Below are 57,671 nucleotides of genomic sequence, written 5' to 3'. Positions count from 1 at the left end.
TTAATAACTTACGTCAATCTGCGCTGTTAAAAGCTAAAGCTGGTGTAACAAGTTTAGCTGAAGTAACCAGGGTTACAGCGTAGCAACGCATTAGCTCCAAAAAAAATTATATTGGTACGTTTGTAACCAAATAACCATAGTAATAACAATAACAAAGGTTTTTTTATGGCAGTTCAAGGCGCACAACAAAAAATGGTAAAACCTAAACCGTTGGAACAATTTCAGTGGGAAGGAGTGAACCGTAAAGGTAAAAAAATTAAAGGTGAATTGTCCGCTACTAATATGAATGAGCTCAAAGCTCAACTTCGTAAACAAGGCATTACACCTCTAAAAACCAAGAAAAAACCTAAGCCTTTATTTGGTTTGGGCGGCAGCAAAGATAAAAAAATAACGCCGAAAGATATTGCTACCATTACCCGTCAAATAGCGACTATGTTGGGTGCTGGTGTGCCGTTAGTGCAAACCATAGAAATGATAGGTCGAGGTAATGATAATGGTAATATTCGCAAGTTGCTAAGCGATATTGGCAATAAAGTACAATCAGGCTTGCCCTTATCCGAATGTTTACGTGAGCATCCTAAATTTTTCGATGATTTATATTGCGATTTAGTTCAGTCGGGGGAACAATCCGGTGCTTTAGAAACCATCTTTGATCGAATTGCTATCTATAAAGAAAAAGCAGAAGCACTAAAATCAAAAATTAAAAAGGCGCTTAATTATCCAATTGCAGTTATTCTGATTGCGGCAATAGTAACATCTATATTACTGATTAAAGTTGTACCAACATTTGCTGAAATTTTTGAAGGTTTTGGCGCAGAATTACCTGCGTTTACCCAATTTATCGTAGCGATTTCTGACAATATGGTAGCCTACTGGCATTTGGCATTAGGGGCCATTATTGCTGCAGGCTGGGCGTTTAAACGCGCCTATGCTAATAGTCAGGACTTACGAGATAAAGTTGACGCTTTTCAACTGAAAATTCCCGTTATAGGAATGATTATGGATAAAGCCGCTGTTGCACGTTTTGCCCGTACGCTTTCAACGACTTTTGCCGCTGGTGTTCCATTGATTGATGCGTTAGATTCTGCCGCTGGTGCCTCAGGTAACGCGGTATACCGCGATGCCATTCAAGATATACGCAGCGAGGTCTCTGCCGGTATGCAAATGAACTTAGCCATGCGTAACGTTGATGTATTCCCTGATATGGTGGTGCAAATGGTAACGATTGGTGAAGAATCCGGTGCTCTAGATGATATGTTAGCGAAAGTTGCCAATATCTATGAGCAGGAAGTGGATGACTTAGTTGATGGCTTAACCGCCCTTTTAGAACCGATGATCATGGCAGTGTTAGGTGTTGTGATCGGTGGCTTGATTATCGGTATGTATTTACCAATATTTGCTATGGGCTCGATTATTTAAATCGAGTTGCTAGTTAAATAACATTAAGCCTAGGTGCTTAAATACCTAGGCTTATTTATTACGCTGAATTTATAAAATGCTATACGTGCTTTAAAGATCCTGAAACAAGTTCAGGAAGTCCCGGTTAGAAAAGAAATAAAATAAAATAAAAATACAATAATAAAAAAGGTATGAGTTTTGTCTGATGTAATCGCTCTTTTTGAGCAATCCCCTGCTATTTTCTATATCACTATTACGATTTTAGGTTTAATCGTTGGTAGCTTTTTAAATGTAGTAATTTTCCGTTTACCGAAAATGATTGAAGCAGAATGGCGCTGCGAATGTCGTGAATTTTTAGCTGACGAATTAAAACCAACAAAAGAAACCGAAAATAAAAGTGTAGAAGAAGTGGTTACGCTTTCGAAACCTGCATCTACCTGCCCTAAGTGTGGACATAAAATTAAAGCGATTGAGAATATCCCAGTGATCTCTTGGTTAGTGTTACGTGGTAAATGTTCGTCTTGTTCGAACCCAATATCTGCGCGCTACCCAATTATTGAAACAGTAACTGGTGTATTGTCGTTAGTGATTGGTATGCATTATGGTGTTACCTGGGCAACGGTATTCATGCTTGCGTTAACTTGGGCATTAATCACCTTAACCATGATTGATTTTGATAAAATGATTTTGCCAGATCAAATCACCCTACCACTCGTTTGGATTGGTTTATTGCTTAATTTAAACGGTGTATTTGTCGGCCTTGAGCAAGCCGTTATCGGCGCAGTTGTCGGTTATATGAGTTTGTGGTCAATCTTTTGGTTATTTAAGCTTATCACCGGCAAAGAAGGCATGGGTTATGGTGATTTTAAACTCTTTGCCGTATTCGGCGCTTGGTTTGGCTGGGAAGTATTACCATTACTGATTTTAATGGCGTCCGTGGTGGGTGCTATTATTGGTATTGGTTTAATGGTATTTCGTAACCATGAAGGTTCAAAGCCAATCCCATTTGGTCCTTATTTAGCAATTGCTGGTTGGATCACAGCGATATGGGGTAGCGGTATTTGGGCTTGGTACTTGGGTTTGATTTCTTAATAAAGGATTAATCCTAACGGAGATCCTGAAACAAGTTCAGGAAGTCGAAATCAAAGTTGAAGTCGATTTTTTTAAAGCTCGTTATATCCTAATCGGGGTCCATACGATGGGATGAAGTGCACGGGTGCACTAATGCCATGGGTGGCAATGAGCGGTAACGATGTTAATTGTTTCGTAGTTTGGGTGTTTATGTCTGATTTAGTAATAGGTTTAACAGGTGGTATTGGCAGCGGCAAAACCACCATTGCTAATATGTTTGCAGAATATGGCGTTGATATCATTGATGCCGATATTGTTGCCCGTGAAGTAGTCGCAATAGGCTCTGTGGCATTAGCTCAAATTGCAGAGCATTTTGGTAAAGATTTTTTGCTAGCCGATGGCAACCTAGATAGAACCAAACTTCGTCATCGCGTATTTGCTAATGAACAAGATAAACAATGGTTAAACGCACTGTTACACCCTCTAATTCGTGACACCATGCAACAACAATGTGAAGCAGCGAAAAGCCCTTATTGTTTTCTTGTTGCTCCTCTCCTTATTGAAAACGGCATAAACAAATCGGTCGATAAAGTCTTAGTGGTCGATGTACTCCCTGAAACCCAAATATCCCGTACAGTTAAACGTGATAATAACACTGTTGAACAAGTGCAAAAAATATTAGACGCGCAAGTCACTCGCGAGAAGCGATTAGCTCATGCCGATTTTGTGGTAGACAATAATGGCACTGATATCGAGTTGTTAAAGCCACAAATTGAAGATTTGCACCGCCAGTTCATCAAATTGCTCGCCAATAAATAGCGATTAACAATAACTTAAAGCTACTCTATTTAGCCAAGAATTAACGATAAATAAAATAATTGTCTATATTTATTAAGACATTACCTTAAGTTGTAATAGACATTATCTTAAAAATAAATAGCCTTTATCTAATTCTGTGGTTAAGATGGATACCATCCCGTATTGAAATCTTTTCATTGAGTTACTTTTAATAGTTTTGATAAAGATACTCTAGGGGAATGTATACAAAGCATGATTACTGCATGAAATTTAAAAACAGATATGAATAACTATCTATTTCAAATTTCAATTGTTCTCATACTTTTTACCCATTCTCAATTGAACACATTTCAATGCGATATGGTATAAAGATCATAATAATAAATAATACAAAATGACTGGCATTCTATATGAACACCCGCTTAATGAGCGGATCCGTAATTATTTAAAACTTGAACAATTATTTGTTCAGGCGCGCTCTTGCCTTGCGCAAGAGTTTAGTTCTAGTCATACCCTGTTTTTCAATGCTCTTTTTGCGATTCTTGATACGCTTGATAGAACCGATGTTAAAGGCGATATCATCAAAGACTTGGAAAAGCTTGAACATAATCTATTGGCTTGGTCTAAGTCGCCGGAAATTAACTCTAAAGCACTGCAGCTAAACCTTGAGCAGACGCGTTCGCTTGCAACCACATTACGCTCTAAGCAAACAACCTGGGCGAAATTAAAGGATGAAAAATTCCTCGACAGCATGCGTAAACGTTTTACGTTACAAGGTGCTTATTGTGGTTTTGATTTTCCAGCGATGATTTTCTGGCTCAATCAACCGCCTATCTTTATCCAGCAAGACGTTGATAACTGGCTAGCCTCAATAAGTGTTATCGAACAATCGTTGGTGCTTATATTGAAATTTATTCGTCAACGTTCTGAATTTCAAGATATTACCGTTGAAAATAGTTTTTACCAAGACAATGGCGAAGGGTTATTGTTACTTAGAATGGAAATGGATGACGGCATTGATTTCTTCCCATCGGTAAGCGGCAATCGCTATCGTTATACCATTCGTTTTATGGAGCTATGCGAAGAAAAAGGCCAACAGTACGTCTCTGAAAAAGTGTCCTTCAAACTGGCTAAGTGTTAGGCCATCAATATTTAAATTCAGCTTGTGTTTCAAAGAAAGTATCGTACCTAATTCAACCAATAAAATAGCTATATTTATCCTTTGTTTTTATCTACAATCTACAGCAACCAAGCAAGTTTTCCCTGTATAGAAAAGATATAAATTGATATGACTACAAAAGTAAAATGTCCTAACTGCCAAACTGAAGTTATCTGGTGTAAAGAATCAGAGCATCGCCCGTTTTGCTCAAAACGTTGTCAACTAATTGACTTAGGTGAATGGGCAGAAGAAAATCATAAGATTTCTCAACCTGTTCAAGGTGCACAACCGCTATCTGAAGAGATGCTTGATGCGCTCGAAGAAGAGTTTATGCAGAATAATAAGTTTTTTGTTGAATCAGAATAACGATAGTTAGTGTTTCAGCGATTCATCTCGTAGATTTTGATAGCGTAAGTTGTTATAGCGTAAGTTTTTAGTGTTTAATTTGTAAAGCATGGAAAATAATAAGTGGGCTTTTAATTATTTAAAAACCCACCTCAAAATATTTTAATCACGTTAGTACCTCAATTAGCTTCGCTGTCGTTTCATATCTCTCTCGCTCATAAGTTAACTCCTTTTATAACTCATTTAAATTTAATTACTGATTTTTCACTTTTAGCTTTAACAAGTGAATAATTATTATTCAGCTTCTTCCATCGCTAATAACTCATTACGATAGTTAGCTAATGTTAATGCTTCAAAGTTTTCACTGACAATATAGTTATCGTCGATTGTAAGTGCTTTGTTGAAGTCATTAAATGCACCTGTCACATCATTTAAATAGTGACGAGCGATACCACGATTGCTGTATGCAAGTGATAAAAAGTAGTCGCTATCGTAATAAAAGCTTTCAGGGCTAGAAATTGCTGTTAACGCTTTTGAACAGGCTTTGTCTGCAGCCACATAGTTTTTGGTACTTAGAAACGTTGCACAAGAAGACATTTCACGTTCAAAATCGTCTTTATTTATTGCATCACTGTTTACAATAGTCGCTTTAAATGACTTTGTAAGATAGTCTTGAGTTACAGGACTAGTATCGAGTGATGCACTTGCTGTAAATGGCAATAATAGCGAAAGCGCTATGGTTAGGTTTTTAATATTCATTGTTTTATCCTCAATCAACTGATTTTATAAATTAACTTGTTTATTAAGCCAACTATCAACAACACCGTGCTGCTGATAGTCATACTTTAGAACGAGTCACCAACTCTGACAAACGAATAAAACTGCACTACATAAGTGAAGAAAATTGAGTTATCTATTTTGCATTGATGGAATACCTAAAGCACCGAAATAAATATAAAGATAGATATATTGGGTACTAGACAGATTTTTACCACAAATCGCAGAAAGTCTTTTCTACCCACGAAGAGAACGTATTCAACTCACGATTAGATTCAATATTTTCATGTTGCATAAGAAAATATCGGTCATTACTGCGTAATTCTTGTTCAAATAACCTAACCAATGTTTGCTCTGCAAACCAGGTTGAGCTGATTGGCATTGGAATTAATGCGATTCCCATACCCTGCTGTGCAGCTCGGGCGACACCAAACATGCTATCAAATTGAATTATTTGTTTCGGGTCGAAGTCGTTTATATCGGCTAGATCAGCCCATTGATGCCAGGCCCAAGGACGTGATTGATGCAATATTAACGGCACTGAGCTCAACGCTTTATAGCCTTCACTTGCCCATTTTCGATATAGTCGTTTATTGCACGCCGGTACATAGCGTACTGGAAATAAATCAGTGACTATTGCACCGTTAGGCTTGCCGTTAGATAAAACTATCGATAAATCGGCATTGACACCACTCTTAGAGCCTGTTTTGACGGTTTCAAGTTGCAAGTTAATATCTGGATTTTGCTCGGTCCATTCGCTTAATTTTGGTACAAACAACTCACTGGCAAAAAACTCAGGCATACTGACGACAATTGTCTTGTTCTGAATGGTATTGGTAAATTCAGATATCGTTGTTTCAAGATTATTTAATATTGGATTTATTGCGTGATAGAACTGCTTACCTGCACTAGTAAGTTCAATTGCTCTAGTTTGACGCTTAAATAAATCAAAACCAAGTTGCTCTTCCAATTGCTTGATTTGATGACTTACCGCTGAAGGCGTTAAAAATAATTGTGATGCTGCATGCTTGAAGCTAAGGCATTTTGCGGCAATACAAAAAGAACGAATTCCTCTGATTGGGGTTTGAATTGGCATATTAGTTTTCTAAGTTTGGGTAGACATATATCATCTTGCAATCACTGCGCCAATTAACAAATAACATTTTAATTAATTATTTCAACAAGTTAAAAACCAAGAGGCCAAATTAGTTAAGAAGCGATGCATTGATGCTGATCGTTTGCACTAAATTAATGCAAGGTGAATTTACTATTTTTATCTGCAATAAATGGGAAAGAAAAAAGCGAGCATCATTCGATGCTCGCCAAAAATATAGTTTTAACTCATGGGGAGGTCAAAAACTGAATTAACAATATCAATTCAGATCAGGCTCAACAAACGAAAAGAAATCATTTGATAGATGAAAAAATTTACGGCGTGTAATAAATAAACAAGGTTCTTTATAAGCCGAGTTCAATTATTTTATTGACGATAGCTTCGTTTGCTTTCGGAAAATCAATACTAGTGAGCTGCGCAACGCTAAACCAACCTTGCCCTTGACCTTCTTGTGCACTTGGCTCACCAATAAACTGATCTACCAAAAACACCTCAAGCAATACTTTCTTATCACCATAATCGTGGTTTATATCAATAAGTGGCTGCATCGCTAGAGTATCGATGGCTATTTCTTCTTTAAGCTCTCTATGAAGCGCTTCATGAACTGTTTCATCTTTTTCCACCTTACCACCTGGAAATTCCCATTTCCCACCTTGATGAGCATCATCAAGACGCTTCGTAAGGAAAAATTGTTGTTTTTTATAAATGACGCCAACGGCGACATGAACTACTTTGGTCATTTGCGCTTTAGTTATAGAGTTATTAATACATGAATAATATAAGAATGAGGCGTTGGTCGCAATGACAACGCTGTAGATGTTAAACGCAAGAGCGGGTTTATTATCAAAAATCTTTAATCAGCTATTTTTTATATTCACAGCACGCATATGAAGATCCCGTATCTCGCTGAGGCTCGAACAGGATAACGGTGCTTATTTTCGACGTATACTGTAATAATAACGAAAAAGCCCGATGTTGTTTCCAATATCGGGCTTCTGATTCTTTATGTCATAGTCAACTCAATTAAGAAATCTTACCATGACACTGTTTGTACTTTTTACCACTACCACATGGGCAAGGTTCGTTACGGCCAACTCGAGGAACTTCATTTTCAGTGGCTGCATGACCACTTGTTTCATGCTTGAATTCCATCGGTGCTTCAGTCGCTTTTCGTTGTTGCTCTTCAACAGCTTCAACATCTGACTCTTGTTGAATACGAACTTTTGAAAGCAAGCTAATCACGTCATATTTCAAGTTATCAAGCATGTTAGAGAACAGCTCGAATGACTCTTTTTTGTATTCTTGTTTCGGGTTCTTTTGCGCATAACCACGTAGTCCAATGCCTTGACGTAAGTGATCCATCGCCGCAAGATGCTCTTTCCACAAACCGTCTAATGTTTGCAACATAACCGCTTTTTCAAAATGACGAATTACATCTACGCCAACTTGTTCTTCTTTAGCTGTATAAGCTTTTTCCACTTCTTCAAGGATACGTTCACGTAGTGAATCTTCGTGAAGTTTGTCGTCTTCTTCTAACCATTTAGCAATTGGTAAATCTAACGCCATATCACCTTTTAGTTGCTCTTCAAGACCTGGAACATCCCACATTTCTTCTAAAGATTGTGGTGGAATATGACCATCAACAACTTGGTTGATCACATCGGCACGTACCGCTGCGATTGTTTCGCCAATATCACCTTCATCAAGTAATTCATTACGTTGTTCGTAAATAACTTTACGTTGATCATTGGCAACATCATCATACTCAAGAAGTTGCTTACGCATATCAAAGTTACGACCTTCAACTTTACGCTGTGCATTCTCGATTGATTTAGTTACCCAAGGATGTTCGATGGCTTCACCATGTTCCATACCAAGTTTACGCATCATGCCTGCAATTCGTTCTGACGCAAAGATACGCATCAAGCTATCTTCCATAGAAAGATAGAAACGTGTTGAACCAGCATCACCTTGACGACCTGAACGGCCTCGTAACTGATTATCAATACGGCGAGACTCATGACGCTCAGTCGCAACAATATGTAGGCCGCCCGAAGCTAATACCTTCTCATGATCTTCTTGCCACTGAGCCGTAGCTTTTTCAATTTGCTCTTCGCTTGGGTTATCTAACTTAGCCAAGTCCATCGCTAAGTTGCCACCTAGCACGATATCGGTACCACGACCGGCCATGTTAGTAGCGATAGTTACCGCACCTGTTTTACCGGCATCGGCGACAATTTGTGCTTCTTCGGCATGGAACTTAGCATTAAGAACGTTATGCTTAATTTTTGCTTTACGTAAGATTTGTGATAAGAATTCTGATGTTTCAATGCTGATGGTACCAACAAGTACCGGTTGACCTCGTTCAACACAATCTTTGATATCTTCAATAATTGCTTCGTATTTTTCACCAGCCGTAAGGTAAATTAAATCCGCCATATCTTTACGGATCATTGGGCGATTGGTTGGAATTATTACCGTTTCTAAACCGTAGATATGGTTAAATTCGAATGCTTCCGTATCGGCAGTACCCGTCATACCGCCAAGCTTTTCGTATATTCTGAAATAGTTTTGGAAAGTAATAGACGCTAACGTTTGGTTTTCATTCTGAATGTTAACGTTTTCTTTGGCTTCGATTGCTTGGTGCAGACCTTCTGACCAACGACGACCTTCCATCGTACGACCAGTATGCTCATCGACAATGACAATCTCGCCATCTTTAACGATGTAGTCTACATCTTTTAAGAACAATTTGTGTGCGCGTAGCGCTGCCATAACGTGTGTTAATAGTGCGATGTTGGTAGCACCATATAACGAATCATCTTCGTTAAGCAATTTGCGTTCTTTTAGAATTTCTTCAACACGAACCTGACCACGCTCAGTTAGGTAAACTTGCTTGGATTTTTCATCCATAGTGTAGTCACCAGTACTTTCAACGCCTTCTTCATCTTCGGCTTCTTGCACTTCTAAAAGCGGAACTAATGAATCAACTAAACGATATAGTTCTGATGAATCTTCAGCAGCACCTGAGATGACTAGTGGCGTACGTGCTTCATCGATTAAGATTGAATCGACTTCATCGATGATAGCGAAATTTAAAGGGCGTTGAGCTCGTTGCTCTGGCGAGAATGCCATATTGTCACGAAGGTAATCAAAACCGAATTCATTGTTGGTACCGTAAGTGATATCTGCTTGGTAGGCCGCTTGTTTTTCTTGCGGTGCCATATTTGGAATATTACAGCCAACTGTCATGCCTAAGAATTCAAATAAAGGGCGAGACCAATCGGCATCACGTTTGGCAAGGTAGTCATTCACCGTAATTACATGAACACCTTTACCACTTAAACCATTTAAATAAGCAGGTAATGTTGCCGTTAGTGTTTTACCTTCACCGGTACGCATCTCAGAGATTTTACCTTGATGTAAAACCATACCACCGATCATTTGTACGTCGAAATGGCGCATTCCAAATACACGGACACTTGCCTCACGCACTACCGCAAAACTTTCTACTAAAATGTCGTTTAATGACTCGCCATTAGCTAAACGTTCTTTAAATTCAGCGGTTTTGGCTTTTAATTCCTCATCGCTGTATGCCTGCATTGTTTCTTCTAATGCATTAATTTTTTTTGTTTCTTTGTCTAATTGTTTTAGTAATCGATCATTTCGAGAACCAAACATTTTTGTCATTAATTTTACGAACATTGTTTTAAACCATTTCCCTGAAGCTTGCTTCAGCTATAAAAAATTATCAGCCAATAGCTGATATTAAAATTAAACGTTGTACCTCAAAGGTACTAAGAGGAGTTATTGTGCTTTTAATTCTTTGCCTTTCGATAAACATATTTTATTGGATTTATTTGTTTATCATTACGCAAAATCTCATAATGCACATGAGGACCGGTTGAACGACCTGTACTTCCCATAAGAGCAATTGTCTGCCCTTTACTTACCACGTCACCCACTTTTACCGTATTTGTCTTATTATGCCCATATCTAGTTTTGTAGCCAGTACCATGATCAATTTCTACTAAATTGCCATAACCCCAACGCTCACCAGAAAAGCTAATAACACCAGCACCAGTTGCAATCACCGGTGCGTCTTCCTTACCTGCAAAGTCGACACCTTTGTGCATCGCTGGTCTTCCGTTAAATGGGTCCTTACGAACACCATAATAAGAAGACAACCAACCGCCTTTGCCAATAGGACGACCAGATAAATAACTCATATTTTCGATATGGTGACCCAAAGCGATAGATTCAAGTAAATTTAACTGATTTTCTTTATGTTCTACATCTTTTGTTAACGCGATTAACTGTTTTTCTAATTCAAATAAAGTGTATTGGCTCTCTTCAACAGTTGTTTGTGCTGGACCACCAGAGTTTGGTTGCTCCACCATATTAAATTCTTTTTTAGGAATATCAGCTTCTTCAGCTAAGCGTTCTCCTAATGCATTGAGTCTTGAAACATGAGACTGTAGCTCTGCAATTTTTGCAGATAACGCGACGACTTGTCGATTATCTACTTTATCAGCGTCTGAAATTATTGTTTTTTGTGAAGAAGCTAATTGCAAATGTGCTGGTACTTCTTCTTTTTTGATCATGTTGTGAAAAATAATACCTGAAAGCACAGCAAAGCAAACTACAATGGCTAACCATCGTGGTTTACTTAACTTCATTGAAAAACGAACATTTTGTCCGCGGTATAATAGTGTTAAACTCATATTAATTACTCTTAATTTCGCTACAGATAAACTATAGGTCAACCTTGAATGAAGCGCATTGTTAAAGCTCCACAAGATCTGAACAGCTTGTTAGAACAAGCAAGTGGCTCTATTGCCAACTTATCAGCGAAATCTCAATCCCTTAATTTACTGTCGGACATTGTACGACAAATATGCCCTGATCTGCCAGAAAATGCTTGGCAAATCGCCAATTTTCGAGAAAATTTAGTCATTATTGAGGTAATAAGCCCTGTTTGGAGCCAACGTTTACAGTTTGAACGCAATAATATTTGCCAACAACTGCTTCAACATAGTGACGGTATATTCACTAACATTGAGATAAAAGTAAACCCCTATTGGAATAGAAAAGAGAAACCCGTTGAAAAACCTAAAGCGAGAAAACACATGTCAGAGAAATCGGCAGAGCAAATTAACGAGATAGCACAAAATGCACCACCAGGATTAAAAGAGAAATTATTACGCTTAGCAAAGCATGCTAATAAAAAATAATTTCACTAATGATTATTAATTTTAACTTTTTGCACAAAATTCACCTCTAAGCTAACCTTAACCATTATATTGCACAAACACACAATAAAACCTCTGTCGCAAGTGTATTGTAATGTTAGTATTTTGGCGTATTAACTGTATTAAGGATAAATAAATGAAATATTTAATAATCATGTTATTCAGTTTAACTTTATCATCGTGTGGCGGTGGAGGTTCAGGGAAATCTGAGGACCAAAGGCAGCTACCTTACCCTAACCAATCGCCAACACTTAATGATCTAGTTGGCGTATGGGATAGTACAACGGTAGATGATGGCTTAGAAGATATCTCCTATAATGTAATTGAAAGTGATGGCACTATCGTATTTTATGATTATGACGGTGATGCTTATGACCAAGGAGATGATTGTTATTATATCGGTCTGATTGATATCAATTTTAAAAATTTAGGCTCTGGTCAATTTGAAATTTCACTAGAAGATTTTGATGTTGGTGGAGGTTTTATTTATAACTTAAGTCAAAAAATGCAATTAACGTTGCTAGATCAGAATACTCTAGAAATACAAGGTATAGAGCAACTAACACAAATAGATTTTGAAGGGCAAATAGTTCTATTTGAAATGGTAACCGTTCTTGATACAAACCATGTCAATATTCAGATCATTGAACACTCTGAAGAATATAACATCGCTCTATCTAGAGAGGATGGTTCAGATGACTGGAGTGTCGATTCAGGTAGCTATTTCGACTTAGACTATTTATACGATATTGCATCAATAGCGGATATAAATACAAATACTAGAATGAATTTAACAAAAGATGATTTAACTCCCGATTGTTCTGACTTTGGTCCGCCAAATTCACCGCCCAAAAATTTCTATAACCCGATAATTTTAAAAAATTATAAAGTTCGTTTTTAGTATATTCAAAACAAAAAACCAGAGGCAATGCTCTGGTTTTTGGAATTTTATTGGTAGTCTATTACGCTAAAACACCATCGTGATATGCAATCGGTGAAGGGGTTTCATCTTCGTAAGTCACCCATTCCCAACAATCAACTTGTTTAAACACTTCGCGAAGAAGAATGTTATTTAAACCATGTCCTGATTTGTATGCATTTAGTTCACCTAAAATACTTACACCACCCATGTATAAATCACCAATGGCATCTAATATTTTATGCTTAACAAACTCGTCATCATAACGAAGTTCTTCTGGATTAAGCATACGGTACTCATCAAGTACAATTGCGTTTTCTAAGCTACCACCAAGGGCAAGGTTATGTGAACGTAAGAATTCAATATCTTTCATAAAACCAAACGTACGAGCTCGGCTAATTTCTTTGATGAACGAACTTGCTGATAAATCCATACTCATTTGTTGAGTTGTGCTAGAAATAACCGGATGTTCAAAATCTATCGCAAAGTTAACTTTAAAGCCTTCGTGTGGACGAAGTTCAGCCCACTTGTCACCTTCTTCGACGCGTATAGCTTTAGTAATACGTAAGAATTTCTTCGCACTATTTTGCTCTTCCACGCCAACTGACTGAATTAAGTATACGAATGGTAAAGAACTACCATCCATAATTGGGATCTCAGGCGAATCGACTTCAACGATTAGGTTATCAATACCTAATCCGGCAACAGCAGCTAATAGATGTTCTACGGTGGACACTTGAACACCTTGCTCGTTTACCAAACAAGTACACAACGTAGTTTCACCCACAGCTTCAGGGGTTGCCTGAATATCAACTGCAGGGTCAAGGTCAACACGGCGGAATATAATACCCGTGTTTGCAGGTGCAGGACGGAGAGTAATCTGCACTTTTTCACCTTTATGTAAACCAACACCTATAGCATCTATGCTTTGTTTGATTGTACGTTGTTTAATCATAATTCGCCTTAATTCTTGCGTTTCACCAATCGCTGTTAACTGACATAAATCCAAATGTTAATTCAGCGGAGGCGTAATATAGCAAAAAATCCCTTTGCAGTCAAAACATAACAATTTTGGCCTGCTTATTGCTTAGCTTTGTTAACATCTTTGCTAACAACATATTTTCAAACGTAATTTTGTCTTACCACACTTCTAAAAACGCTGAAAATACACACTGATTTGTTACCTATTTAATAAAATTATAGTCAACAATGTTGAGAAATTACTATTTGTTAAATCGTAATCTCTTATCACTAAACCGATAACTAGTTAAACATTAAGTCAAACTAACTACCAGTAAAGTGAATATTAATCAGCTTGCTTGCGCAAAAATGCTGGAATATCTAAGTAATCAGCTTCTGTAGACGGTGCAGCTTGCGGCTGTGTGCGTTCTTCAGTAAATTGCTGAGTAGTTGTTTCCGGCTCTGCTGCAGGGACATATGGTGCGTTAACAACCATAGGCTCTTGCTTAGGCATTGGCGGTACAATAGAAATTTCAGGCTTCTGTTGTTGACCGATACCAGTAGCAACAACAGTAACACGTAATTCTTCTGTCATTTCAGCATCAATTACAGCACCAACAACAACGGTAGCGTTTTCTGAAGCAAATGCTTTAACGGCATTACCAACAGTTTCAAACTCATCAATTGAAATATCCATACCAGCAGTGATATTTACCAAGATCCCACGAGCTCCAGATAAATCGACATCTTCAAGTAGTGGACTTGAAATAGCAGCTTCCGCGGCTTCTTCAGCTCGGTCTTCGCCAGAAGCTGTGCCAGAGCCCATCATTGCAGTGCCCATTTCAGACATAACAGTACGAACATCGGCGAAATCGACGTTGATTAAACCTGGGCGAGTAATTAGTTCTGCGATACCTTGTACAGCGCCAAGCAAAACATTGTTAGCTGCTTTAAATGCATCAAGCAAACTTGTGCCAGGACCTAAAACTTTCAATAATTTTTCGTTTGGAATGGTAATTAACGAGTCAACATGTTGTGACAAGAATTCAATGCCTTGATCAGCATAATTCATACGTTTTCTACCTTCGAATGGGAAAGGCTTAGTTACAACCGCAACAGTTAATATACCCATCTCTTTCGCTACTTCCGCTACAACTGGAGCAGCACCAGTACCTGTACCACCGCCCATACCGGCAGCAATAAAGATCATATCAGAACCTTGTAAAGTCTGACGAATTGTTTCGCGATCTTCTTCAGCCGATTTACGACCAATTTCAGGGTTAGCTCCAGCACCTAAACCTTTCGTTACATCAGCCCCCATTTGCAAGGTAACTGTCGCTGACGAATTTCTTAGCGCCTGTGAATCAGTATTGGCAGTGATAAATTCCACACCTTCAATAGTCTGACTAACCATGTGCTCAACGGCGTTTCCGCCACCTCCACCAACGCCGATGACTTTAATCACCGCTTCTTCGTTGTGGTCTTCCATTAATTCAAACATAATTTTCTCTCCGTTTTTTACTCTTTTTGTTCCACCAAAAAATTTTGTATTTAAAATAAATCTAAATAATTCTTATTCTTTTTAAAACTGGCCTTTAAACCAATTTTTAATGCGAGACAGTGCACTTACTACACTTTCACCGCTAAATGATTGCTCACCAACTTCATTATTCGCCAATAAGCCGTAGTGCAATAAACCGACAACTGTGGCATAACTAGGGTCATTCACGTAATCAGTTAAGCCTTTGATGTTTAAAGGGCTACCAACACGCACAGGCATTTGAAATACTTCTTCAGCAAATTCGGTAACACCTTCCATTTTTGCAGTACCACCAGTTAAAACGATACCTGCAGCAATTTGGTCTTCTAAACCGCTTTCTTTAATTTCTTCTTGAATTAATTCAAACAATTCGTGATAACGCGGTTCAACCACTTCTGCCAAGGTATGACGTGACATACTTCTTGCCGGACGACCACCAACACTCGGTACTTCAATGTTTTCTTCCATTGATACCATTTGGCGCAATGCACATGCATACTGCACTTTGATATCTTCGGCATGACCTAAAGGCGTTCTAAATATTTTTGCGATATCACTAGTAACTTGATTACCACCAACAGGAATAACCGCACAATGACGAAGCGCGCCACCTGTAAATATAGAAATATCTAACGTACCTGCGCCCATATCAACGACACAAACACCGAGCTCTTTTTCATCATCGGTTAGCACTGCATAACTTGAAGCCAGAGCTGAAAAGATCAATTGATCCGCTGTTAAATTGCAGCGTTCAACACACTTAACGATATTTTTTGCCATATCATTAGCACAGGTAACAATATGAACTTTAGCTTCCATACGAACACCTGACATACCAATTGGGCTCTTAATACCATCTTGAACATCAACGCTGTATTCTTGTGGAAGGACATGCAGCATTTTACGTTCCGCTGCCATCGGCACTGAACGAGCCGTATGAATTACATTGTCAACATCTTCTTGGGTCACTTCGTTATCATTGATTGGCACCATGCCATTTTCATTTTGACAACTTATGTGTTTACCAGAAATACCTAAGTAGACGCTACCGATTGAACAATCAGCCATTAATTCAGCTTCGTTCACAGCGCGTTGAATTGATTGGATTACTAAATTTAAATCGTTAACGCCGCCTTTATCCATGCCTCGAGCGGCATGATGGCCAACACCGATAATGCTAAGTTCATTATCAGGCGTTACTTCACCAACAACGGCAACAATTTTTGATGTGCCAATGTCTAATCCGACGACTAAATTTCTATCTACTGCTTTAGGCATTTGTATTCTGCTCTTGTTGTTTTTCTTCTACCGGTTTCCAGCCAACAGCCATTCCGGTGTCATAGCGCAAGTCAACATAGTCAACTTTCATATTTTCTTTCGCAAATGCTTTTATTTCTGGATATGATTCCATAAATCTTTGCACTCGCATAACTCTATCTTCACGCCCTAAACGCAAAAATACCCCGTCTGCTAACGTCAATTGCCAAGCATAACGTTCAGTTAATACTAACTCGTCAACTTCCAGTTGAATGTAAGTTAACAAATTAGACAAATTTCGATAATTCTCTAACGCCAAAACTTCACTACCCTCAGGTCCGTACAACCTAGGTAAAGCGTGACTTACACGGCTTTTTTCAGCTTGAAAAATAACGCCATGTTCATTTATAAAGAAATCATCGTTCCATTGTGCCACAGGGCGTTGATCATTAACATAGATTCGCACCTCATTTGGCCATTGTTTTCGCACTGAAGCTGAATAAACCCAAGGCAGTGATTCCAACTGTTGCTGAACCTGATTTACATCTAGTTGAAAAAAGTTATCTAATTCACCTTGTTTTAAGGTATTTACCAGCTCAAAATTGTGCGTGTATTGGATATCGCCTCGGATAATTAATGATGTGACTGGCGAGGTTTTATCTTCCATCATTTGCCCTACAACCATCCAACCACCAACTAAAATAAATAAACATACAGACACGAAAAAGCACAATCCAGCCCAAAAGGACATAGGTGCATTTTCGATTGTAAGTGTCTGTTGTTTCACTTTATTACCCTTTTAATCTATTGCTTATTTGCAATACTTTAGTAACCAATTGCTGAAAGTCATAACCAGCAACTTTTGCCGCTTTCGGTACTAAAGACGTTACTGTCATACCAGGTACAGTATTCACTTCAAGTAAATTGAAATTGCCATGCTCATCTTGCATCACATCAACACGTCCCCAACCACTGGCACCTGTCGCTCGAAACGCTTTCAATGCAAGTTGGCGCAACTGTCCTTCACGCTCACTATCAAGTGCACAAGGGCAGTGATACTCTGTACTCTTACTTTGGTATTTTGCTTGGTAGTCATAAAACTCATGAGGCGTAACCATTTCAATTGCTGGAAATGCTTCATCACCAACAACTGCGACGGTAAACTCTCTGCCTGATAACCACGCTTCGACCAATACTTGTTGGTCATATTTAAATGCTTCAATCAATGCTTTGTTTAACTCATCAGTGTTATTGGCTATTGCCATACCTATGCTTGAGCCTTCATTAGCCGGTTTAACCATGACTTTATGACCTAGGTCACTTAACACTTTGTCGGCACTTTGTTCATTAAAATCTTCAGCATTGACTACGGCATAATTAGCGGTAGGTAGATTACTTGCGCTAAATATTTGCTTGCTTCTAACCTTATCCATCGATAACGCTGAGCCAAGGACACCGGACCCCGTATACGGTATTTGAAGGTACTCCAAAGCACCTTGAATACAGCCATCTTCGCCGCCGCGCCCATGCAATGCGATAAAGGCACGATCGACGTTTTGCTGCTTTAGTGTTGATATATCAAACCCTTGAGTATCAACGGCAGTAACATTGAAGCCTGCGCTTTTAAGAGCATCAAAAATGGCAAAGCCTGATTGCAAAGACACTTCGCGCTCAGCACTATCTCCGCCGTATAATACGACTAACTTTTCTTGTTTTAGTGAGGCAACATCTAATAACTGTTCCGTCATCATTGCCCCCCTTTTTCTATATTTAAAATTTCTGCCTGTACAAGCTCTCTAGCTATCGCACCAATATTACCTGCACCTTGGGTGATCAGCATATCGCCGTCTTTCAAAATTGAATTCATTATCGTTGGCAATTGTTCTGTTGAACTTACATAAATTGGCTCAACGCTGCCACGCGAGCGGATACTCCTTGCTAATGCTTTAGAATCAGCATTACTAATATGCTCTTCACCAGCGGCATAGACATCAAGTAACACTAACGAATCGACTTCACTTAACACTTCGACAAAATCTTCAAACAAATCTCTGGTACGTGAGAAACGATGCGGTTGAAACATCATCACTAAACGACGATCAGGCCAGCCATTTCTCATCGCTTTAATCGTCGCCGCAACTTCACTTGGGTGATGACCGTAATCATCAATGACATCGATTTCGCCTTGCTCGGTAGTAAGTTTCGCTAAACTTTCAAAACGGCGACCTATGCCTTCAAATTTACCCAAAGACGCTACGATAGCTTCATCGCTAACACCTTCATCTGTCGCGACAGCTATAGCCGCCAACGAATTTAAGACATTGTGCTCACCTGGCAAATTTAAGCTGATTGCAAGATCCGCTTTATCTTTGCGTTGAACTGTAAACGTACTAACACCTGATTGTTGTTTATACTCAACAGCTCTAACATCTGCATCTTTATTGAAACCGTAGGTGATCACTTGACGTCCAATTCGTGGCAACAGCTCTTCCACTACTCCATTATCAGTACACACTACAGCTAAACCATAAAATGGTAGATTGTGTAAAAAGTCGATATAGGTATCTTTTAATTTTTCAAAGTCACCGTCATAGGTTTCCATATGGTCAGCATCAATATTAGTGATCACTGAAACCATTGGCTGTAAATGTAAGAATGATGCATCTGACTCATCGGCTTCAGCAACTAAATATCGGCTTTTCCCTAATCGAGCATTAGTACCAGCGCTATTTAACAAACCGCCAATAACAAATGTTGGATCGAGTTCACCTTCCGCCAAAATACTGGCAATTAAACTCGTCGTCGTCGTTTTACCGTGGGTACCAGCAATCGCAATACCGTGACGAAAACGCATTAATTCCGCCAACATCTCAGCACGACGAACAACAGGTATTCTTAATTCTTGTGCTGTTAATAATTCAATATTTTCTTTATCAATTGCAGTAGATACAACGATAACACTGGCATCTTTTACATTGTCGCTGCTATGGCCTATCGCAATTGTTGCACCAAGTTTGGTTAGACGTTTAACCACAGGGTTAACACCAATATCTGAACCGGTAACTTGGTAACCTTCGTTGAGTAATACTTCGGCGATACCGCCCATGCCAGCACCGCCGATGCCAACAAAGTGGATTACTTTTACTCTACGCATTTCTGGTATTTTCATTTGTCTCTCGTTCATTATTTCACCAAACCTTTACAGATATTCGCTACCGTTTCGCTCGCATTTGGTGAAGCAGCTGCTTTACTGGCTTTGCTCATATTGCGCAGCGCAGTTTCAGAGCTAAATAACATATTTAGTTTTTGCGCTAAAATAGTCGCATTAAAATCACTTTGAGCAATCATTCTTGCTGCACCTAAATCAACAAGAAATTGCGCATTTTTAGTTTGATGATCATCAACAGCGTGAGGCAAAGGAATGAATATCGCAGGTTTGGCTGCCATCGCAATTTCCGAAACTGTTAATGCGCCGGCGCGACATATCACTAAATCAGCCCAATCATAGGCTTGTGCCATATCATCGATAAAATCAGTCACTTTTACTTTATCTTGGTCAATACCGTATTCGTTATATACATCAATAACGGCGCTACTATTGCCACTGCCCGTTTGATGCCACACATCAATACCTTGCAGTTTAATTTGGCTCAATGCTTGTGGCACGGTATCGTTTAAAACTTTTGCGCCTAAACTTCCGCCAATAACTAGCACTCTTTTTTTAATTTCACGTTCAGTATCAACGTTGAGTTCCATTATCTTACCGCGAACAGGGTTACCAACAACTTCACATTGTGTGTCATCAGTAAACGCATTTGGAAAAGCCGATAATACGCGATTAGCAATTTTTGCTAAGTATCGATTACTCATCCCTGCAACTGCATTCTGCTCGTGTAAAACTAAAGGGATACCTTTTAGCTTTGCAGCGATCCCACCAGGAGCACTTGCATATCCGCCCATGCCAAGCACAACATCGGGTTTGACTTTGTTGATCACTTTAATAGACTGGATCACCGAGTGGATTATTTTGAACGGCGTCTTTATTAATGACTTAATGCCTTTACCACGTAATCCAGCAATATTAATAAACGAAATATCAATATTGTTTGCAGGAATAACGTCAGCTTCCATCCTATCTGCAGTGCCTAACCAATGCACACCCCAACCTTGTTCTTGTAGATTTTCAGCAACTGCAAGTCCCGGGAATATATGACCTCCGGTTCCACCAGCCATGACTAAAATCATCGGACGTTTAGTAACTGCTTGTGTCGACACTAACTACGCCCTCCACTTTCTTTTTTAATTTTCTTTGTTTTTGTTGATTGCGTTGCTTGCATCGCTTGCAATCTCAACTCATGATCAATGCGAATTAAAATTACGATCGCTAAAGTCATGATTATCATCGAACTTCCGCCGTAACTAATTAGCGGCATTGTTAACCCTTTAGTCGGGAAAATGCCAGCACTGGCGCCAACATTTACAGCCGTTTGAAAGCTCATCCATATGCCGATTGCATAAGCAAAGAAACCTTCGAAATATTTCTCTTTTTCTAATGCAACACGACCAAGTAACAGCGCTTTAACGACTAAGGCGACGCAAATTGATAATACGAAAAATATACCTATAAAACCGAATTCCTCGCCAATCACCGCCATAACAAAATCGGTATGTGCTTCTGGCAAGTATTCAAGTTTTTGAATTGAATTACCTAGTCCTTGACCAAACACTTCACCACGACCATATGCCATTAATGACTGTGTTAATTGATAGCCCTTGCCAAAAGGATCATCCCATGGGTCTAAAAATCCGGTAACACGCGCCCATCGATAAGGTTCTAAATAAATTGCCGAAACAATCCCTGCCACTCCAACAGTACTGAAACCTAGGAATATTTTTAATTTTGCGCCCGCTAAGAACAGTAGCCCCATGGTCGTTACAAACATAACAACTATGGTACCTAAGTCCGGCTGCATAATGAGTAAGAACGCTAACAAACCAAAAATGATAATCGGCTTAATAAAGCCCCAAAACGAGTCAAGGACCTCATCTCGACGGCGTACAAGATACGATGAGACATAACAAAAGAAGAATAGTTTCGCCACTTCTGCAGCCTGAATATTCATCACCCCAGGGATTGACAACCAACGTTTGGCGCCATTAACTGAATGGCCTGCAAAATGTACGACAATCAATAGGAATAACGCCAAACCGAGGAAGTGGAAACTAAATCGCTGCCATACCGTCATCGGCACTTGCAAAAATCCGATAGCAATTACGATACAAATAACGATATAACTGGCATGACGGCCGACGAAGTAAAATGGATTACCCGTTAATCGCTCAGCAACGGGCATAGATGAACTCGCCACCATCACTAAACCGATGACATACAAGGTGAACGCTAGAATGACAAAACCACGATCAAATAACACATTGTTATTCGCTGTTTGGCTTTGCACTAACCATTTTGGTAATTTCGGGAAATTAATAGCTGGGACTGAAATAGCCATTAGAAACCTCCCCTTATTGCCTGAATAAACTGATCACCACGTTGCATATAGTTCTCAAACATATCTATACTGGCACACGCTGGCGACAGTAATACCATGTCACCTTTTTGGGCTAATTCACGACTTACTTTTACCGCTTCTTTTAAATCACGAACACGCTTGCTGTCGCGCTTAAGTGCAGCAATTTGGTCGCCATCTTTACCTAGGGTAATTAGATAATCAACTTGCGCCATTGCAGGTTTGAGTTCAGCAAAATTTGCGCCTTTACCATCACCGCCAGCGATAAGAATTAATTGGTGGTGAGCATTAGCCAACCCTTCAATAGCAGCCAGCGTAGCACCAATATTCGTTGCTTTTGAGTCATTAACCCAAGTGATATCGTCAACGCTAGGTACTTGTTTGCAACGATGTTCAAGACCTTCAAATGATCCTAATGCATAAACCATCGCAGTAAGTGGCCAACCGACCGCATAACCAAGTGCAAGCGCTGCCATGCAATTTAACTCATTATGTTTGCCAACTACTGGCAATCGATTACATGCAACCAGCGGCTCATCACCAAAGAATATATAACGACTGCCTTGATAATCATCGATGCCGAAATTGTTCGAGCTTGGTGCATCCAAACCAAAGCTAATATCATTGGCTTTAGTTGTGTCAGCTTTTGCCAAATCGTCATGGCGATTTATTACATTACATTGACTGTTTTGATAAACTTTCTGCTTAATTTTACTGTAGTTAAAAATTGTTTTATGACGATCTAAGTGGTCATCACAAACATTCAAGCACGTCGCACTCGCTGCAGTAAGGGAATCCGTTGTTTCCAATTGAAAACTCGATAGTTCCAAAATAACAAACTCGGAATCAGCGTCTTGGTTATCGCTAAGAATATCAAGCACCGGCAAACCAATATTTCCGGCAAGTTTGCTACTAATGTTACAAGCATCAGCGATATGCGACAGTAAGCTTACTACCGTAGATTTACCATTTGAACCGGTTACAGCGATATGTTTTGATTTACTTAATCGACAAAATATCTCAACATCACCAATAAGTTCACAGTGAGGCTGACGATTATCTTGAATTACTGACATATTGGCGTCGACACCTGGGCTTGCGATGATTACATCAGCATTTGCTATCGCCTTTTTATCCCATTCACCAAGAATTAATTGCGCTGTATCGTTAATAGCTTTTAAGCGCGCAACTCCTGGAGGGTTTGCGCGAGAATCGTTAACCACAAATTCGAGATTATGATTTGTTAAAAAACGCGCACACGACAAGCCCGTAGCACCAAGTCCTAGTACTAATATTTGCTTATTTTTTAAAAAAGCAGGGCTTGTCATTTTTCTCTAGTTTCCTATTTTTTCTTACTAAACTTTTTAAACCACTTAATGGTAACTACTAACGTAATTTCAATGTTGCTAATCCAATGAGCACCAAAACCACAGAAATAATCCAGAATCGAACAATGACTCTTGGCTCTGGCCAACCTTTTAATTCATAGTGATGATGAATTGGTGCCATTCTAAATATGCGTTTTGCTCTTAGCTTGTATGAGCCAACCTGTAAAATTACCGATAAGGTTTCCACAACGAAAATGCCGCCCATAATAAACAACACTAATTCCTGTTTAACTAAAACAGCGATAACACCTAAAATTGCGCCGAGTGCGAGTGAACCAACATCGCCCATAAATACCTGTGCAGGGTAAGTGTTAAACCATAAAAAGCCTAAGCCAGCACCGACAATAGAGGTACACACGATCACCAGTTCACTTACCTCTCTTATATGAGGCAAATTTAGATACGCTGAAAAGTTACTGTTACCGGTTACATAGGCAAATACTGCGAATGCACCAGCAACCAAAATTGTTGGAACAATCGCTAGTCCATCTAAACCATCGGTAAGGTTTACCGCGTTAGACGTACCGACTATAACGAAGTAGGTAAAGACAATATAAAATAAGCCCAGTTGCGGCATCACATCTTTCACAAATGGAATAAGCAGCGCCGTACCGGTTGCATCATTTGAAATTGCATATAAATAAATGGCAGTTCCTAAACCGGCAACGGTTTGCCAGAAATACTTCCAACGAGCGATTAATCCGTTCGGATCTTTACGAATTACTTTACGGTAATCATCAACAAAACCAATTAAACCAAAGCTTACAGTGACAAATAACACCACTTGCACGTAACTGTTTGAAAGGTCTGCCCACAACAAAACACTCAATAAAATAGTGCCAAGTATTAAAATTCCGCCCATGGTTGGGGTACCGGATTTAGACAGGTGACTTTCGGGACCATCGTCACGTACCGTTTGACCAATTTGCATAGTCTGTAAGTAACGAATAAGTTTTGGACCAAAATATAAGGAAGCCACCAATGCAGTTAAGGTGGCAACGATGGCTCGAAATGTAAGATAATGGAAAACATTAAAACCACTATAAAAGTCGGTTAAATATTGTCCTAGCCAAACTAGCATGATTCTTCCTCAGCATTTTTATTATTGTTATTAGGCTGTATGTTGTTAATTTTTTTATTATTAGCCTGATCTTTTCGCCATGAAGCTATATCTGCCACCACAAGTTCCATGCGAGCACTGCGCGATCCTTTTACCAACACAGTAATTGGCTGTTGTTCGTTTTCTAAGATTTCACTTAACTTCGCAACCAAACCTTCTTTCGATGAAAAATGAAAACCATCTTGTTCAAATACGCCCGATGTACTTTGACTAAGAACACCTAAAGTAAGAACATTATCAACGCTCTGCGACAACGCATGCTCACCAATTTCTTGATGATATGCTCGAGCGTCATTGCCAAGCTCAGCCATATCACCCAAAATTAAAACGCTACGACCTTGATATGACGCTAAAAGTTCAACAGCAGCTTTCGTCGATTCGACATTAGCATTGTAACTATCATCAATTAACTTAAAATTATTAGGTAAGTCGATTAAATTTAAACGACCTTTAACCGGCGCCATACCAGCTAAACCTAATTTGATATCTTCTAACGTTGCGCCAAACTCTAACGCTATCGCACTCGCTGCTACCGCATTACAAACGTTGTGACGACCAGGTACTGGTACCTGTATTTCAATATTGCCGCGATAGGTATTCAGCATAAATTGACAACAACCTTGGCCATCAATACGAATATTGCTGCTGTAACAATCCGCTTCTTTCACGCAAGAAAATTTTCTCACGTTTTTACCTTCTAAACGCCACTGCCATTTATGGGTGTAAGGTGTATCTTGGTTATATAGCGCAACGCCGTCTTCACCAAGACCTTCAAATATTTCACCTTTGGCACGAGCCACACCACATAAATCACCAAAACCTTCTAGGTGCGCAGCAGCAATATTATTTATCACCGCGATATCTGGTTTAGTTAACCCTGTGGTATAGGCGATTTCTCCGATATGATTTGCACCTAATTCGATTACCGCGTATTCGTGCTCTTGCTCTAAACGTAGCAATGTTAACGGCACACCTATCTCATTATTAAAGTTGCCTTTTGTCGCTAGCACTTTACCAAGGCGTGACATAATCGCACTTACCATTTCTTTAACCGTTGTTTTACCGCTTGAGCCGGTAATTGCAACGGTTTTCGGATTCACACGTTGCTTTACGATTGCAGCCATTTGTCCCATAGCTTTGTAACAGTCATTAACCACAAGTTGTGGGATATTTACATCTTGCTTAGTTTCAACTAACGCACCGATGCACCCTAATTGTTGTGCCTGAGCGGCGAATTTATGACCATCAAAGTTGGGCCCTTTTAGCGCAACAAAAAAATCGCCTTTTTGTAGCTGTCTTGAATCAGAGCAAACCGAATTAATGACTACGTCATCACCGATTAGTTTGGCGTTTAAATCATTTGCTAATTCGCTTAAACGTAATGGGATCATTAGTTCAACCCTCGTTGGTAAAATTGACTTACAACTTCACGTTCATAATAAGGCAGCGTTTGCTCACCAATAATTAAGTAATCCTCATGGCCCTTACCAGCAAGTAGCACCATGTCATCTTTTTTCGCCTGTTGTAATGCACTGATAACTGCCTGTTGGCGATCAATGATCACTTTAACTTTTTGCTTAGCCAAAATTCCGTTATTAATATCGGCTGTTATTGATTCTGGATTTTCGCTTCTAGGGTTATCATTGGTAAGCACAATATGATCGGCAAAACATTCAGCAATTTTTCCCATCATAGGACGTTTACCTTTATCGCGATCACCGCCACAACCAAATACTACCCATAACTCGCCATCGCAATGTTCTTTACTCGCTAGTAGCGCTTGCTCAAGTCCATCGGGTGTATGAGCATAATCGACAACGGCTGTTGGTTTATCCGGTGCAGTAAATGCTTCCATACGACCATCAACGGCGGTTAACTGCTGACAGTTCTGGGCAATTTCTGCTAACTCATAACCTTGGTTTAACAGCACTGCAATGGCCGCCAGTAAGTTAGCAACATTAAAGCGTCCTAATAGGCGGCTAGTCACCGTTACCTCACCCCAACTCGATTTCAAATCAAAAGTCACCCCGCGAGAATGACACTTAATATTACCGGCGCTGAGGTACTTGCTGTTGCTCCGTATCATTTGCGCTTCACTAATCTTCGATGAAATTGAATATAATATTCTCGGATTAGCAGGGTTAAGCTGCTGATCCCATCGTTGACCATATTCATCATCAACATTAAGCACCCAAACTTGTTCTTCACTACCACTAAACAGTTTTTGCTTGGCTAAACCGTAACTCTCCATATCGCCGTGATAATCAAGATGGTCTCGACTTAAATTAGTAAATACCGCAACATCAATAATGTCACTGTCGACGCGATTCTGACTTAATGCATGAGATGAAACTTCCATCGCGACTGTTGATATATTTTCAGATTTAAACTGGGCTAATAACTGCTGCAGCTGAGCGGGCCCTGGCGTAGTATTATCTATCTTCTGAAGTGACGATAACTTTCCCGCGCCGTTGGTACCAATAATCGCAGCATTACTGTTAAAAGTTTCTAATAATTGTGCGATTAACTGACTACAACTGGTTTTACCATTTGTTCCAGTAACGCCGATAACAGCCATTGATTTATAAGGCTCACCATAATAGTAAGCACTTACCTTTGACAATAATTCATCTAATTGGTAGAAATAAATTACCATCGCCGTATTATCTTGTTCGCTAACGTATTTAATATCGCCATGTTGCGACTTCTCATTACACTGCGCGATTACCGCAACTGCGCCTTGCGCAATAGCTTTGTTAATAAATTTTGTGCCTTGCAAATAGGTACCATCAACCGCTGCAAAAATATCACCTTTATCGATGGTTCGAGAATCATTGACCAAATTTTTGGTGGCAATTTCAGGCAGCTCAATATCAAATTTAGCTAGCGTAGACTTTAACGAGAAAGCAAAATTATTCGCCATTGCGTTCTCCTTGGTTAAATGCTGTTGACCAACGACTTATTTGTGACGCATCATCAGGAGCAACATTCAAATATTGCAATGAACCAGCCATGACTCTTGAAAATACAGGCGCAGCAACTTCACCGCCATGGTATAAATCGCCGCCTGGTTCATTTATCACAACAACAATTGCCAATTTGGGATCTGATACTGGTGCGACACCGGCAAACAAACCAACATAATCATTACCGTAGCCGCCTCCAGCTGAAGTTTTGATTGCAGTTCCAGTCTTGCCCGCAACACGATAACCTTCCACTTTTGCACGGTGACCGCCACCCTCAGCAACCACCATTTCTAACATTTCCAAAACTGCATCAGCGTTAGCTTTATCCAGTACTCTTTCGCCTTCAGTAAACTTAGGATCTTTAAGTACACTTAATGTTTTTTTATAACCACCATTACCAATGGCTGCGTAAAAGCGAGCCAACTGTAGTGGGCTAATAGCTAAACCATAGCCATAAGATAAACTTGCTAATTCATGTTTCGACCAGCGACTGCGCCCCGATAACATTCCAGCCGACTCACCGACTAAACCAGTACCAGTATCTTCAGAAAATCCCATCTCAAAAAACTTACCTACAAAAATATCTTTGGGGATATCCAATGCAAGTTTTGTTGTGCCCATATTTGACGATTTTTTTAATATTTCAGTTAGAGACAATTTACCGTAATTACTGGGATCTGAAACACGACGTCCACCAAGACGCATTGCGCCAGGAGAGGTATTAATTATGGTATTAAACTCGGCATTACCAAATTCTAAAGCCGCTAAAACTGTTAATGGTTTCATGGTCGAACCCGGTTCAAAAACATCGGTAATTGCACGATTTCTAAAACGATGTATCGCCGTATTCTTACGATTATTTGGATTAAACGATGGCCCATTAACCATTGCTAAAATTTCACCAGTCTTCACATCAACCACTACAACTGAGCCGGAAGTTGCATTAAACGATTTTATCGCATCTTTTAATTCGCGATATGCTAGTGCTTGAATTCGCTGATCAATTGACAACTCAATATCATTTGGTTTGGTAACTTCTGTTTTTTCCAATATTTCAATACGGTTACCTTTGGCATCTTGTACAAAGGTAACTTTGCCGTTTTCACCAGTTAAATGTCCATCATAGACACGTTCAATGCCTTCAATGCCCTTGTCATCAACATTAGTAAAACCAATGACATGAGCACTAATCTCTCCGGCTGGATAGAAGCGCTTCGCTTCTTTGCGCGCACCTATGCCAGGGATCTTTAAATTACGAACGTAGTTTCCGGTCGCCGGTGACATATGTTTAGCAAGTTTCACAAATCGTCTAGATGCATTAGTAGTTACGCGTTTTTTAAGCGCTTTCACATCAATGTTAAGTATTTGTGCAAGTGCTTCCCAACGTTCATCCATTCTAGGCTCTAAACCACCTTTTTTGATGATTTCTACCGGATCCGCAAAAATCGTTCGAACTGGGACCGAGACCGCTAATTCAATACCGTTACGATCTAAAATAGCACCTCGATGACTGCCTTTAGGTACCGTGCGAATTGAACGCATATTCCCTTGTTCTTGCAACATGCCAGGCTCTATCACTTGAATATAAGCTGCGCGAGAAACTAACATAATAAAGATGGCAGCGATCAAACCCAAGACAACATAAAATCGCCAAGCAATGGTTGCTGGCTTTAAGTTGTCTTGATTCTTTCTTAGTTTGTTTGCCGTCATTGGATCTTTATTATTATTTCATTTTTCGGTTTCGGCCGGTGCATTTCTAATGCATCTTTGGCCACTTGCTCTATTTCACTATGTTCAGATAACGAGTTTTGCTCTAATAACAAGTTTCGTAACTCAATATCTAATTCATCTCGCTCAGTTAATAACCTTTCTAAGTGACTAGTAGATTGTCGATTAAGGTGACTAAAATAAATCACCGAAAACGCTGAACACACCACCATAACCACTAACACATATACGCCCGCGAAGCGTTTTATGTCTTGCCATATTTCCTGAGTGAGTACCCACGAACCGCGCCACATATTTAATCCTTGGCTAGTCGTTGGGCAACTCTTAAAACTGAACTACGTGAACGAACATTTTCATCTACTTCAGTTTTACTTGGTTTTAATTTTTTTCCGACCAACTCCAGTTTTTTACCTTTTTGTATTTCACTTTCAAGAATTGGCATACCACGTGGCACCTTTTTACCGGTGCTGTGTTTCTTCATAAATTGTTTTACTAAGCGATCTTCAAGAGAGTGAAAACTAATCACCACCAAACGCCCACCTTCTGCTAATACATCAAGCGATGCTGCCAATGCATTCTCAATCTGTTCAAGTTCAGAATTGATATACATACGGATCGCTTGAAAACTTCTCGTCGCAGGGTGTTTTTTAATTTCTTTTTGTGGCGCAGCGGTTTTTATTATTTTCGCTAATTGCCCTGTCGTGGTTAGCTCTTCTTCTTCACGAGCATCGACAATGGCATTAGCAATTCGCCATGCGTGCTTTTCTTCACCAAAGGTACGCAATACCCAGGTAATATCTTCAACATCCGCTTTCATTAACCATTCACTCGCTGTTTGACCACGAGTGGTATCCATACGCATATCTAACGGACCATCTTTCATAAATGAAAAGCCACGATTAGCATCGTCAAGTTGCGGTGATGAAACGCCAAGATCAAGTAAAATTCCGTCAATTTTGTCGGTTACGTCTAGATCATTAGCAATATCAGCCAGATGTGAAAAGCCATTATGAACAATGGAAAAGCGAGGGTCGTCAGCAAATCTTAGCGCAGACTCTATTGCTGACGGGTCCCTATCAATCGCGATTAAACGCCCATTTTCACCTAGGGTGTTTAATATCAAACTCGAATGCCCGCCTCGACCGAAAGTACAATCGATGTATGTACCGTCCGGCTTTATATCTAGGCCATCAACGGCTTCTTGTAATAGTACCGAGATGTGTGAAAACTGTTCAGACATAATTAAAGTGAAAAATCTTGTAGTCGTTCAGGTAATTCAAAATCATCAGCCTGAATCAATGCAATACCATCTTGCATTTGTTTTGACCAAGCTTGTTCATTCCAAATTTCAAATTTATTAAATTGCCCAATTAGCATAATGTTCTTATCTAAATTGGCATGTTGACGCAGTACGCCGTTCAATAATAAACGACCACTTTTGTCGAGATCACACTCTGTCGCATTACCTAATAACACTTGTTGCAAAGTACGCTCTGCAGCGTTCATGCTAGATAATCGACTCAGTTTTAATTCTATTTCTTCCCATTCGGGTAATGGATAAAGCAGTAAACAAGGATTTTGAATATCAACAGTGCAAATCATTTTACCTTCGTAATCAGCAAACAAAGCCTCACGATACTTGGTTGGTATCGTGATACGATTCTTGCTGTCTAAGGTAATATTGCTTGCGCCTCTAAACATATTCTTGTTTTTATATGAGTCTTTTAATGCTGTTTATTTTTTAAACGATCCATAAAAGATCCACTTTTCTCCACTTTTTCCCACTTCTGTACAGTTTAGTGACAATTGTCAATGATTGTCAAGTAATCTTGATGCATTAAATTGATGCTTTAACGCCATAAAAAATAAGGCATGGCGCTAAGTTGTTATATATGTGGAACTTTGTGGATCGATAGTGGTATTTTAACCCTGAAATTAAACGAAAATATATCGCAATTAAGTAACAAAGCTGAGCAATTGTGATGAAAATGGGTTTTAGGTATTTTACTCGCAGGTAGATTTGTCAATAAAATATTGGCGATTTCAAAACGTGAAATAATATTTTGACTCTGATTTTAATTTTACCTGACAGCGTAACTTGTCGCGAATACTTTTACTCTTTATTACACCTTGGACTAACGACTATACTTATGTAATATCAAGCTAGCGATACTAGACTAGTATGACTAAACTAATGTTTTTGTGCTTTTGATACTCTTACTTTAAGACGTAAACTTTAAAGCAGATGGCTAATTCAAAGCAATCAATCGTGCTCCTCACCTGTATAGGAAATAAAATGACCGCAAGAACCAAACTGCAAAGTTGGCAACACCTAACAAATCATGCTGACAAAATGAAAGATGAACATATGAATGATCTTTTTGCAGCGGATGAACAACGTTTTAATCGGTTTTCACTGAAAGTGTCGGGTTTTCTTTTCGATTATTCGAAAAATTTAATTACCGCTGAAACTATGCAATCTCTATTTACACTGGCGCGAGATTGTCATCTCGAAGAATGGCGCGAAAAGATGTTTACAGGTGAACGTATCAATCAAACTGAAGATCGCGCAGTATTACACGTCGCTTTGCGAGATCGCAGCAAGTCACCATTAATAGTCGATGGCGAAAACTTAACGGAAATGGTCAACTCAGCGCTAGAACAAATAAACGCCTTTACTCAACGGGTCAGAACTGGCGAATGGTTAGGTTATAGCGGAAAACGAATTAGCGATGTGGTTAACATAGGTGTTGGTGGCTCAAACTTAGGCCCTCAAATGGTAACCGAGGCACTAAAGCATTACAGTGATAATTGTGTAAATGTTCATTATGTTTCTAATGTCGATGGCACCCAAATTGCCGATGTTTTGCGCCCACTTGATCCTGAAAAAACGTTATTCATTATTTCGAGTAAAACATTTACCACCACCGAAACTATGACAAATGCTCAAACGGCAATGAAATGGTTAGTCGCTTCAGCATTCGATGAAAATGCAATCGCTAAACACTTTGTCGCAGTATCTGCCAACAAGGAAAACGCAACTAAGTTCGGCATTAAAGAAGAAAACATCTTTGATATGTGGGACTGGGTTGGTGGTCGGTTCTCATTATGGTCAGCTATTGGTTTACCGATCGCGCTAGATTTAGGGTTTGATAAATTTATTGAATTATTAGAGGGCGCACACGAAATAGACCAACATTTTTACAACAGTCCATTAGAGCAAAATATGCCAGTGATTATGGCGTTATTAAGTTTATGGAATTGTACATTTTTGGGTTCCCAATCTCAGGCAATATTACCTTATGATCAGCCTCTACATATGCTTAGTGCCTATCTGCAACAGGCAGAAATGGAAAGTAATGGTAAATCTGTAAATTGGTTTGGCGAAACAGTAGATTACCCTACAGTACCTTCAATATGGGGTGAAATTGGCATTAATGGTCAGCATGCGTTTTACCAATATTTGCACCAAAGTAATAATGTTGTTCCTGCTGATTTTATCGGTTCAGTTGAATCGACAACGCCAGTACAAGGACACCATGACACGTTAATGGCGAATTTCTTTGCTCAAACAGAGGCTTTAATGGGTGGCGTAAATGAAACTCAAGTTAGAGAAGATTTAAAGGCGAAAGGACGAACTCAAGAGTATATTGATAATGTAGCGCCTCACAAAGTACATAAAGGTAATCGACCAACCAATACTATTTTAATGAATCGCATTGAGCCAAGATCACTGGGCGGCCTTATCGCTCTTTATGAACACAAAATATTTACTCAAGGGGTTCTGTTGCAAATATGTTCATTCGATCAATGGGGCGTTGAGCTAGGTAAAGGCTTAGCCAATAGAATTCAGCAAGAATTAACTCAGGATGATGTATCAAACCCTCACGATAATTCAACATCAGAATTAATTAAACATTATAAGCACATCAAAGCCAATTCTTAATAAATCTAAAAGTCCAAAAAATTGATATTAAATACATTATTATCACAGTTTTAGTATCAATTTTTTGAGAACTACTGCTATTATTAATTTTCTGATTATTATCAATAAATTTACTTATGCATAACCAGCTACTTATTGCCACAGTCATCTTAATGATGTTTCTACTTGCCGTAGTGATTAGAAAGTTCAGGGCTTCGGTTCAAAGAGACGTTACCACTATACTACAAAGCCGCGAATCAAAGCGTATGATTTTCGGTGCTCTTGCGATATTTCTAATTATCATTTCTATTATTATTTCCTATGGTTTGCGATTTATTAAAAATGAAATGACACTGCAATCCGTTGATTCCTTAGCAGTTGTTGTTGAAACCACCGAATCGTCATTGATTTCTTGGTTTGATGGTCGCAAGACTGTATTAAACCTTTTTACCAATGACAGCAGAACCAAAGCCTTATCTGAAAAATTAATTAGCCAAAAATTTAAAGAGGATGAACAAAATCAGGTATTAGCCGACCTGCGTTCTGTCTACGAAGAATTACCGATAGATTACAAAAATTTGGGTTTTTTCATTATCGGCAAAGACGGTAACAACTATGCCTCTCGACGAAACGAAAATATGGGCAAACTTAATATCATTGCCCAACAAAGTCCTGAACTATTAGAGCGAGTTTTTGCCGGAGAAACCATACTCATTCCACCAATGCGCAGCGATGTATCTTTGCACAACATACAAAAAGGCTTAGGGGCACATAACACCACAATGTTTATTGCTGGTCCTGTTTTTAACGCAAACAATCAAATAATTGCAGCAGCTACATTACGTATCGATCCATTTAAAGAGCTATTTAAAATTGCCTATAGTGCGCGAGTTGGACGCTCTGGAGAAACCTATTTCGTTAATAAAGATGGACTACTCATTTCAGCAAGTCGGTTTGAATCACAGTTAGTCGATATTGGCTTGTTAGAGGATGGTCAACCAAGCATTTTAACCATCAAAGTTGCCGATCCTGGCCATCATTTATCAAACGATGCTCCATTTAAAGGTGACAAAAATGAATTACCTTTGACCTATAGTGCTCAACAAGTTATTGCCAAGAATAACGGTAATGATATGGCAAGTTACTCAGATTATCGAGGGCATCAAGTGTTCGGAGCTTGGCTGTGGGTAGATGAGCTTGGTTTAGGTATTATTTCCGAAATGGATGTGTCTGAAGTTCAAGAGGGGTTCATCCAGTTACGTTTAATAATTGGTGCAGTAGTTGTCAGCATCATTGTGCTGTTTATTTTGATCGGCAATATCTCTATAAATATCGTCAAGCGAGTCAATAAACGTTTATTGCAAATGAATATTGATTTAGAAGATAGAGTATCTATTCGTACTAAAGAACTCACGGATAGAGAGAGTAAGCTTTGGGATTTATATGAGAACTCGCCAGTCGCTCACGCCACAATCGATTCATACACTGGCCAGTTTATCAATCACAATAATGTCTTTTCGAAATTATCTGGCTACCCAAGAGAAGACTTCAAAACTCTAACTTGGGGCGACCTCCTTCCAGATGGGAAACGGGCAAAATTCGGCAAGAACTTATATACCAATGCCTGCAACGGTATAAGCCAAAAAGATGTTAAAATTTCAGTAGTTACAAAAGATGGAGTGAAATTAAAAGTTGCAGCTTCCGCAATTCCAAATGCCACAGAGCATGAAATCCGCATATCATTGATAGATATCACCGAACGCGAACAAGCGCTAGCTAAGCTTGCAGTTAACGAACATCAATTTAGATCGATAGTTACCAATCTACAGGGGGCTATTTTCCGCTACGAGTTGTATGAAAATTGGCGAGAAAAATCGCCATTGACGTATATCACTGACAAAATTGAGGAAATCACCGGCTACCCAAGTGAAGATTTTCTTGGCGAAAACCCTATCCGAACCGTTGGTTCATTGGCGGCTGAAGAAGATTGGCCAAATGTAATGGAAAAGGTCGCTTTGGCAATAGAAGATAAGATTGCATTTGCTACACGCTTTAGATTAACACGAAAAGATGGTGAAGAACGTATTATTCAATTACGAGCTTCTTCCGTAACCGACGGACAGAGTAATAAACACTATTTCGATGGTTCGTTAGTAGATATCACTGAGCAAGAGCAGCTCAAAGTTGATCTAAAAGAAAGTGAAAATCGTTTCCGTAATATTTTAGACAGTATTGCCGATGGCGTTGTTATGATAGATCGCAAAGGCATTATCTTAGAATACAGCCCCGCTATGGAAGTAATTTTTGGCTACTCTGCCAATGAAGTAATTGGGCAAAATATTAAAATAATTCAACCTCAAGAAGTCGCTGAAAATCATGATGAAATATTAGAAAACTATAAAAACAAAAAGCAATCTACCGTAGTTGGCACAGTACGAGAGGTTAACGGTCAACGAAAAGATGGCGAGATATTCCCTATGGATTTATCGGTGCGAGAGGCGGTCATTGATAATCAGAAAGTATTTATTGGTGTTATTCGTGATATCACAGAACGTCACCAACAAGAAGCGTTACTCAAAGAAAGTGAAGAACGCTTAGAAGCTGCCACTTACGGAGCAGGACTAGGCTTATGGGAATATAATCCAACCAATATGAAAGGTAGTGTTAACTCAATTTGGGCAACTATGCTGGGTTATGATGTTACCGATATTCTTATGGAAGACCGTAGTTGGGCTCCAATGCGTGATGGTTTTGACACTTGGGATAAATTAATCCATCCGGATGATAAAGAACGCACAACCACAGCGATGATGTCATACATTGCCGGAGAAGCTAAAGAATTTAGAGAAGAAATTCGATTAAAGTGTAAAGACGGCAGTTATAAATGGATTTTAGATATCGGTCGTATTACCGCATACAATAAAGATGGTGTACCGACGCGTATCGCCGGTGTGAATATCGATATTACGCAAATTAAAAAGCTCGAACAAGACTATACAACAGCCAAACAAAACGCCGAAGATGCCAACCGAGCAAAATCAGATTTTCTTGCTAATATGTCCCATGAAATTCGCACGCCGATGAATGCCATCATTGGTATGTCACATTTAGCCTTAGATACAGATCTTAATAATCGACAAAGAAATTATATAGACAAAGTTCATCGCAGCGCAGAATCATTGCTTGGTATCATTAACGATATTCTAGATTTTTCTAAGATTGAAGCAGGTAAACTCGATGTTGAAGAAATTGATTTTAATCTAGGTGATGTACTGGATAACTTAACTGATTTTGTCAGCATCAAAGCCGAAGAAAAACATTTAGAATTACTATTTGATATCGATAGCGAATTACCAATGGAGCTAGTCGGCGACCCACTCAGATTAACCCAAGTATTACTAAACCTGTCTAATAACGCGGTAAAATTTACCAGTGAAGGTGAAGTTGTTCTAAATATTTCTAGCACCTTCATGAATGATAAGTATGTGGAACTTAAATTCACCATTCAAGATACTGGTATTGGCATGACAAAGGAACAACAAAACAAGTTGTTTCAGCCATTTACTCAAGCGGACGCCTCTACCACACGTAAGCATGGTGGCACAGGTTTAGGGCTTGCGATATCTAAACAATTAGTGAAATTGATGGGTGGTGAAATCAGTGTTGAAAGTGAAATGGGTGAAGGTAGCCAGTTCTCATTTGCGATCAATTTCCAACGTCAAAAAATTAGTTCTCCGAAAATATTAACGCCAGCTAAAGAAGTAAAACGAGTGCTCGTGGTTGATGATAATGCTCATGCAAGAGAAATTTTTGACAAAATGCTGCAATCATTAGGGTATGACGTTCAATTAGCAAATAGTGCTGCAGAAGGCATTGAGTTGTTACGCGACAATGATCGCTACAAACCATTTCAATTGGTATTAATGGATTGGCAAATGCCGACCATGAACGGCATTTCAGCAATTGATGTGATTCAAAACAAACTAAAATTGAAGAATAAACCACTGATATTTATGGTCACTGCATTTGGTCGAGAAGAATTGAAAATGCAACTTAACGATCTACATATAGAAACGATTCTGACAAAACCAATAACCGCGTCGACGTTAAACGACGCAATCATGAATGCAATTGGTGAAACCTTCACAAGTGACGATGAAGCCTCATCACGTCGTGATAAATCCAAAGATGCTATCGCCGAGTTACTTGGCGCTAACATTCTCGCGGTAGAAGATAATGAAGTAAATCAGGAGTTAATCGTTGGCTTACTAGAAAATCATAACATTATTTGCAGTATCGCTAATAACGGCCAAGAAGCAATCGATATGATACTTGCTGCCAACTATGATGGCATTCTAATGGACTGCCAAATGCCTGTTATGGATGGTTATACAGCGACCAGAAAAATACGCGAAATGAAGCAATATGCAGAATTACCTATAATCGCGATGACAGCAAATGCGATGGCTGGTGACAGGGAAAAAGCAATCGAGTCAGGTATGAATGACCATATACCTAAACCTATTAACGTCACTGCGATGTTCCAAACCATGGCAAAATGGATAAAGCCTAAAAACAAGCCGATAGAATCGATTGCTAAAGACGACAAAAAAACAACAGACCACCTGCCTGACTCATTCGAAAATATAGACATTGACGACGGTTTAAATCGTACCATGGGCGATAAGGTACTTTACCAAAAACTATTATTAAAATTTGTTGATGGTCAGAGTGATTTTTATACAAAATTCGCTGCAGCTATCGATAGCGAAGATATTGAACTCGCAACTCGCCTAGCTCACACTTTGAAAGGGTTGGCGGGTAATATTGGTGCAAAATCTCTATATCAAGCGGCAGACTTATTAGAAGGCACGGCTAAAGCTAACCAAATACAAGCACGTTGTGTAGATGAGGTAGAAAAAGAACTTGCTGCAGTTATTGATGAAATTACCGAGGTACTTGCTAAAGACAATGAAGAACGTGGGCAAAGCAATAACAACCATACTTTTAGTAAAGAGCAACAACAGGCAATAGTGAAGACTCTTATCACCATGTTAGATGACTTTGATACTGAAACCAGTGACTATATTGAGCAAAACGAAGCCTGTTTACGAAGCTTAGATAGCAATGGTTGGTATAGAGCACTGCAACTTGCTGTTGAAGGTTATGATTACGAAAAAGCTAAAGAGTTAGTCAAACAACAGGCTCAATCTATTTTATCTTAACCCGGTGTAAATACGTATTCTTATGATTTATATAAGTGCTTCATGCCAATAGTTCGCATTAGCCGTTCACATAAGTAGTTCACATAAGTAGTTTAAATTGAGTATTCCCAGCATCCGCTGAGAATACTCTTTTTTTATCCGTATTGCTGCCACGTACGCGACAATTAAAAATAAATACACCAAAGTCGAATAGTCAATTGAATGGCAATGGCTTTTAATGTTAGTTTGATGTTTTAGTCACTATTTGAGGCCGTTATGCGTATCGTTGAAATACTGTTAGTAGAAGCTCCCCACAAACCTGGTTATATGGCGAAAGTACTTGGCGTTGTAGGTGAATTTGGCGCAACAGTCGAAGGCCTTAATGCAGTTCGCCGCCTAGATAAAGATACCATTTGGGAAGTGACCGTTGAGTATGATGACTCCTTAAGTATCGAAACCCTATTCGAGCAAATTAACACCCTACCTGACACCTTTATCACAGGTAAATCTGATCGTGTTTTTAATCGTCACAAAAAAGGTAAAATAGAAACCGTTTCTAAGTTAAATATTGATACGTTGGAAATCTTGCGAGATGTATACACTCCCGGTGTTGCTCGAGTATGCCAAGCCATTGAGCATACTCCGGAAAAAATAAAAGAATTTACTAACATTCAAAATACGGTTGCGATTGTAACCAATGGTACGGCGATTCTTGGTCTAGGTGATATAGGCCCAGAAGCCGGATTACCTGTTATGGAAGGTAAAGCTGCCATTTTTGCCGAGTTTGCGGGGTTATCCGGTGTTCCTATTTTATTGAAAGAAAAAGATCCGTTGAAAATAATTGAAATTGTTGAAGCGATATCACCATCTTTCGGCGCAATACTGCTTGAAGATATTAAAGCACCAGAGTGTTTCACCATTGAAGACGAGCTAATCAATAGAGTCAATAAACCTGTGTTCCACGATGACCAGCATGGTACTGCAATGGTCGTACTAGCAGCGTTATTATCAGCAACAAAACAAACCAATATAGAACTTAAAGATAAAGTATTTGGACAAATAGGTTTAGGCGCTGCGGGTATGGGTATCTGTAATTTATTATCAGAATATGGTGTAAAGGATGTTGTTGGTTGCGACCTGAGCGAAGACGCGCAAAAGAAACTTCTTAGCCTTGGTGGTAAACCAATGGGGCTTGAACAATTAATGCAAACTGCTGACGTAGTCGTTGCCACAACTGGTGTTAAGGGGTTAATAAAACCAGAGTGGGTTAGAGAAGGTCAAATAATTATGGCGTTGACCAATCCAGATCCTGAAATAGAGCCTTCGGTTGCTCTAGAGCACGGCGCATTGTTTGCAACTTGCGGCAAGGTAGTCAATAACATGCTAGCTTTTCCTGGACTATTTAAAGGTACATTGGCAGCCGACGTAACTAAGATCACTCATACAATGAAAATTGCAGTATCAGAGACGTTATCGGCACTAGCAAAAAATGGAGCATTAGTACCAGCATCTCTAAATAAAGAAGCACACCAAAAAGTTGCAGAAGCTGTTTATCAAGCCGCAATAAAGCAAAAAAACGAGTATTTATAAGTACTCGTTTGTTGAGCGCTTCTTTGGCTGTGGCGAGCTAACGGAAATATAGTGAAATAGCTCGCCACCGCTTTCAGTAATGTTCTCGTTATTGTAAGTGCTATTTTTATCACTATTATCTCCAATACCATCGCCATCGGTATCGGCCCATTCTGTTGCGTCTAGTTCAAATGCATCAAACTCATTGTCGACACCGTCACCATCAATATCTACATCCTCACTATTTGCGATTCCATCACCATCCAAATCATTGGTAACCTTCATTGGAATTGACGAGCTTTTGTCATTTATGCCGTCACCACAAGCAAGTAATATTGCAAATGCGGCAAAAAGGCTTAATACTTTTCCAGTAGTTTTAACTTGTTCAATTATCATTGTTTTTCTCTTTGCTTTGGTTGATAGGAGAACTACGTTCATTTATATAACGATTGAACTATGTACAAAAAATCTGCTAGATAATACTGTTGTGACAAAGGTGGAATTTTACAAAACCGAAAGTCTCGTATTTGTATACTTAATGGTTTAATTAGAATGAAAAAGCCCAATGCACTTTCATACATTGGGCTTTATTAAATTAGTGAGTTGGCCGTATAAGCCGGGTTCTGTTACTTCCGAAAAAGCGACAATCATTCGTCTAGGCCTAGGATCGCTCCTAGGCTCAAGCAACCTACCCGGTTCCAACGCGAGCCGCGCCGTACGGAACCCTATTTGGTCTTGCTCCGGGTGGAGTTTACCCTGCTGCCAGCTGTTACCAGTGGCCCGGTGCGCTCTTACCGCACCCTTTCACCCTTACCAACAGTAAACTGCTGGCGGTCTTCTCTCTGCTGCACTTGTCGTCGGCTTGCGCCGCCCAGACGTTATCTGGCACCCTGCTCTGTGGAGCCCGGACTTTCCTCCCCTCAATCCGTCTACCCGAAGGCACAACGATTGAGCAGCGATTGTCTGGCCAACTCAGGGCGGATTCTACCCTAATGTTTATGCCGAACCAAATGTTTTAAAAATTATTATCTAAAAAATTAAAAATAACGTATCTTGAAAGTACCAATACATAAGCAAAAATTAGCTATATGACCATCAATCTTTGGCATTGCCATAATTCACGTTCGCTCAGAGTGTTATGGGCATTAGAAGAAATGCAATTAGACTACCAAGTTCATTCATTGCCGTTTCCACCGCGTTTTAAGGATGAGTCATTTCTCGAGGTAAACAGCTTAGGTACTATCCCATTTTTAAAAGATAACAATTGTGAACTGACAGAATCCACTGCAATGCTGTTATATTTGGCTGAAAAATATCAAGTGAATAAATTACGATTAACCATTAATGATAGTGAATATGGTGACTTTCTAAATTGGTTATTTCAAAGTGATGCGACTTTCACATTTCCCTTAACTCTCGTTTTGCGTTATTCACAATTTGAATCGATAGAGCGTCAACAACCACAAGTAGTTGAGGATTATAGCATTTGGTTTATGGCTCGACTAAAACGGCTTAATGAGCACTTACTTACTCACAAATACTTATGTGGCGATAAGTTCACTATCGCAGATATTGCCGTTGGCTATTCGTTGTATTTAGGTAAAATGCTAGGTCTTGACCAGTATTTTAAGCCACAAACAGCGAAATATTTAACAAGATTAATGGCTAGACCAGCGTTTATAAAAGCGAACAGTATAGGAAAAAATATCGCAAACTATGAAATTTCTGAAATCTCTGATGACTGATTTATTTTATCTCTAGGGCAATTTGATAAAGTGCATTTTTCTTAACGCCATGAATTTCCGCTGCAATTGCACAAGCTTTTTTCGGTTTCATTTCGCCAAGTAATAATTTTAGGGTGCTAATTGCTTCTGATGAAATAGCGTTAGGATCTTGCAATACGCCTTCAATGATCAGAACCATTTCACCTTTAAGTTGATTAGGATCTTCGCTCAACCAAGCATGCATGTTCTTAGCGCTGTCAGCATGCACCGTTTCAAACGTTTTGGTTAATTCGCGAGCAATAACTATTTGTCGCTCACCGCCAAGTACTTCTTCGATGTCAGCAACAGTATCAATCGCCCTTCTTGGCGCATCATAAAACACCATAGTACGAGTTTCATCGGCAAGTTCCGCCAATTTCGATTTCCTAGCGGTTGATTTTGATGGTAAAAAGCCTTCAAAAGTAAAACGATCAGTAGGTAGCCCTGCGACAGATAACGCCGCAATTGCAGCACATGCACCAGGTACTGGAACTACATTAAGATTTTGCCCTCTAAGATGACGAACAATATGAAAACCAGGATCAGAAATCAGCGGTGTGCCTGCATCCGAAACTAAAGCAATACTTTTGCCTTCAGTTAAAAGTTGAGCGAAATAATCTTGTCGCTGTCGCTCATTGTGATCGTGTAACGAAATGGTTTTATTTTTAATACTATAATGACTTAATAAACGCCCGGTATGACGAGTATCTTCACAGGCAATAAGATCAACTTGAGCAAGAACATCTAATGCACGCTGGCTAATATCTTGAAGATTACCAATTGGCGTCGCAACTACATAGAGTGTTGCAGGATTCACGGCGGTTTGATTCATATAAGTACTTAATTTTTGACAAAGAATAATGTTAACAAAGCAGGCTAAGCAGTTTATAGTATACCAAGCTAGAGAAAAATATGTTTAAAACAAAACTGTTAAACAAAAATTAATTCAATTTAGAGATCAGCTATTCGTGATTAGAAAATCAATTTCACTAAAATATTCAATCGTAATTGTCACTCTGTTAACTCTTTATGGTTGCGCTACGCCTGAAAAAAAGAAAACTGACACAACGACTCCGACTAGTGCTATCGAAACTGTGGAAGTAATAGAGGATAGTACCGATAGCGAAATAACTGCTGAAGATCTAGTTGAGCAAGCAAGTTCAGAAGACAATGAACAAGCGATAGTATTGTTATTACAAGCTACCAATAAATACATACAGCAACAGCAACTTGATAAAGCATTATCAATGGCGTTAGAGCTGAGAAAGCTATCGCTAACTAATGCTCAAGAAAACTACAATCAGCTAAATATTAGTGAAGTGTTATTTGAAATTGGCGAAATAGAATTAGCCAGTCAAGAGCTTTCGAAAGTAAATACTCAAACCGTGAGTAAAAGGCAATTATTTTTGCAGGCTAATATCAATGTACAAACTGGTATGTTGATTAACGGCATTATTGATTACTTAAATTATCATCAACAATACCCTATCACTGCTGAAGATGAGGCTTTCTATCTTGCCACGTTATTCGCCAAGTTAAAGCCTTATCAAGTAACTGCATTATCAAAAAGAAAAGCACTACATTTAGAAGGATGGTTGGCATACACAAGTTCATTATCTGAATATGGCAATGCAGACGATATTACTAATCAACTTGCAACCTGGCAGTCAAAATTCCCAGAGCACCCCGCTAATTTGTTAATTGCAAATGTTCAACAGCAAGCGATAACGTTAGAGCAAGATGCTGAATTTGAAACCGTTAGCGTGTTAATACCTTTATCTGGTCGAGAGAAAACACTCGGTGAAACTATTCAAGCCGGCATTATGGCTGCGTATCAACAAAAGTCAAAAGTACAACTAAATTTTATTGATACCAATGCAACTAATATGAGCGATATCGTTGCTAACTTGCATCAACAAAAGCCAAGTTTCGTCATTGGGCCGTTATTAAAACAGCATGTTGAAAGCTACCTAGCTTCGACGCATGATGAAACTGCTTTTGACGAAGGTTCTGTTGAAATGACGACAATTTCAGCTGAAAATAACAATCCATTTACTGAGAGTGAAGCGATTACAGAGAGTGCGCAGTCGTCTGATCAATTATCATTACAAGAACAGCTGACTTTACCTCATCAATGGCCAACATTGCTGCTAAACTTGCCTGAACAAAACGTGTTAAACAAAAATCAATTTGCACTTTCGATGTTACCTGAAGATGAAGCAAGACAAGCGGCATTTAGTTTAAGCCAAAAAGGTTATCAACAGGCTATGGTGTTAAGCCAAAACAGTACCATTGGTAAACGCATGGCAAAGAGTTTTGCCGATGAATGGCAAAAGTATCACCACACTCAAGTAAATATCATTTACTACCCGAATGGTAAGGAAATGCAAACGGCAGTCAAACGTGGACTAGAGGTCAACCTGTCTGACGAACGCATTTACTTAATGAGAAATCGGATCAGTGAAAATGTAAAAGCTGAAGCTCGAAATCGTCGTGATGTTGATATGATTTATATTTTTGGCACCCCTGATCAAGCTAGACTTATTAAACCTTACGTCGATGTTAATATAAGCCCATTCGCTGAATCGATAGATTTATTCGCTTCATCGCGCTCTCACAACGACAAATTAGACGCAAATACTCGCCGTGACTTAACAGGATTAACATTCACTGAAATTCCTTGGTTGTTATCATCTAGACAGGCAAACCCCGAGTTAGCCGAACAATCAAAACAGTTATGGCCGCAAAGAAGCAGCTCATTGGAAAGAATATATGCAATGGGTATTGATAGTTTTCAATTGTTAGAAAAGTTGAGAGCGATGCAGCTTATTCCGATGATAAAACATCAAGGCGAAATTGGTACATTGCAAATGGATGAACAAGGGATAATCAGTCGAAGTGTCGATTGGGGCAAATATCGTTCATCAAGAGTTCAACCGATTGTCATTAACTAAGTTAAATCAAAGCCAAAAGGGAAATATAGCTGAACAACAAGCTCTAGAGTACTTATGTGAACATGGATTAACATTAGTCGCTAAAAACTTTCACTGTAAACTCGGTGAGATCGATTTAATCATGCAAGACGCCAATGTGCTAGTGTTTGTAGAAGTTAAATATCGGAAATCGAGCTCTTTTGGAACTCCCGTTGAGGCAGTGAGTCTGAGTAAACAGAAAAAAATAGTTAAAACAGCCCAAGTTTATCTGCAAAAACAAGGCTTAAAAGAATATAATAGTGAATGCAGGTTTGATGTCGTTGCCATAGAGGGCTCGTCTGCTAATACTGATATTACCTGGCTGAAAAATGCCTTTTACGGAGTTTAAATATGTTAGAGCGTGTAAGACACAATTTTCGCGAAAGTATCGAAACCAAAATAGCCGCAAGTGAAGAATTGCCAGAGGCAATCGAAAAAGGCGGCATGATTATGGTTGAGTGTCTTTTAGGTGGTCATAAAATTTTATCTTGTGGTAATGGTGGTTCAGCAGGTGATGCTCAACATTTCTCATCAGAGCTGCTTAATCGTTACGAAACTGAGCGCCCAAGTTTACCCGCTATTGCATTGACGACTGACAGCTCAACGATTACCTCTATTGCTAACGACTATAGTTATGAAGAGGTTTTTTCAAAACAAGTGCGAGCCCTAGGTAATAGTGGCGATGTGTTGTTAGCAATTTCAACAAGTGGTAATTCACAAAACGTAATTAAAGCCATTGAAACTGCTGTTGCAAGAGATATGAAAATTATCGCCCTTACAGGTAATGATGGCGGTGAAATTGCAGGCTTACTTGGCGAAAATGATATTGAAATCCGCGTACCTTCTGGTAGAACGGCCCGTATACAAGAAGTCCATTTATTAGCAATTCACTGTTTATGTGAGATAATCGACACGACATTATTTCCACAAGCAGAAAGCTAAATTAACCCAATAAAAATTATTATAAAGAACTAAAATAAGCGCTATGAAAAAACTTGTTATCTCCCTACTCGCGGTGTCGCTGTTACAAGGTTGTGCAGTTGCTGTGATTGCCGGTATTGGTGCCGGTGCAGCATCAATTCATGATAGACGAACCTTAGGTTCGCAATTAGACGATCAAGCTATTGAAGTTAAAGCACATAGCTTAATCGCAGAAAATAAAGACTTAGACGAAAAAACTCGCGTTCAAGTAGTTAGTGTTAATGGCACTGTTTTAGTTGTTGGTCAAGCACCTAATGCGCAATTAAAAGAAGCAGTAATTAAATCGATTGCTGATATCCAAGGTATCAAAAAGCTCCATAATCAAATCCGTTTAAATAAGCTTACCAGTATGGGAACACGCAGTCACGATACGTGGCTAACCAGTAAAGTGAAAGCTCAATTAATTGCTTCCGATAAAATTGATGGTACTGCAATTAAAGTAGTGACGGAAGATTCTGAAGTGTTCTTAATGGGCCTTGTAAACAAAAAAGAAGCCGATGTAGCTGTTGGTATAGTTCGCAACATAAACGGCGTCTCAAGGGTATACAAAGCGTTTGAAGCTATCTAGTTTGAGTATTCGATTAAATTGAACTGCACATTAAATTTGAACGACAAAAAAGAGAGCAACTATGCTCTCTTTTTTATTGGTCGTGATGTGCTGAAATTCCAGGCGTTATTTTACGATAGAAAGACTCGGTTTACCTTTTTTCTCAGGTTTAACCTGTTCAGTTTCTGTGTCTTCGATGTCCTCAGGGTAATCGACAACAAATGAAGAACCGACACCATTCTCTCTTGCGTAAATCGCTACTATGGCTTCCATTGGTACATATAAATGTTCCAGTTTTCCACCAAATCGCGCGTTGAATTCAATCACCTCTCCAGCCATTACTATATCTCCTACCGACTCCGGGGAAATATTTAATATTATTTGACCATCGTTAATATGTTGCTCGGGTACCATTACATTTGGGTAATGTGCATCAACAGCAATATACGGTGTTAATTCATTATCTACAATCCACTCATAGAAAGCCCTAACGATATAAGGCTTATTTGAGGTCATTTCATCACTCATAAATTTTATTTACGCTGGACGACCGAAGCGTAACTCACGTTCTGTTTCAGTTAATGAAGCTTGGAATGATTCACGATCGAAAACTCGAATCATATAAGTTTTAAGCTCTTTACTTCCTTGGCCTGATAACTCAATACCAAATGCAGGCAAACGCCATAATAGCGGTGCTAAGTAACAATCAACTAAGCTAAACTCTTCGCTCATAAAGTATGGCGCTTCATTTAATACTGGTGCAATGCTTAGTAAGCTTTCACGCAATTCTACGCGAGCACTGTCAGCTTCAGCGGCAGAACCATTTAAAATCACTTTAGCAAGTGAATACCAATCACTCTCGATGCGATGCATCATTAGGCGACTGCGACCACGCGCAACCGGATATACTGGCATTAGTGGAGGATGAGGAAAACGCTCATCTAAATATTCCATAATGATCTTAGCTTCATATAATGCTAATTCGCGATCGATTAGTGTCGGAACAGTTCCGTATGGGTTTAAATCAATTAAGTCTTCTGGTAGGTTTTGTTCATCTACTAAATGAATGTCAACGCCTACACCTTTCTCAGCTAATACTATTCGAGCTTGATGCGAGTACATATCATCATCGTGTGAAAACAACGTCATTACAGAACGCTTATTGGCGGCTACAGCCATGGTGACTCCTTTTCTAAGAATATTCGGATGGGTAGTTATGAAACTACAGCACACATCATACTCGAAAACCGTTGAAAAACAAAACAGGTCAGACCACTTAGCAACTAAAATTTTATTGTGTCGCTAACTTTTCAATGAAAAGGGTCTCAAAGATCAAATATAAACCATCATAAACAAAAACGCCGTAATCAAATATTGATCACGGCGTTTTTAAAAGCATTGACTAATTGTGCTTAGTGCACATCTCGCCAGTATTCTTTCTTCAAGAAGTAGCTAAGGATGAAAAAGATAAATAAGAATCCTAATACCCAGTAACCGATACGGTGACGATCAACTTTACTTGGTTCACCAACATACTCTAAGAAGTTAACTAAATCGCGAACTACAGTGTCATACTCAGCAGGAGTTAAAACACCTGGCTGAGTTAAAACAAGGTCACTTGTAGAAAGTGGACGTTGGTCCTTAGCTTCCAACTTAAGCATTGCTTTGGCTTCTTCAGAAAGCTCTTGCACACCTTGTAGTTGTTGAAATACGTGTGGCATACCAACATCTTTAAAAGTTGCGTTATTTACGCCAAACGGACGACTTTCATCTTTGTAGAATGCACGTAAATAAGTGTATAACCAATCGCTACTTCTAAAACGTGTAATAAGCGTTAAATCTGGTGGCGCAGCACCAAACCAAGCAGCAGCTTCTTTCTTAGGCATAGTATTAGTGATGTGATCACCAACTTTCTCACCAGTAAACATTAACGTTTCAATACCTTCTTTTTCGTCGATATCTAAGTCAGCAAAGGTACGATTGTAACGTTGGTATTGTAATTCATGACAACCTAAACAGCTGTTCATAAACGTTTCAGCACCATTACGTAATGATTGTTTATCGGTAATATCATTGTTGGCATGATCCAATGGAACATTGCCACCAGCAGCTAACGCTAAGCTAGGAATTACCGTCAATAAAGCGATTATTATTTTTTTCATTATTTAGACACCCTTTCTGGTACTGGCTTAGTATTCTCGTTTTTCGAGTAGAACCAAAGCGCAATAAAGAAACCGAAGTAGCCAAGTGTTGCAATTCGACCAACTAGGTTAGCAAGGTCAGATGCAGGCATCGTACCTAAAACACCTAATACAATGAAACTGATAGTAAATTGAATTAAGTTGAACAAGTGTGCTTTGCTACGGAACTTAAATGATTTAACAGTACCACGGTCGAACCAAGGTAAAGCAAACAACATACCGATTGCCGCAAACATGCCTAACATACCTAATAACTTATCAGGGATAACACGTAAGATCGTATAGAACGGACCGAAGTACCAAACAGGTACGATATGCTCTGGTGTTTTAAGACCGTTGGCAGGTGTAAAGTTTGGCGCCTCAAGGAAGTAACCACCACCTTCTGGTGCGAAGAACATTACCCAACAGAATAAAATCAAGAATCCGGCAACACCCATAATATCTTTAACTGAATAATAAGGGTGGAAAGGTATCGCATCAACGATGTCATACTTATCTGTATATTGCTTGTGGAATTTGAATTTGCTTTGCTCGCTTTCAGGAACACTACCTTTCTTCTTCTTAATGTCAGTACCTTCAGGGTTGTTTGAACCTACTTCATGCAGAGCAAGAATATGTAAAAACACAAGAATAACGAGTACCAATGGTAAAGCAATTACGTGTAGAGCAAAGAAACGGTTAAGTGTTGCACCAGAGATTACATAATCACCACGGATCCACGTGGTAAGCTCATCACCGATAACTGGAATTGCACCGAATAAAGATATAATTACCTGTGCGCCCCAGTAACTCATGTTACCCCAAGGTAATAAGTAACCCATGAATGCTTCAGCCATTAATACTAAAAAGATTAACATACCGAAAATCCATAGTAATTCACGAGGCTTCTGGTAAGAACCGTAAATAAGACCACGGAACATATGCATAAAGATGACGATAAAGAACGCTGAAGCACCGGTTGAGTGCATGTAACGTAATAGCCAGCCAAAGTCTACATCACGCATGATGTACTCAACAGAAGCAAAAGCACCATCGCCAGATGGTTCGTAGTTCATTGTTAACCAGATACCAGTTACGATTTGGTTTACAAGCACTAACATCGCTAATGAACCAAAGAAGTACCAGAAGTTAAAGTTTTTTGGAGCTGGGTACTGAGCAACGTGCTTATTCCATGCATCAGTAACAGGTAAACGCTTGTCAATCCAAGCCATAAAATTAGCTAACATTATGCGTCTCCTTTGCCGATACCGATGATCAGAGTATTTTCATCAGGGAATGAATGCTCAGGCACTACTAGGTTAAGCGGTGCAGGAACACCAGCAAAAACGCGACCAGCCATATCAAATTTTGAACCGTGACAAGGACAGAAGAAACCGTAATCTACGCCTTCAACTTGCTCGGAGAAATCTCCTTTCTTATATGTCGGAGCACAACCTAAGTGAGTACATACACCTTCAGCAACTAAAAACTCAGGACTAATTGAGCGATGTTGATTTTTTGCGTATTCCGGTTGCTGCTCTTCTTTAGAAGCAGGATCACGTAATTGATCTTCGACCATATCAAGAGTCTCGAGGATCTCTTTACTACGTCGAACGATATAAATAGGTTTACCACGATATTCAGCACGAACTAGCTGACCGGTTGCTATTTTACTGATATTGACTTCAACTGGAGCGCCGGCAGCTTTCGCTTTAGCACTTGGATTCCAGGAAGCTATGAATGGCACAGCTGCACCAGCAACACCACCTGCACCGACTACTGCTGTAGACCAGGTTAGGAAGCGTCGACGGCCGTTGTTCACGGGCGCATTGCTCATTTCATTTCTCCAAAATTATTAGACACTGAGTTAATTTTTATAGTTTTGAGCCACTTTCTCGAATTTTTAACCAAAGGTAACCAAATAAGACAAAATGTACGAAAAATTTTGCTCTATGATAATGAAATAAGGGATTTTTTACAAGATAAAACCACACTACAAATACGCTTATTTCAAAGATTAATTGATCAATGGATAAATTGATGTGAACGATAAGTAAAGCAGCTGTTTTTTCGATTACTTCAAAAAGAACGAAGCAAAAAAAAACCGACGCAAGCGTCGGTTTTTTGAATACGTAATGTAAAATTAACGTTTTGAGAATTGTGGACGTTTACGCGCTTTGTGTAAACCAACTTTCTTACGTTCAACTTTACGAGCATCACGAGTAACGTAACCAGCTTTACGTAAGTTAGAACGTAAAGTTTCGTCGAACTGCATTAATGCACGTGTGATACCGTGACGGATTGCGCCAGCTTGACCAGAAATACCACCACCAACTACAGTGATGTTAAGGTCAAACTTCTCAACCATTTCAACTAACTCAAGTGGTTGACGAACAACCATACGAGCAGTAGGACGACCGAAGTATGTTTCGATGTCACGATTGTTAATTGTGATTGCACCGTTACCAGCTTTCATGAACACACGAGCTACAGAGCTCTTGCGACGACCAGTACCGTAATATTGATTATCAGCCATGTCTTATAGCTCCAAAACTTTAGGTTGTTGTGCAGCATGCTTGTGCTCAGCACCAGCATACACTTTTAATTTACGGAACATGTCACGACCTAGAGGGCCTTTAGGTAACATGCCTTTAACTGCAAACTCAATTGCGCGCTCTGGAGCTTTAACCATTAGCTTTTCGAAGCTAATTTGCTTTAGACCGCCAGGGAATTCAGTATGCGAGTAGTAAATTTTACCTTTCGCTTTGTTGCCAGTAACACGTACTTTCTCAGCATTGATAACAACGATGTAATCGCCAGTATCAACATGAGGAGTGTATTCTGCTTTGTGCTTACCACGTAAACGAGTAGCAATTTCAGTAGCGATACGACCAAGAGTTTTATCTTCGGCGTCCACTAAAAACCATTCGCGAGTTACGCTTTCTGGTTTAGCTGTAAAAGTTTTCATTAAAAAACCCATTTTAAATAAAGTTACATAAATTAGTTATTAGTTTCCTAACAACCGGTTTAAATAGGCTGCGCTATTACCCCTTCGAGTATCGAGCCTGATGCTTTTTCAAGCGTAGTAACGTTGGGAGCCGCGGATTATAATGAATTTCTTTGTAAAAATGAAGTATATTTTGCAAATAAATGGTAATTTTACAAATAATTGCATTTTATCGATGAAGATGAGGGGCGAAAGAGCTTCTTCTGGATCGCAGAACGGTTCGGAAGTTCCCATCCAGCACCATGATTGGATGACGACGTACTTTAACCAAATTTAGCTACAAATAAGTAGGGTCAGATCATAGATTATCTGCAAAAAACTATGGTCTAAAAACTATGATCTGACCCTACTTATGTTTTTTATTAAGGTAAATGTTCAGATGCGAGGTAATCGTGCGATTGCATTTCTTGTAAACGCGATAAACAGCGTTTAAATTCAAAGTTGAGTCCACCTTCGCTATATAGGTCTTCCATCGCAACTTCTGCCGAAATAATAAGTTTGACGTTACGTTCATAAAACTCATCGACCATCGCAATAAATCGGCGGGCACTGTCATCTGAATCTTTGCCCATTTGCTTAACATTAGCTAATAAAATCGTATGATAAATCCGGCTCAGTTCCATATAGTCACTTTGTGAACGAGCCGTTTCACACATTTGGTGAAATTCAAAATAAACAACACCTTCTGACTCGGCAATCGTATTTAATTGGCGATTGTTGATCTCGATATCTTGACCTACAGTGCCCTTTTCAACCGACAATTGTTTAAAATATAAATTTAGGTTCTCATCGGCTTTCTCTTCCAACGGGAAATGATAAATTTCTGCTTGTTCTAATGTACGCAAACGATAATCAATACCACTATCAACATTTATTACTTCACAATTTTCATTGATCAATTTTATCGCAGGTAAAAATCGTGCTCGTTGCAGGCCATTGCGATACAACTCATCAGGAATAATATTTGATGTTGCAACTAAGGTAACGTTATGGGAAAACAATTCCTCAAATAATGTTCCAAGCAACATCGCATCAGTAATATCTGATACAAAGAATTCGTCAAAGCAAATAATGCACGTTTCGTCTGCAAACTTTTTCGCAATGATTTTTAATGGGTCTTCTTTACCATGCAATAGTTTCAATTCTTCATGAACGCGATGCATGAAACGGTGAAAATGAACGCGCATTTTATTCTCAAAAGGTAAACAATCATAAAAGGTGTCAACCAAATAAGTTTTGCCTCGTCCGACGCCGCCGTAGAAATATACACCTTTTACCGCCTGCCTCTTTTGTTTACCGTAAGTTTTTACCCAGCCTTTTAGAACTTTTTTAAAGCCAGTTACAGGTAACGGTTTATTTTGCAGGTCATCATAGAGACGCTGTAAATGTTTAACTGCATTTTCCTGAGCAGCATCGTAGGCAAAACCTTCACTTTCTAGATCTTGTTGATATTTCTGAAATGGGGTTAATCTAATCATAATGGACGTAAATTACCTAAATATAGGGTTTTTCCTTTAAAAACTTCAAAATAAACTACGTGTTTTGTGCAAATCAGGGCTATTATAAAAGAATAAGAATGTCTTTGGCATCTTTTCTCATAAATCAAAGTTATTTTATCGATATTCACTTAAGTAAAAGATACTAATACGTTATTATTAGCAAAATTTATTTCCAATATTTTAAAATATGTTATTCAGAAGGAAACACTAATGGAATTTCTTTATCTTTTCATCGGTTTAGTTATCGGCGCAATTGGCGGTGGCTATTTTGGTAAGAAGTTGTCAGCTGACGAGCAAGACTTTCAGCGACTAGAACAAAAAGCGACAGAAAGCCAAAATACTTTAGAGCAATATCAAAATGAGGTTGCGGCACATTTAGAAAGTTCAGCAACTCTTCTCGCTCAAATGAATGATACTTGCACAAACGCAATGCAACAGCTTGATAAAAGTACACAGCTTTTAAACAAAGCAAAATTTGAAGCGAACGAGCAACCATTCTTTTCAGCGGAAACGGAAGCTCAAATCCGTGCAAATCCGCAAAAAACAAAAGCATCTAAGAGCGCAAAAGATACAGCGCTTACAGAGCCACCTCGTGACTACTCAGGCGATCCTAGTGGCTTGTTTTCAGATGAGAAACAAGTTGTTACAAATAGCTAGACAAAATCAATAAATTTTAGGAACTTTCTAAGTCACCTTAAGTCTTTAATAGCAACAACTCATCGTTGCTATTAAATATGCCCTTGAAAATTTTATTTAAGGGCATATTTAAAATTAAAGGAGCAAGCCTCTTTGTATTTAATGTGATTTTTGGAGTCCCTAATAAATGAAAAAATATTCAAAACTTACCCCTGTAGCATTATTGCTTGGCACACTTGCCGTTTTTCCTAGTTATGTAAATGCATCCCTTCCTCAACAAATTTATAGCGAAGAAATGCCATCTTTGGCACCGATGCTAGAACAAGTAACGCCGGCAGTCGTCAGTATTTCAGTTGCTGGTACACAAAAAGTGAACCAACAAGTGCCTGATGCGTTTAAATTTTTCTTCGGCGAACGCAGAGGACAAGCACAAGAGCGCCCGTTTAGAGGTCTTGGCTCTGGTGTTATTATTGATGCCGATAAAGGCTATATCGTAACCAATAATCATGTTATCGACCAAGCTGATGAAATTTTAGTTACTTTGAAAGATGGTCGACAACTTGAAGCTAAAAAAATAGGTGCTGACAGTCAATCTGATATAGCCCTATTGCAAATTAAGGCTGACAATCTAACCGAAATTAGAATTTCAGACTCTGATACTTTGCGCGTTGGCGATTACACTGTAGCTATCGGGAGCCCATTTGGACTTGGTCAAACAGTGACATCAGGGATTGTTAGTGCATTAGGTCGTAGCGGTTTGAATATCGAACAACTCGAAGATTTTATTCAAACTGACGCTGCGATCAATAGTGGTAATTCTGGCGGTGCATTAGTTAATTTACGGGGTGAATTGATCGGAATTAATACAGCAATTTTAGGACCCAATGGCGGTAACGTTGGCATAGGTTTCGCCATCCCTGCGAATATGATGAAAAACCTAACTAACCAAATAATTGAACACGGCGAAGTTCGTCGCGGCGTATTAGGTATTACTGGACATTCATTAAACGCAGAAATTTCTAAGGCAATGGACCTTGAAACAAATCAAGGCGGATTTGTCTCACAAGTTACTAAAGATTCAGCTGCGGAAAAAGCGGGTATTAAAGCTGGGGATATTATTGTTGCCGTTGATGGTAAAAAGATCAAAAGCTTTAATGAACTTAGAGGAAAGATTGGCTCGATAGGAGCTGGCAAAACAGTAAAACTGACACTGCTAAGAGATGGCGATGAAGAAACTGTTAAAGTGACATTGCAATCTGCTCCGGACGCCAATATTGAAGCTGCCAATATTCATCCTGCATTAGAAGGGGCTAAGTTAAGCTCAGCAAGCAATGGCGGTGTTAAAGTCATGGATATTGCATCAGGCTCGCCTGCCGAGCAATCCGGCTTAAAAGAAGGTGACATAATTGCTGGTGTTAATCGAAAACGCGTTACCAACTTAGCAGAATTTAGAACACTAATTGAGGATTCAAGCGGAGTACAGGCATTGAACGTTATCCGCGGGAATACAGAACTGTATCTTATGATCCGTTAATACATTGCAATCGATATTAAAGAAAAAGGGGATGCTGCAAACAGCATCCCCTTTTTTAATCACTATGTCTGTTGTTGAAATAAGTTTAAAATAAACCTTCAACAGATAGGTAACGCTCACCAGTATCATAGTTAAAACCAATTACAGTTGCGTCTTTATCGATTTCACCAAGTTTACTAGCAATCGCAGCTAATGTAGCACCAGAAGATAATCCAACAAACATTGCCTCTTCTTTAGCCGAACGCTGTGCATATAAAAACGCGTCATCTTTAGACACTTTAATTGCGCCATCGAGTAAACCAGTATCAAGGTTTTCAGGAATAAAACCTGCGCCAATACCTTGTAGAGGATGAGGGCCAGGATCACCACCACTTATCACTGGCGATAACTCAGGCTCAACGGCGAACACTTTGATATTTGGCCATTTCGCTTTTAACACACGAGCAACACCAGAAAGATGGCCACCAGTACCAACACCAGTAATTAAATAGTCAACACCATCTGGGAAATCAGCAATGATTTCTTCAGCAGTGGTATTTGCATGTACGTTTGGGTTTGAAGGGTTAGAGAATTGCGATGGTATCCAAGAGTTTTTCGTTTCGCTTGCAAGCTCTTCAGCTTTAGCAATAGCACCTTTCATACCTAGCTCTTTAGGTGTCAATTCAAACTCGGCTCCGTAAGCGGCCATAATAGCTCTTCGCTCAACACTCATCGACTCAGGCATTACTAAAATCAATCGATAGCCTTTAACTGCCGCAACCATAGCTAAACCAATACCAGTATTACCTGATGTCGGTTCAATAATCACAGACTCAGCATTTAAAACGCCTTGGTCTTCAGCATCATTAATCATAGCCAATGCGATACGGTCTTTAATGCTGCCCCCAGGATTATATCTTTCAGATTTAACCCATACGTTATTATGACCTGAAAATAGTCGGTTTACTTTGACAGCAGGGGTGTTACCTATTGTCGCTAAAACATTATCGTATTTCATTTAGTTGTCCTCAAAACTGTTAATTTCTTTATAAGTTATTTAATTGACTAATGCGCTTAGATAACAAAATCTATTGGATCATTTTTCGGTTTATTGTCCCTAACCACGGTTTTACTTTCGTGATAAACCACGCTATTAGCAGGAACACTTTTTGTCAGCCAAACGTTACCACCGACAATGGTATTTTTACCGACTATCGTTTCTCCACCTAAAATGGTAGTACCCGAATAAACAATGACATTGTCTTCTAATGTCGGGTGTCGTTTTTTACCTTCCATTCCTTTTTCAACATAAAGTGCTCCAAGAGTTACCCCTTGGTAGAGTTTTACATTGTTGCCAATATTCGTCGTTTCGCCTATCACAATGCCTGTTGCGTGATCGATGAAAAAGTTTTTACCTATGGTTGCGCCAGGATGAATATCCACACCTGTTGTACTATGAGCGTATTCAGACATCATTCGCGGTAAAAACGGTACATTCAATTTAAATAGTTCATGGGCTAGTCGAAATACTGCAATGGCTTGAAATCCAGGATAATACAAGATGACGCTTTCAACTGAATCTGCCGCAGGATCAAAGCTGATAAAATTTTCAGCTTCTTTGATTAATGCCGTATATATATAAGGTAATTTATCAAAAAATGCTTCACAAATATTATGCTCTGAATCAGGCAAGTCTTCCTTTAGAGGAGCAACAAGATCCTTAAAATTTAGTTGCAATTGAGCTAGATTTAATTCAATTTGTGCTTGCGTATAACTGCTGTCCGTTTTGAATGGAAAGAAGAAATTCAACAAATCCTCGGTAAACTTTTGCGCTTTGATCATTGATGGCACTTTACGATTAAAGCGTTGTTGCTGATCAAATAGATGGCTTGAAAAGTTGCTCTCCCCTTTCAATAAACCTGTCATTTGCAAACCTCTTAAAAATTAAAAACTTATTAACTATTTACTATAGTTTAAATTGATTGTTAATGGGATAGATTAATTTACAACACATCAACAATGAATGTAATGACATTAGCAACTCAAAACAGATTTTTTGGTTCTGTCTTATAGCAATTTTGACTTAAAACCAAAATTAATTGGTTTTTTATTATAAGAAGATATTTATAATTAACGCTTAATTAGCTGCTAAATCTTTGTTAAAAAGGTTAAAAATGCTAATCTAAGAATATCATTAATATAAATTAGAATTATCTTGAAGCTTAACTCTACCCTATCCTATATTTTACGTGCTACTGGGTTTGGTATCTTAATTGCCATTATCTTATTGGTGCTATTTCCTGATTTACGTAGTAGCAACGGCGTATCCATTGACTTATTTAAAGGACAAAATAAAAAGCCTAAACCAGTGTCTTATTCACTTGCTGTGGCACGTGCTGCACCTGCTGTAGTAAATATATATTCAGAAACACTGGAAACAGTAAATCAATATCAAAGCATGCCTGTACAAAGAGTGAAATTAGGCTCTGGTGTTATTATGGATAGCAATGGCTACATCCTTACTAATTACCATGTGATCCGCAATGCTAATTTAA

General features: G+C 39.0%; 52 protein-coding genes and 1 other RNA gene (2 of these 53 running past the window's edge). 19 read left to right on the top strand and 34 right to left on the bottom strand.

Features of this window, described 5'->3' with window-relative positions; translation table 11 throughout:
* The 6 genes from pilB to yacG all read left to right on the top strand — a co-directional run.
* Positions 1-83, top strand: partial view of a type IV-A pilus assembly ATPase PilB gene (gene pilB / locus LT090_RS02835; protein WP_415918826.1) — the 3' end only. The gene continues 1,621 nt to the left of window position 1, outside the view; the window shows 83 of its 1,704 coding nt (coding positions 1,622-1,704); its start codon lies off the left edge, out of view; it ends in the stop codon at positions 81-83.
* An 82-nt stretch (positions 84-165) separates the two neighbouring features.
* Positions 166-1,419 carry a type II secretion system F family protein gene (locus tag LT090_RS02830; protein ID WP_082897042.1) on the top strand — a complete coding sequence of 418 codons (1,254 nt, stop codon included), beginning with the start codon at positions 166-168 and terminating at the stop codon, positions 1,417-1,419.
* Between the two features lie 177 nt (positions 1,420-1,596).
* Positions 1,597-2,490: a prepilin peptidase gene (locus LT090_RS02825; RefSeq protein WP_068544844.1), complete on the top strand. Its 894-nt coding sequence runs from the start codon at positions 1,597-1,599 to the stop codon at positions 2,488-2,490.
* Positions 2,491-2,679: 189 nt separating this feature from the next.
* The gene (gene coaE, locus LT090_RS02820) at positions 2,680-3,288 is read left to right on the top strand and encodes a dephospho-CoA kinase (protein ID WP_068545045.1); all 609 of its coding nucleotides are present in this window, start codon (positions 2,680-2,682) and stop codon (positions 3,286-3,288) included.
* Between the two features lie 373 nt (positions 3,289-3,661).
* Complete coding sequence (locus LT090_RS02815) at positions 3,662-4,408, top strand: cell division protein ZapD (RefSeq protein WP_068544846.1); 747 nt, start codon at positions 3,662-3,664, stop codon at positions 4,406-4,408.
* Between the two features lie 147 nt (positions 4,409-4,555).
* Positions 4,556-4,792, top strand: coding sequence for a DNA gyrase inhibitor YacG (yacG, locus tag LT090_RS02810; RefSeq protein WP_068544848.1), 237 nt, complete (start codon positions 4,556-4,558; stop codon positions 4,790-4,792).
* Positions 4,793-5,065: 273 nt separating this feature from the next.
* Here yacG and LT090_RS02805 read toward each other — a convergent pair whose 3' ends face one another.
* The 5 genes from LT090_RS02805 to LT090_RS02785 all read right to left on the bottom strand — a co-directional run bounded on the left by LT090_RS02805 (position 5,066) and on the right by LT090_RS02785 (position 11,386).
* On the bottom strand, positions 5,066-5,530 hold the full coding sequence (locus LT090_RS02805) for a hypothetical protein (protein WP_068544850.1): 465 nt from the start codon (positions 5,528-5,530) through the stop codon (positions 5,066-5,068).
* A 229-nt stretch (positions 5,531-5,759) separates the two neighbouring features.
* Positions 5,760-6,638 (bottom strand): LysR family transcriptional regulator, encoded by an 879-nt coding sequence (locus LT090_RS02800; RefSeq protein WP_068545046.1) that lies wholly within the window; start codon positions 6,636-6,638, stop codon positions 5,760-5,762.
* 368 nt (positions 6,639-7,006) lie between these two features.
* On the bottom strand, positions 7,007-7,402 hold the full coding sequence (gene mutT, locus LT090_RS02795; protein WP_068544852.1) for an 8-oxo-dGTP diphosphatase MutT: 396 nt from the start codon (positions 7,400-7,402) through the stop codon (positions 7,007-7,009).
* Positions 7,403-7,685: 283 nt separating this feature from the next.
* Positions 7,686-10,367, bottom strand: coding sequence for a preprotein translocase subunit SecA (secA, locus tag LT090_RS02790; protein WP_068544854.1), 2,682 nt, complete (start codon positions 10,365-10,367; stop codon positions 7,686-7,688).
* Positions 10,368-10,480: 113 nt separating this feature from the next.
* Positions 10,481-11,386 (bottom strand): M23 family metallopeptidase, encoded by a 906-nt coding sequence (locus LT090_RS02785; protein WP_068544856.1) that lies wholly within the window; start codon positions 11,384-11,386, stop codon positions 10,481-10,483.
* Between the two features lie 48 nt (positions 11,387-11,434).
* On the opposite strand from LT090_RS02785, the gene LT090_RS02780 reads away from it, so the two are divergent.
* Both LT090_RS02780 and LT090_RS02775 read left to right on the top strand, forming a co-directional pair.
* Complete coding sequence (locus LT090_RS02780; protein WP_068544858.1) at positions 11,435-11,896, top strand: DUF721 domain-containing protein; 462 nt, start codon at positions 11,435-11,437, stop codon at positions 11,894-11,896.
* A 154-nt stretch (positions 11,897-12,050) separates the two neighbouring features.
* Complete coding sequence (locus LT090_RS02775; RefSeq protein WP_068544860.1) at positions 12,051-12,815, top strand: hypothetical protein; 765 nt, start codon at positions 12,051-12,053, stop codon at positions 12,813-12,815.
* Positions 12,816-12,876: 61 nt separating this feature from the next.
* On the opposite strand, the gene lpxC is transcribed toward LT090_RS02775, so the two are convergent.
* The 16 genes from lpxC to mraZ form a co-directional block, all read right to left on the bottom strand.
* On the bottom strand, positions 12,877-13,788 hold the full coding sequence (gene lpxC, locus LT090_RS02770) for a UDP-3-O-acyl-N-acetylglucosamine deacetylase (RefSeq protein ID WP_068544861.1): 912 nt from the start codon (positions 13,786-13,788) through the stop codon (positions 12,877-12,879).
* A gap of 351 nt (positions 13,789-14,139) precedes the next feature.
* Positions 14,140-15,294 carry a cell division protein FtsZ gene (ftsZ, locus tag LT090_RS02765; protein ID WP_068544862.1) on the bottom strand — a complete coding sequence of 385 codons (1,155 nt, stop codon included), beginning with the start codon at positions 15,292-15,294 and terminating at the stop codon, positions 14,140-14,142.
* Between the two features lie 81 nt (positions 15,295-15,375).
* Positions 15,376-16,611, bottom strand: a complete 1,236-nt coding sequence (gene ftsA, locus LT090_RS02760) for a cell division protein FtsA (protein WP_068544863.1) — start codon at positions 16,609-16,611, stop codon at positions 15,376-15,378.
* Complete coding sequence (locus LT090_RS02755; RefSeq protein WP_082897044.1) at positions 16,604-17,377, bottom strand: cell division protein FtsQ/DivIB; 774 nt, start codon at positions 17,375-17,377, stop codon at positions 16,604-16,606. The genes ftsA and LT090_RS02755 overlap by 8 nt, the downstream gene beginning before the upstream one ends.
* Positions 17,378-17,381: 4 nt before the next feature.
* Complete coding sequence (locus LT090_RS02750; protein WP_068545048.1) at positions 17,382-18,338, bottom strand: D-alanine--D-alanine ligase; 957 nt, start codon at positions 18,336-18,338, stop codon at positions 17,382-17,384.
* On the bottom strand, positions 18,338-19,774 hold the full coding sequence (gene murC, locus LT090_RS02745) for a UDP-N-acetylmuramate--L-alanine ligase (RefSeq protein ID WP_068544864.1): 1,437 nt from the start codon (positions 19,772-19,774) through the stop codon (positions 18,338-18,340). The genes LT090_RS02750 and murC overlap by 1 nt, the downstream gene beginning before the upstream one ends.
* On the bottom strand, positions 19,774-20,835 hold the full coding sequence (gene murG / locus LT090_RS02740) for an undecaprenyldiphospho-muramoylpentapeptide beta-N-acetylglucosaminyltransferase (RefSeq protein ID WP_068545049.1): 1,062 nt from the start codon (positions 20,833-20,835) through the stop codon (positions 19,774-19,776). The genes murC and murG overlap by 1 nt, the downstream gene beginning before the upstream one ends.
* Positions 20,836-20,864: 29 nt before the next feature.
* Positions 20,865-22,100 carry a cell division protein FtsW gene (gene ftsW / locus LT090_RS02735; RefSeq protein WP_068544866.1) on the bottom strand — a complete coding sequence of 412 codons (1,236 nt, stop codon included), beginning with the start codon at positions 22,098-22,100 and terminating at the stop codon, positions 20,865-20,867.
* Positions 22,100-23,446 carry a UDP-N-acetylmuramoyl-L-alanine--D-glutamate ligase gene (gene murD, locus LT090_RS02730; RefSeq protein WP_068544868.1) on the bottom strand — a complete coding sequence of 449 codons (1,347 nt, stop codon included), beginning with the start codon at positions 23,444-23,446 and terminating at the stop codon, positions 22,100-22,102. The genes ftsW and murD overlap by 1 nt, the downstream gene beginning before the upstream one ends.
* Before the next feature lie 58 nt (positions 23,447-23,504).
* Positions 23,505-24,587, bottom strand: coding sequence for a phospho-N-acetylmuramoyl-pentapeptide-transferase (gene mraY / locus LT090_RS02725; RefSeq protein WP_068544870.1), 1,083 nt, complete (start codon positions 24,585-24,587; stop codon positions 23,505-23,507).
* Positions 24,581-26,017, bottom strand: coding sequence for a UDP-N-acetylmuramoyl-tripeptide--D-alanyl-D-alanine ligase (locus tag LT090_RS02720; protein WP_068544873.1), 1,437 nt, complete (start codon positions 26,015-26,017; stop codon positions 24,581-24,583). Before LT090_RS02720 ends, mraY begins: the two co-directional genes overlap by 7 nt.
* Entirely contained in the window at positions 26,017-27,549 is a 1,533-nt protein-coding gene (gene murE / locus LT090_RS02715) for a UDP-N-acetylmuramoyl-L-alanyl-D-glutamate--2,6-diaminopimelate ligase (RefSeq protein ID WP_068544875.1), read from the bottom strand. Before murE ends, LT090_RS02720 begins: the two co-directional genes overlap by 1 nt.
* On the bottom strand, positions 27,539-29,302 hold the full coding sequence (locus LT090_RS02710) for a peptidoglycan D,D-transpeptidase FtsI family protein (protein ID WP_068544878.1): 1,764 nt from the start codon (positions 29,300-29,302) through the stop codon (positions 27,539-27,541). Before LT090_RS02710 ends, murE begins: the two co-directional genes overlap by 11 nt.
* Positions 29,299-29,613 carry a cell division protein FtsL gene (gene ftsL / locus LT090_RS02705; RefSeq protein ID WP_068544880.1) on the bottom strand — a complete coding sequence of 105 codons (315 nt, stop codon included), beginning with the start codon at positions 29,611-29,613 and terminating at the stop codon, positions 29,299-29,301. The genes LT090_RS02710 and ftsL overlap by 4 nt, the downstream gene beginning before the upstream one ends.
* A gap of 2 nt (positions 29,614-29,615) precedes the next feature.
* Positions 29,616-30,560, bottom strand: coding sequence for a 16S rRNA (cytosine(1402)-N(4))-methyltransferase RsmH (gene rsmH, locus LT090_RS02700; RefSeq protein WP_068544882.1), 945 nt, complete (start codon positions 30,558-30,560; stop codon positions 29,616-29,618).
* 2 nt (positions 30,561-30,562) lie between these two features.
* Positions 30,563-31,021 carry a division/cell wall cluster transcriptional repressor MraZ gene (gene mraZ / locus LT090_RS02695; protein ID WP_068544884.1) on the bottom strand — a complete coding sequence of 153 codons (459 nt, stop codon included), beginning with the start codon at positions 31,019-31,021 and terminating at the stop codon, positions 30,563-30,565.
* Positions 31,022-31,616: 595 nt separating this feature from the next.
* Here mraZ and pgi point away from each other — a divergent pair.
* The 3 genes from pgi (at position 31,617) to LT090_RS02680 (ending at position 40,039) form a co-directional block, all read left to right on the top strand.
* Positions 31,617-33,266 carry a glucose-6-phosphate isomerase gene (gene pgi / locus LT090_RS02690; protein WP_068544886.1) on the top strand — a complete coding sequence of 550 codons (1,650 nt, stop codon included), beginning with the start codon at positions 31,617-31,619 and terminating at the stop codon, positions 33,264-33,266.
* A gap of 116 nt (positions 33,267-33,382) precedes the next feature.
* Entirely contained in the window at positions 33,383-38,470 is a 5,088-nt protein-coding gene (locus LT090_RS02685; RefSeq protein ID WP_083318480.1) for a PAS domain S-box protein, read from the top strand.
* Positions 38,471-38,725: 255 nt separating this feature from the next.
* On the top strand, positions 38,726-40,039 hold the full coding sequence (locus tag LT090_RS02680; RefSeq protein WP_068544891.1) for a malic enzyme-like NAD(P)-binding protein: 1,314 nt from the start codon (positions 38,726-38,728) through the stop codon (positions 40,037-40,039).
* Here LT090_RS02680 and LT090_RS02675 read toward each other — a convergent pair.
* Positions 40,034-40,414, bottom strand: coding sequence for a hypothetical protein (locus tag LT090_RS02675; RefSeq protein WP_068544893.1), 381 nt, complete (start codon positions 40,412-40,414; stop codon positions 40,034-40,036). The two genes, LT090_RS02680 and LT090_RS02675, sit on opposite strands and share 6 nt — an antisense overlap.
* A 199-nt stretch (positions 40,415-40,613) precedes the next feature.
* Positions 40,614-40,993: RNase P RNA component class A (rnpB, locus tag LT090_RS02670), an RNA gene on the bottom strand.
* A gap of 113 nt (positions 40,994-41,106) precedes the next feature.
* Here rnpB and LT090_RS02665 point away from each other — a divergent pair.
* On the top strand, positions 41,107-41,763 hold the full coding sequence (locus LT090_RS02665) for a glutathione S-transferase family protein (RefSeq protein ID WP_226996512.1): 657 nt from the start codon (positions 41,107-41,109) through the stop codon (positions 41,761-41,763).
* A gap of 1 nt (position 41,764) precedes the next feature.
* On the opposite strand, the gene rsmI is transcribed toward LT090_RS02665, so the two are convergent.
* On the bottom strand, positions 41,765-42,613 hold the full coding sequence (rsmI, locus tag LT090_RS02660; RefSeq protein ID WP_068544895.1) for a 16S rRNA (cytidine(1402)-2'-O)-methyltransferase: 849 nt from the start codon (positions 42,611-42,613) through the stop codon (positions 41,765-41,767).
* 136 nt (positions 42,614-42,749) lie between these two features.
* Between rsmI and LT090_RS02655 the strand changes: the two genes are divergently transcribed.
* The 4 genes from LT090_RS02655 to LT090_RS02640 are packed head-to-tail and all read left to right on the top strand — an operon-like array spanning position 42,750 to position 46,302.
* The gene (locus LT090_RS02655; RefSeq protein WP_068544897.1) at positions 42,750-44,735 is read left to right on the top strand and encodes a penicillin-binding protein activator; all 1,986 of its coding nucleotides are present in this window, start codon (positions 42,750-42,752) and stop codon (positions 44,733-44,735) included.
* Positions 44,722-45,102, top strand: a complete 381-nt coding sequence (locus LT090_RS02650; RefSeq protein WP_068544898.1) for a YraN family protein — start codon at positions 44,722-44,724, stop codon at positions 45,100-45,102. Before LT090_RS02655 ends, LT090_RS02650 begins: the two co-directional genes overlap by 14 nt.
* A 2-nt stretch (positions 45,103-45,104) precedes the next feature.
* Positions 45,105-45,695 (top strand): phosphoheptose isomerase, encoded by a 591-nt coding sequence (locus LT090_RS02645; protein ID WP_068544900.1) that lies wholly within the window; start codon positions 45,105-45,107, stop codon positions 45,693-45,695.
* A 43-nt stretch (positions 45,696-45,738) separates the two neighbouring features.
* A complete protein-coding gene (locus LT090_RS02640; RefSeq protein WP_068544902.1) occupies positions 45,739-46,302 on the top strand; it encodes a BON domain-containing protein in 564 nt (187 codons plus the stop codon).
* A gap of 105 nt (positions 46,303-46,407) precedes the next feature.
* Here the strand turns inward: LT090_RS02640 and LT090_RS02635 are convergent, their stop codons facing one another.
* The 8 genes from LT090_RS02635 to zapE form a co-directional block, all read right to left on the bottom strand.
* Entirely contained in the window at positions 46,408-46,797 is a 390-nt protein-coding gene (locus tag LT090_RS02635) for a ClpXP protease specificity-enhancing factor (protein WP_068545051.1), read from the bottom strand.
* 21 nt (positions 46,798-46,818) lie between these two features.
* Positions 46,819-47,460: a stringent starvation protein SspA gene (sspA, locus tag LT090_RS02630; protein WP_068544904.1), complete on the bottom strand. Its 642-nt coding sequence runs from the start codon at positions 47,458-47,460 to the stop codon at positions 46,819-46,821.
* Between the two features lie 233 nt (positions 47,461-47,693).
* Positions 47,694-48,443: a cytochrome c1 gene (locus tag LT090_RS02625; protein WP_068544906.1), complete on the bottom strand. Its 750-nt coding sequence runs from the start codon at positions 48,441-48,443 to the stop codon at positions 47,694-47,696.
* Positions 48,443-49,708: a cytochrome b gene (locus tag LT090_RS02620; RefSeq protein WP_068544908.1), complete on the bottom strand. Its 1,266-nt coding sequence runs from the start codon at positions 49,706-49,708 to the stop codon at positions 48,443-48,445. Before LT090_RS02620 ends, LT090_RS02625 begins: the two co-directional genes overlap by 1 nt.
* The gene (gene petA / locus LT090_RS02615) at positions 49,708-50,298 is read right to left on the bottom strand and encodes a ubiquinol-cytochrome c reductase iron-sulfur subunit (RefSeq protein WP_068544910.1); all 591 of its coding nucleotides are present in this window, start codon (positions 50,296-50,298) and stop codon (positions 49,708-49,710) included. Before petA ends, LT090_RS02620 begins: the two co-directional genes overlap by 1 nt.
* Positions 50,299-50,604: 306 nt before the next feature.
* Positions 50,605-50,997, bottom strand: a complete 393-nt coding sequence (gene rpsI / locus LT090_RS02610; protein ID WP_068544912.1) for a 30S ribosomal protein S9 — start codon at positions 50,995-50,997, stop codon at positions 50,605-50,607.
* Between the two features lie 3 nt (positions 50,998-51,000).
* Positions 51,001-51,429, bottom strand: a complete 429-nt coding sequence (gene rplM / locus LT090_RS02605) for a 50S ribosomal protein L13 (RefSeq protein ID WP_068545052.1) — start codon at positions 51,427-51,429, stop codon at positions 51,001-51,003.
* A gap of 401 nt (positions 51,430-51,830) precedes the next feature.
* A complete protein-coding gene (zapE, locus tag LT090_RS02600; protein WP_068544914.1) occupies positions 51,831-52,946 on the bottom strand; it encodes a cell division protein ZapE in 1,116 nt (371 codons plus the stop codon).
* A 231-nt stretch (positions 52,947-53,177) separates the two neighbouring features.
* Here zapE and LT090_RS02595 point away from each other — a divergent pair, with 231 nt between their 5' ends.
* Both LT090_RS02595 and LT090_RS02590 read left to right on the top strand, forming a co-directional pair.
* The gene (locus tag LT090_RS02595; protein WP_068544915.1) at positions 53,178-53,624 is read left to right on the top strand and encodes a Z-ring associated ZapG family protein; all 447 of its coding nucleotides are present in this window, start codon (positions 53,178-53,180) and stop codon (positions 53,622-53,624) included.
* A gap of 166 nt (positions 53,625-53,790) precedes the next feature.
* Positions 53,791-55,137, top strand: a complete 1,347-nt coding sequence (locus LT090_RS02590) for a Do family serine endopeptidase (RefSeq protein WP_068544917.1) — start codon at positions 53,791-53,793, stop codon at positions 55,135-55,137.
* Between the two features lie 85 nt (positions 55,138-55,222).
* Here LT090_RS02590 and cysK read toward each other — a convergent pair whose 3' ends face one another.
* Both cysK and epsC read right to left on the bottom strand, forming a co-directional pair.
* On the bottom strand, positions 55,223-56,134 hold the full coding sequence (gene cysK / locus LT090_RS02585) for a cysteine synthase A (protein ID WP_068544919.1): 912 nt from the start codon (positions 56,132-56,134) through the stop codon (positions 55,223-55,225).
* A 56-nt stretch (positions 56,135-56,190) separates the two neighbouring features.
* Complete coding sequence (gene epsC / locus LT090_RS02580) at positions 56,191-57,042, bottom strand: serine O-acetyltransferase EpsC (protein ID WP_068544921.1); 852 nt, start codon at positions 57,040-57,042, stop codon at positions 56,191-56,193.
* Between the two features lie 289 nt (positions 57,043-57,331).
* On the opposite strand from epsC, the gene LT090_RS02575 reads away from it, so the two are divergent.
* Positions 57,332-57,671, top strand: partial view of a trypsin-like peptidase domain-containing protein gene (locus LT090_RS02575; protein WP_068544923.1) — the 5' portion only. 719 nt of this gene lie beyond the right edge of the window; the window shows 340 of its 1,059 coding nt (coding positions 1-340); its start codon is at positions 57,332-57,334; its stop codon lies off the right edge, out of view.

The organism is Thalassotalea crassostreae (assembly GCF_001831495.1).
GTDB lineage: Bacteria > Pseudomonadota > Gammaproteobacteria > Enterobacterales > Alteromonadaceae > Thalassotalea_A > Thalassotalea_A crassostreae.
This window is presented reverse-complemented; position numbering and strand designations above follow the sequence as displayed.

Bases quoted from the DNA above. Each gene is read 5' to 3' on its own strand.
- LT090_RS02830 (WP_082897042.1), top strand. From the start codon at position 166: ATGGCAGTTCAAGGCGCACAACAAAAAATGGTAAAACCTAAACCGTTG.
- coaE (WP_068545045.1), top strand. From the start codon at position 2,680: ATGTCTGATTTAGTAATAGGTTTAACAGGTGGTATTGGCAGCGGCAAA.
- LT090_RS02815 (WP_068544846.1), top strand. From the start codon at position 3,662: ATGACTGGCATTCTATATGAACACCCGCTTAATGAGCGGATCCGTAAT.
- yacG (WP_068544848.1), top strand. From the start codon at position 4,556: ATGACTACAAAAGTAAAATGTCCTAACTGCCAAACTGAAGTTATCTGG.
- LT090_RS02805 (WP_068544850.1), bottom strand. From the start codon at position 5,530: ATGAATATTAAAAACCTAACCATAGCGCTTTCGCTATTATTGCCATTT.
- mutT (WP_068544852.1), bottom strand. From the start codon at position 7,402: ATGACCAAAGTAGTTCATGTCGCCGTTGGCGTCATTTATAAAAAACAA.
- secA (WP_068544854.1), bottom strand. From the start codon at position 10,367: ATGTTCGTAAAATTAATGACAAAAATGTTTGGTTCTCGAAATGATCGA.
- LT090_RS02785 (WP_068544856.1), bottom strand. From the start codon at position 11,386: ATGAGTTTAACACTATTATACCGCGGACAAAATGTTCGTTTTTCAATG.
- LT090_RS02780 (WP_068544858.1), top strand. From the start codon at position 11,435: ATGAAGCGCATTGTTAAAGCTCCACAAGATCTGAACAGCTTGTTAGAA.
- LT090_RS02775 (WP_068544860.1), top strand. From the start codon at position 12,051: ATGAAATATTTAATAATCATGTTATTCAGTTTAACTTTATCATCGTGT.
- lpxC (WP_068544861.1), bottom strand. From the start codon at position 13,788: ATGATTAAACAACGTACAATCAAACAAAGCATAGATGCTATAGGTGTT.
- ftsZ (WP_068544862.1), bottom strand. From the start codon at position 15,294: ATGTTTGAATTAATGGAAGACCACAACGAAGAAGCGGTGATTAAAGTC.
- ftsA (WP_068544863.1), bottom strand. From the start codon at position 16,611: ATGCCTAAAGCAGTAGATAGAAATTTAGTCGTCGGATTAGACATTGGC.
- LT090_RS02750 (WP_068545048.1), bottom strand. From the start codon at position 18,338: ATGACGGAACAGTTATTAGATGTTGCCTCACTAAAACAAGAAAAGTTA.
- murC (WP_068544864.1), bottom strand. From the start codon at position 19,774: ATGAACGAGAGACAAATGAAAATACCAGAAATGCGTAGAGTAAAAGTA.
- murG (WP_068545049.1), bottom strand. From the start codon at position 20,835: ATGATTTTAGTCATGGCTGGTGGAACCGGAGGTCATATATTCCCGGGA.
- ftsW (WP_068544866.1), bottom strand. From the start codon at position 22,100: ATGGCTATTTCAGTCCCAGCTATTAATTTCCCGAAATTACCAAAATGG.
- murD (WP_068544868.1), bottom strand. From the start codon at position 23,446: ATGACAAGCCCTGCTTTTTTAAAAAATAAGCAAATATTAGTACTAGGA.
- mraY (WP_068544870.1), bottom strand. From the start codon at position 24,587: ATGCTAGTTTGGCTAGGACAATATTTAACCGACTTTTATAGTGGTTTT.
- LT090_RS02720 (WP_068544873.1), bottom strand. From the start codon at position 26,017: ATGATCCCATTACGTTTAAGCGAATTAGCAAATGATTTAAACGCCAAA.
- murE (WP_068544875.1), bottom strand. From the start codon at position 27,549: ATGGCGAATAATTTTGCTTTCTCGTTAAAGTCTACGCTAGCTAAATTT.
- LT090_RS02710 (WP_068544878.1), bottom strand. From the start codon at position 29,302: ATGACGGCAAACAAACTAAGAAAGAATCAAGACAACTTAAAGCCAGCA.
- ftsL (WP_068544880.1), bottom strand. From the start codon at position 29,613: ATGTGGCGCGGTTCGTGGGTACTCACTCAGGAAATATGGCAAGACATA.
- rsmH (WP_068544882.1), bottom strand. From the start codon at position 30,560: ATGTCTGAACAGTTTTCACACATCTCGGTACTATTACAAGAAGCCGTT.
- mraZ (WP_068544884.1), bottom strand. From the start codon at position 31,021: ATGTTTAGAGGCGCAAGCAATATTACCTTAGACAGCAAGAATCGTATC.
- pgi (WP_068544886.1), top strand. From the start codon at position 31,617: ATGACCGCAAGAACCAAACTGCAAAGTTGGCAACACCTAACAAATCAT.
- LT090_RS02685 (WP_083318480.1), top strand. From the start codon at position 33,383: ATGCATAACCAGCTACTTATTGCCACAGTCATCTTAATGATGTTTCTA.
- LT090_RS02680 (WP_068544891.1), top strand. From the start codon at position 38,726: ATGCGTATCGTTGAAATACTGTTAGTAGAAGCTCCCCACAAACCTGGT.
- LT090_RS02675 (WP_068544893.1), bottom strand. From the start codon at position 40,414: ATGATAATTGAACAAGTTAAAACTACTGGAAAAGTATTAAGCCTTTTT.
- LT090_RS02665 (WP_226996512.1), top strand. From the start codon at position 41,107: ATGACCATCAATCTTTGGCATTGCCATAATTCACGTTCGCTCAGAGTG.
- rsmI (WP_068544895.1), bottom strand. From the start codon at position 42,613: ATGAATCAAACCGCCGTGAATCCTGCAACACTCTATGTAGTTGCGACG.
- LT090_RS02645 (WP_068544900.1), top strand. From the start codon at position 45,105: ATGTTAGAGCGTGTAAGACACAATTTTCGCGAAAGTATCGAAACCAAA.
- LT090_RS02640 (WP_068544902.1), top strand. From the start codon at position 45,739: ATGAAAAAACTTGTTATCTCCCTACTCGCGGTGTCGCTGTTACAAGGT.
- LT090_RS02635 (WP_068545051.1), bottom strand. From the start codon at position 46,797: ATGACCTCAAATAAGCCTTATATCGTTAGGGCTTTCTATGAGTGGATT.
- sspA (WP_068544904.1), bottom strand. From the start codon at position 47,460: ATGGCTGTAGCCGCCAATAAGCGTTCTGTAATGACGTTGTTTTCACAC.
- LT090_RS02625 (WP_068544906.1), bottom strand. From the start codon at position 48,443: ATGAAAAAAATAATAATCGCTTTATTGACGGTAATTCCTAGCTTAGCG.
- LT090_RS02620 (WP_068544908.1), bottom strand. From the start codon at position 49,708: ATGTTAGCTAATTTTATGGCTTGGATTGACAAGCGTTTACCTGTTACT.
- petA (WP_068544910.1), bottom strand. From the start codon at position 50,298: ATGAGCAATGCGCCCGTGAACAACGGCCGTCGACGCTTCCTAACCTGG.
- rpsI (WP_068544912.1), bottom strand. From the start codon at position 50,997: ATGGCTGATAATCAATATTACGGTACTGGTCGTCGCAAGAGCTCTGTA.
- rplM (WP_068545052.1), bottom strand. From the start codon at position 51,429: ATGAAAACTTTTACAGCTAAACCAGAAAGCGTAACTCGCGAATGGTTT.
- zapE (WP_068544914.1), bottom strand. From the start codon at position 52,946: ATGATTAGATTAACCCCATTTCAGAAATATCAACAAGATCTAGAAAGT.
- LT090_RS02595 (WP_068544915.1), top strand. From the start codon at position 53,178: ATGGAATTTCTTTATCTTTTCATCGGTTTAGTTATCGGCGCAATTGGC.
- LT090_RS02590 (WP_068544917.1), top strand. From the start codon at position 53,791: ATGAAAAAATATTCAAAACTTACCCCTGTAGCATTATTGCTTGGCACA.
- cysK (WP_068544919.1), bottom strand. From the start codon at position 56,134: ATGAAATACGATAATGTTTTAGCGACAATAGGTAACACCCCTGCTGTC.
- epsC (WP_068544921.1), bottom strand. From the start codon at position 57,042: ATGACAGGTTTATTGAAAGGGGAGAGCAACTTTTCAAGCCATCTATTT.